This is a genomic window from Kluyvera sp. Awk 3, assembly GCF_028069715.1.
GTDB classification, from domain to species: Bacteria; Pseudomonadota; Gammaproteobacteria; order Enterobacterales; family Enterobacteriaceae; genus Kluyvera; species Kluyvera georgiana_A.
Window position 1 is genome coordinate 1 of the sequence record NZ_JANEWH010000032.1, and the last position, 40,458, is coordinate 40,458.

At 57.4% G+C, this 40,458-nt stretch carries 30 protein-coding genes and 1 riboswitch; of the genes, 15 read left to right on the forward strand and 15 right to left on the reverse strand.

Features of this window, described 5'->3' with window-relative positions:
* The first annotated feature begins 620 nt into the window (after nucleotides 1-620).
* On the forward strand, nucleotides 621-2,201 hold the full coding sequence (locus tag NNN71_RS09140; protein ID WP_115205308.1) for a TerC family protein: 1,581 nt from the start codon (nucleotides 621-623) through the stop codon (nucleotides 2,199-2,201).
* 39 nt (nucleotides 2,202-2,240) lie between these two features.
* Here NNN71_RS09140 and asmA read toward each other — a convergent pair whose 3' ends face one another.
* From asmA to udk, 3 genes are all read right to left on the reverse strand, one after another.
* Nucleotides 2,241-4,085, reverse strand: a complete 1,845-nt coding sequence (gene asmA / locus NNN71_RS09145; protein ID WP_271458365.1) for an outer membrane assembly protein AsmA — start codon at nucleotides 4,083-4,085, stop codon at nucleotides 2,241-2,243.
* Between the two features lie 26 nt (nucleotides 4,086-4,111).
* A complete protein-coding gene (gene dcd / locus NNN71_RS09150) occupies nucleotides 4,112-4,693 on the reverse strand; it encodes a dCTP deaminase (protein ID WP_032281180.1) in 582 nt (193 codons plus the stop codon).
* Between the two features lie 77 nt (nucleotides 4,694-4,770).
* A complete protein-coding gene (gene udk, locus NNN71_RS09155; protein ID WP_001575945.1) occupies nucleotides 4,771-5,412 on the reverse strand; it encodes a uridine kinase in 642 nt (213 codons plus the stop codon).
* Between the two features lie 355 nt (nucleotides 5,413-5,767).
* On the opposite strand from udk, the gene NNN71_RS09160 reads away from it, so the two are divergent.
* Entirely contained in the window at nucleotides 5,768-8,038 is a 2,271-nt protein-coding gene (locus tag NNN71_RS09160) for a PAS domain S-box protein (protein WP_271458366.1), read from the forward strand.
* On the opposite strand, the gene alkA is transcribed toward NNN71_RS09160, so the two are convergent.
* Nucleotides 7,975-8,832, reverse strand: coding sequence for a DNA-3-methyladenine glycosylase 2 (gene alkA, locus NNN71_RS09165; RefSeq protein ID WP_163449139.1), 858 nt, complete (start codon nucleotides 8,830-8,832; stop codon nucleotides 7,975-7,977). The genes NNN71_RS09160 and alkA overlap by 64 nt on opposite strands.
* 148 nt (nucleotides 8,833-8,980) lie before the next feature.
* Here alkA and yegD point away from each other — a divergent pair, with 148 nt between their 5' ends.
* Entirely contained in the window at nucleotides 8,981-10,333 is a 1,353-nt protein-coding gene (gene yegD, locus NNN71_RS09170; protein WP_271458376.1) for a molecular chaperone, read from the forward strand.
* 82 nt (nucleotides 10,334-10,415) lie between these two features.
* Here yegD and NNN71_RS25255 read toward each other — a convergent pair whose 3' ends face one another.
* Nucleotides 10,416-10,475 carry a type I toxin-antitoxin system Ibs family toxin gene (locus NNN71_RS25255; protein WP_112919032.1) on the reverse strand — a complete coding sequence of 20 codons (60 nt, stop codon included), beginning with the start codon at nucleotides 10,473-10,475 and terminating at the stop codon, nucleotides 10,416-10,418.
* Between the two features lie 252 nt (nucleotides 10,476-10,727).
* On the opposite strand from NNN71_RS25255, the gene NNN71_RS09175 reads away from it, so the two are divergent.
* From NNN71_RS09175 to yegS, 9 genes are all read left to right on the forward strand, one after another.
* Nucleotides 10,728-11,981: an MdtA/MuxA family multidrug efflux RND transporter periplasmic adaptor subunit gene (locus NNN71_RS09175; protein ID WP_249023047.1), complete on the forward strand. Its 1,254-nt coding sequence runs from the start codon at nucleotides 10,728-10,730 to the stop codon at nucleotides 11,979-11,981.
* Nucleotides 11,981-15,103, forward strand: a complete 3,123-nt coding sequence (locus NNN71_RS09180) for an MdtB/MuxB family multidrug efflux RND transporter permease subunit (RefSeq protein ID WP_271458367.1) — start codon at nucleotides 11,981-11,983, stop codon at nucleotides 15,101-15,103. The genes NNN71_RS09175 and NNN71_RS09180 overlap by 1 nt, the downstream gene beginning before the upstream one ends.
* On the forward strand, nucleotides 15,104-18,181 hold the full coding sequence (gene mdtC, locus NNN71_RS09185; RefSeq protein WP_223802964.1) for a multidrug efflux RND transporter permease subunit MdtC: 3,078 nt from the start codon (nucleotides 15,104-15,106) through the stop codon (nucleotides 18,179-18,181).
* 2 nt (nucleotides 18,182-18,183) lie between these two features.
* The gene (locus NNN71_RS09190; RefSeq protein ID WP_163448373.1) at nucleotides 18,184-19,596 is read left to right on the forward strand and encodes an MFS transporter; all 1,413 of its coding nucleotides are present in this window, start codon (nucleotides 18,184-18,186) and stop codon (nucleotides 19,594-19,596) included.
* 3 nt (nucleotides 19,597-19,599) lie between these two features.
* Nucleotides 19,600-21,051, forward strand: coding sequence for a two-component system sensor histidine kinase BaeS (gene baeS / locus NNN71_RS09195; RefSeq protein ID WP_167575464.1), 1,452 nt, complete (start codon nucleotides 19,600-19,602; stop codon nucleotides 21,049-21,051).
* Nucleotides 21,048-21,770 (forward strand): two-component system response regulator BaeR, encoded by a 723-nt coding sequence (baeR, locus tag NNN71_RS09200; RefSeq protein ID WP_167575463.1) that lies wholly within the window; start codon nucleotides 21,048-21,050, stop codon nucleotides 21,768-21,770. Before baeS ends, baeR begins: the two co-directional genes overlap by 4 nt.
* A gap of 123 nt (nucleotides 21,771-21,893) precedes the next feature.
* Nucleotides 21,894-22,226 carry a YegP family protein gene (locus tag NNN71_RS09205; RefSeq protein ID WP_167575462.1) on the forward strand — a complete coding sequence of 111 codons (333 nt, stop codon included), beginning with the start codon at nucleotides 21,894-21,896 and terminating at the stop codon, nucleotides 22,224-22,226.
* A 153-nt stretch (nucleotides 22,227-22,379) separates the two neighbouring features.
* Complete coding sequence (gene trhP / locus NNN71_RS09210) at nucleotides 22,380-23,741, forward strand: prephenate-dependent tRNA uridine(34) hydroxylase TrhP (protein ID WP_271458368.1); 1,362 nt, start codon at nucleotides 22,380-22,382, stop codon at nucleotides 23,739-23,741.
* A gap of 243 nt (nucleotides 23,742-23,984) precedes the next feature.
* Nucleotides 23,985-24,884: a lipid kinase YegS gene (gene yegS / locus NNN71_RS09215; protein WP_271458369.1), complete on the forward strand. Its 900-nt coding sequence runs from the start codon at nucleotides 23,985-23,987 to the stop codon at nucleotides 24,882-24,884.
* On the opposite strand, the gene NNN71_RS09220 is transcribed toward yegS, so the two are convergent.
* From NNN71_RS09220 to fbaB, 8 genes are all read right to left on the reverse strand, one after another.
* Nucleotides 24,881-26,170 (reverse strand): ABC transporter substrate-binding protein, encoded by a 1,290-nt coding sequence (locus NNN71_RS09220; RefSeq protein ID WP_271458370.1) that lies wholly within the window; start codon nucleotides 26,168-26,170, stop codon nucleotides 24,881-24,883. The genes yegS and NNN71_RS09220 overlap by 4 nt on opposite strands.
* Before the next feature lie 87 nt (nucleotides 26,171-26,257).
* Entirely contained in the window at nucleotides 26,258-27,031 is a 774-nt protein-coding gene (locus NNN71_RS09225; RefSeq protein ID WP_223802967.1) for an ABC transporter ATP-binding protein, read from the reverse strand.
* 10 nt (nucleotides 27,032-27,041) lie between these two features.
* Complete coding sequence (locus NNN71_RS09230) at nucleotides 27,042-27,908, reverse strand: ABC transporter ATP-binding protein (protein WP_163449112.1); 867 nt, start codon at nucleotides 27,906-27,908, stop codon at nucleotides 27,042-27,044.
* Nucleotides 27,880-28,785, reverse strand: a complete 906-nt coding sequence (locus NNN71_RS09235; protein ID WP_167575459.1) for an ABC transporter permease — start codon at nucleotides 28,783-28,785, stop codon at nucleotides 27,880-27,882. The genes NNN71_RS09230 and NNN71_RS09235 overlap by 29 nt, the downstream gene beginning before the upstream one ends.
* Nucleotides 28,782-29,819, reverse strand: a complete 1,038-nt coding sequence (locus tag NNN71_RS09240) for an ABC transporter permease (protein ID WP_062778702.1) — start codon at nucleotides 29,817-29,819, stop codon at nucleotides 28,782-28,784. Before NNN71_RS09240 ends, NNN71_RS09235 begins: the two co-directional genes overlap by 4 nt.
* Nucleotides 29,816-31,438 (reverse strand): ABC transporter substrate-binding protein, encoded by a 1,623-nt coding sequence (locus NNN71_RS09245; RefSeq protein ID WP_167575458.1) that lies wholly within the window; start codon nucleotides 31,436-31,438, stop codon nucleotides 29,816-29,818. The genes NNN71_RS09240 and NNN71_RS09245 overlap by 4 nt, the downstream gene beginning before the upstream one ends.
* A 67-nt stretch (nucleotides 31,439-31,505) precedes the next feature.
* On the reverse strand, nucleotides 31,506-32,660 hold the full coding sequence (locus NNN71_RS09250) for a mandelate racemase family protein (RefSeq protein WP_163449115.1): 1,155 nt from the start codon (nucleotides 32,658-32,660) through the stop codon (nucleotides 31,506-31,508).
* A gap of 268 nt (nucleotides 32,661-32,928) precedes the next feature.
* Nucleotides 32,929-33,981 carry a class I fructose-bisphosphate aldolase gene (gene fbaB, locus NNN71_RS09255; RefSeq protein WP_163449116.1) on the reverse strand — a complete coding sequence of 351 codons (1,053 nt, stop codon included), beginning with the start codon at nucleotides 33,979-33,981 and terminating at the stop codon, nucleotides 32,929-32,931.
* A 352-nt stretch (nucleotides 33,982-34,333) separates the two neighbouring features.
* Here fbaB and NNN71_RS09260 point away from each other — a divergent pair, with 352 nt between their 5' ends.
* The 3 genes from NNN71_RS09260 to NNN71_RS09270 all read left to right on the forward strand — a co-directional run bounded on the left by NNN71_RS09260 (nucleotide 34,334) and on the right by NNN71_RS09270 (nucleotide 38,461).
* Nucleotides 34,334-35,791 (forward strand): APC family permease, encoded by a 1,458-nt coding sequence (locus tag NNN71_RS09260; protein WP_271458371.1) that lies wholly within the window; start codon nucleotides 34,334-34,336, stop codon nucleotides 35,789-35,791.
* Between the two features lie 3 nt (nucleotides 35,792-35,794).
* Nucleotides 35,795-37,513, forward strand: coding sequence for an amidohydrolase (locus tag NNN71_RS09265; protein ID WP_271458372.1), 1,719 nt, complete (start codon nucleotides 35,795-35,797; stop codon nucleotides 37,511-37,513).
* Between the two features lie 93 nt (nucleotides 37,514-37,606).
* Nucleotides 37,607-38,461 carry a LuxR C-terminal-related transcriptional regulator gene (locus NNN71_RS09270; RefSeq protein WP_271458373.1) on the forward strand — a complete coding sequence of 285 codons (855 nt, stop codon included), beginning with the start codon at nucleotides 37,607-37,609 and terminating at the stop codon, nucleotides 38,459-38,461.
* Between the two features lie 82 nt (nucleotides 38,462-38,543).
* On the opposite strand, the gene thiD is transcribed toward NNN71_RS09270, so the two are convergent.
* Nucleotides 38,544-39,344, reverse strand: coding sequence for a bifunctional hydroxymethylpyrimidine kinase/phosphomethylpyrimidine kinase (gene thiD / locus NNN71_RS09275; RefSeq protein WP_271458374.1), 801 nt, complete (start codon nucleotides 39,342-39,344; stop codon nucleotides 38,544-38,546).
* Nucleotides 39,341-40,126, reverse strand: a complete 786-nt coding sequence (gene thiM / locus NNN71_RS09280; RefSeq protein ID WP_271458375.1) for a hydroxyethylthiazole kinase — start codon at nucleotides 40,124-40,126, stop codon at nucleotides 39,341-39,343. The genes thiD and thiM overlap by 4 nt, the downstream gene beginning before the upstream one ends.
* A gap of 34 nt (nucleotides 40,127-40,160) precedes the next feature.
* A riboswitch (TPP riboswitch) is annotated at nucleotides 40,161-40,257 on the reverse strand.
* Nucleotides 40,258-40,458 lie beyond the last annotated feature (201 nt).

The window sequence follows — 40,458 nt, forward strand, 5'->3', positions numbered from 1 at the left end:
AAATTATCCTGTGCGAATTATATTAATCCGTACGATTTGATTACCTGTAAACTCACCATGCATTTATTTGCCGATGAATATAACTGGCATATATCCTAAAAAAGTTGGGATTCATCCGCAGGCTATTGACAGAATAATTCAGGCTTTACGTCACGCCTTCAGGCATGCTACCGCCCTTGGCTTTCAGCTACCAATTCACCTAAAAATCATGTTGTTATAGGAAACCCACCCATTCATAAAAAGAATAGAGAATATTCCTGGATATATAATTGCAGGGATAACATCCCCTGCATGACTATTTTATGACGCACATAAATGGCTATTCCATTCAGTACCGGGAGAATTGTTGCAGTTAAGCGAATAGCAGGCAAGGTAACTGCCGCTTAAAAAATATTTTTAAGAATAATATTAAGATTAATTAATCGAGTATTTTTAGGAATTTCTTTATATTGACAGATTACAGAGTGAGTTTCTCACCATCAAATATTTCACGGGAATATTATCCCCTATTTTCACAATATCCTTAGATTTTGTCATGATAAATCACAGGCAGACGTTGCATTTTGCCGCGGCTTTATCCATGATCAATTTGTCTTGTAACATAAGGTTTTAACCAACGTATGGAATGGATTGCCGATCCCTCTATTTGGGCGGGACTCGTGACGCTGGTCGTCATTGAGCTGGTTCTCGGAATTGATAATCTGGTGTTTATCGCCATCCTGGCGGAAAAGCTGCCGCCAACCCAGCGCGACCGCGCGCGCGTCACCGGGCTTATTCTGGCCATGCTGATGCGCCTTCTGCTGCTGGCCTCTATTTCGTGGCTGGTCACGCTCACCCAGCCTTTATTCAGCATCCGTGATTTCACCTTCAGCGCCCGCGACCTCATTATGCTGGTCGGCGGCTTCTTCCTGCTCTTTAAAGCCACGGTAGAGCTCAACGAGCGGCTGGAAGGGAAAGACAGCGATAATCCTACCCAGCGGCGCGGCGCGCGCTTCTGGGGCGTAGTGGCGCAGATTGTGGTGCTGGATGCCGTTTTCTCGCTCGACTCGGTGATTACTGCCGTCGGGATGGTCGACCATCTGGCGGTGATGATGGCGGCGGTGATTATTGCCATCAGCCTGATGCTGCTGGCCAGTAAGGCGCTCACCCGCTTTGTGAACAGCCACCCGACCATTGTTATCCTGTGTCTGAGCTTCCTGTTGATGATTGGCTTTAGCCTGGTGGCGGAAGGCTTTGGCCTCGTCATTCCTAAAGGTTATCTGTACGCGGCTATCGGTTTCTCGGTAATGATCGAGTTCTTAAACCAGCTGGCTATCTTCAACCGTCGTCGCTTCCTCACCGCTAACCAGTCGCTGCGTAGCCGCACGACGGAGGCGGTTATGCGCCTGCTGAGCGGCAAGAAAGAGGATGCCGAGCTGGATGTCGGTACCGCCTCGCTGCTGGTGGACCAGGACGATCAGCAAATCTTCGACCCGCAGGAACGGCGGATGATTGAGCGTGTGCTCAACCTTAACCAGCGCACGGTCAGCAGTATCATGACTTCACGTCACGATATCGAGCACATCGACCTTAGCGCGCCGGAAAGCGAAATTCGCGCGCTGCTGGAGAAAAACCAGCATACCCGGCTGGTGGTAACCGGCGGCGATGACGAAGAAGATCTGCTCGGCGTGGTGCACGTCATCGATCTGTTACAGCAGTCGCTGCGCGGTGAACCGCTGGATCTGCGCGTACTGATCCGCCAGCCGCTGGTCTTCCCGGAGGCGCTGCCGCTGCTGTCGGCGCTGGAACAGTTCCGTAACGCGCGAACCCACTTTGCCTTCGTGGTGGATGAGTTTGGTTCGGTCGAGGGGATTGTGACGTTAAGCGACGTGACCGAGACCATTGCCGGTAACCTGCCAAACGAGGCTGAAGAGATTGATGCGCGCCACGACATTCAGAAAAATGCCGACGGCAGCTGGACGGCAAATGGCCACATGCCGCTGGAAGACCTGGTGCAATACGTTCCGCTGCCGCTGGATGAAAAGCGCGAGTACCACACCATTGCCGGGCTGCTCATGGAACACCTGCAGCGCATTCCCACAGCCGGTGAAGAGGTGCAGATTGGCCCGTGGACGCTGAAAACCTTACAGGTCGAGAGCCACAGGGTACAGAAAGTGCAGATTATCCCGCCGCCGCAGGAAGAGTGGGATTACGAAGTGTAATATTTTCCCGGCGGCACCATGCCGCCGGGCTTAGGGATGTTACTGCTTATCGAGGAGCTGCTTCACGTCTTTACCGGACTGGGTGTTCTTATTGCGTTCCGCCCAGTCATTTAACCGACGCTTCGCCTCGTTCTGTAGCTGACGGCGCAGTATCTGGTCTACCTGCAAACTGTAGTTCAGCGCTTCCCATTTACCGTAAACGCGCAGCGGAATAGCCGTAGACTTCAGAATATCCACCAGCTTGCCCTGCCCCTGCCAACCATCAGTAACCTGAATACCGAACTGCAGATCGCCTTCCTCTTTCATCAGATCGAGAGTGCCTTTGCCGGTCATCTGCATCAGCGAAGATTTCCCTTGCATGTTACTGAGCGCCAGAATGCCGCTATCGAGGTCAACATCGGTCGTCAGTTCATCCAGCCGTGTGGCGCTGTCATAGTTCTCCTGCGCCTGCACGTCTGTACTACGCTCAACCGCCTGCTGAACCAACTGCTGGAAGTTCAGCCCTTCGGTACGGGTGTCTCTTAGTTCAAGATTCGCCTGCCCCTGCCAGTCGCGGCGGAAGTGGTTGGCATCAATCACCGAACCCGAAAAATCACCGGCCAGCGACAGTTTGCCCGTCATGTTGATGGGATAGTTGAAGGCCTTCAACAGGCTGCCAATCTCGATGTTGTCGAGCTTAGGCTGAAATTCGGCCTGCGGAGTCCCACTACGCGCATCCAGCGTGCCCGGCAGCGACAGTTGCCCTCCCCCCAGTGAACCTTCCAGCTGAGAGATATGCAGCAGCCCACGCTGGTTATCGGCCTGCAGGGTCACATGGGTAAACGGCAGCCCGCGCCAGACGATCTGGTTCGCGGTCATCGAAAGCGAACCATCGAAGCTTTTCAGGCCGCTATAAGGCGGTAAATTAACGCCGTTGGCTATCACCGGACGCGGTTTGTTCGGCGCCGACTGTGCCTGCTGCGCGCCACCGCTGAGGAGGATATCCGAGCGCACCAGCAAGTTATCGAGGTTGAGCTTGTCGGACTGGAGGTTCAGCGACCACACCGGCTTATCGCCCAGCACCACGCTGCCTTTACCGGTCAGCGTACTGTCGTTGGCCATCAGATTGAGCGCGTTAAAGCTGAGCGTCTTCGCGTCCTCCTGCCAGCTAACGTTCACGCTACCGTTACCGTTAATGCCCTGAGCCGGAAGATCGGCGCCCTGAAGCTGCCAGCTGATTTGCGACAGCTGCGCATCCAGACTCTGCGGGTAGTTGCCCGCCTGAACGGCGGCGGAGAAACGAAGGGATAAGTCGCGCTGATCGCGGTTCATGCGGCCTGAGAAATCGACGGTGGCCTGATGCCCGGCATCCTGCTGCATCTGCAGATGAATATCGCGGACAGTCATCTGCTCATCGCTTTCATGCTGGAATACCAGCACGCTGTCAATGACCTGCAGCCCGGCAATATCGAATGACCAGCCGCGATCGCCAGACTCCTGAGGCAGCGAGGTTCCTTTTGGCGCCACCGGCGCTCGCTGGTCGCGAATCGCCTCGGTTTCCGGCGTCAATTGTACCACCGCGCCTTTGAGCATCACCTGCTCAACCTGCAGCTGATGTGACAGCAACGGCAGCAGCGCCACGTCGAGACGCATATTGTCCGCCCGCACCAGCGGCGCGCTGGCGCCGGGCGCGGTTAAGGTCATACGTCCGGACAAAATGCTTAGCCGCGGCCAGACGTGCCAGCGCAGGGAACCGTCCAGCTCCAGCTGATATCCGCTGCGCTCAGCCACCTGCTTGATCATATAGCTGCGGAAATCGTTAGGATTGACCAGCAGCACCAACGATGACAGGCCGGCAACCAGTACCACCAGCAGAATCATCAGTGTCGTCAATATTCTTCTCATGGCACCCTCATCCGCTTTGCGATGGGTCAGTCTTTATCAATACGACTGGCAACCGCGCCCTGCTGATCGCGGTATTTGGCATCTTCACGACGGTTGTATGGACGCGCCGCCGGGCCCGACAGAGGTTCGAAGCTCAGTGCGCCGATCAGCATCCCCGGACGCAGCGCCAGCGGCAGCTTACCGGAGTTGTAGAATTCCAACACGATGCAACCCGACCAACCCGGATCGATACGGTGCGCGGTGACGTGCACCATCAGGCCCAGACGCGCCAGCGAGGAACGACCGTCCAACCAGCCGACCAGATCCGCGGGCAGCGTGACCGATTCCAGCGTCACCGCCAGCGCCAGTTCGCCCGGATGCAGATAGAAGGCGTCGCCTTCCGCGAGCACAATCTCTTCGCTCATCACACGATCCAGCGCCGCGCTGACTTCCGCTTTCGGCCCGCTTAAATCAATGTAGGCGGCAGTGTGGCCGCTGAAGGTGCGAAACTTGTTGCCTAAACGCACGTCAACGGTGGCACCATTGATACGCTCAATCGGCGGACGCGGGTTAATCGACAGTCGCCCTTCGTCCAGCCAGGCTTCTATATCACGGTCACACAGACGCATATCACTCTCCTTTTGTACGACGGCCCTCTTCCGTCACGGTTGAGGGCGTTTATTGCACGTTACACAATTCGTGTGAGTTATTCAAAAAACTGGCTAATTTTCGCTTTCAGAATATCGATAGCGATGCGGTTTTTGCCCCCACGCGGCACGATGATGTCGGCGTACTGCTTGGACGGCTCGATAAACTGCAGGAACATCGGACGCACCGTTTTCTGGTATTGAGCCATCACGGAGTCCATGGAGCGACCACGCTCGTTAACGTCACGCTTGATGCGGCGCATCAGGCAGATGTCCAGCGGCGTATCGACAAAGATAGAGAAGTTCATCTCTTCGCGCAGACGCGCGTCGGTCAGCAGCAGGATCCCTTCAAGGATGATCACTTTCTTCGGTTCAATATGAATCGTTTCCTGCATGCGGGTGTGTTCGACATAGCTATAAACCGGCAGTTCAATTGGGTTGCCGCGCTTCAGCGTTTGCAGATGCTGGAACAGCAGGCTGTGGTCCATCGCGTTCGGGTGGTCATAGTTAGTTTTAACCCGATCTTCCATCGACAGATGACTTTGGTCTTTGTAATAGCTATCTTCAGGAATGACACCGATGTGCTCATCGCCCACCTGTTCGCGCAGTTCGCGATACAGCGTACTAGCAATAAGACTTTTACCTGAAGCCGATGCGCCGGCGATGCCTACAATGACGCACTGATGAGACTTATCAGTCATAAATTTTGCGACCCGATTAACCTGGATGTTAGGAAGGACGGCACGAATAGACAATATTATTCAAGAGGAAACGTTCCGAATAGTCACGTGTATCAGCGCCAAACGCGGCAATTATAGGGATTTCAGGGCAACGATACTAGTCGAATACAACGATCGGCGATGACAAAAGGAGAAACGCCCGTACGTCGGATTCTACTGACGTCATACATTAACGAATATGATATTACAGGTGACACAAACTGATGATTATTGTCAATTAGCGTCACATATCTGATAAATTCCGCTAATGTTGTTGCATAATCACGGCTTGTTTCAGCATGGCCGGAGCAGCGTCGCCTCCGGAAAAACAGTGGTAATGAAGAACAATATCAGCGTTAAACCTCTCCGCCCCGCGTCACAACAGCACTCACTGCAAATACTGTTTGGTTTGTGGGCAGCGACATTTTTGTTCACCCTCTTTTCATTATCACTCATGCACACTCACAACGTGCTATCGCCGGTCTGGTTTCCGACGGCCATCATGACCGTCGCCTTCTACCGTGTTAAGCGTTCGCTATGGCCCTGCATGAGCGTTGCTGGCGTATTGGGAATTGTCCTCGCCACCGCGCTTTACGCTCCCGAGCAGAATGGACTGTTACACCCGTTGACCAATCTTATGGAAGCGCTGGTTGGCGCGTTACTGCTGCGCCGATGGCTGAACCTCGACAACCCGCTAAGAAACTTACGCCACTGGACTCAAATGGCGATCGCCACCGCGCTGATCCCGCCATTGTTGAGCGGTATTGTGGTGGCCAGTTTGACGCCCGGAGGCAATGCTTTCCAGACCTTGCTGGTCTGGATGCTTTCGGATGCCTCAGGCGCCCTGGCGTTAGTTCCACTGGGAATGCTCATCCGGGCAGACTATTTTCAGCGTTATCGTAACCGCACGCTGCTGATCTCGACGCTTCTGACCGCAGCCATTACCCTCGCGCTCAGCGTGATCGCCATGTTGTACATGCCCTGGCCGTTTACCTTCATAATGGTACTCATGATGTGGAGCGCGGTACGTATGCCGCGTATTGAAGCCTTCCTGATCTTTTTACTCCTCATCATGATGGTTCTGGCCCTCTCCGCGCAGCATCCGCTGGTACAGGAGAACATCGAAAATACCCTTCATACCTACCGGCTGAGCAATATGCTGGGGCTGCCGTTCCTGATGGTGCAATTGCCCACAGGGGTAATGAGCATCGCGATGTATGCCGTATACAGTGAACGGCGTCGCATTGCGGAAAGTGAAACCCGCTTTCGTAACGCCATGGAATACTCGGCCGTCGGCATGGCGATAGTCGATGCCTATGGGCAGTGGCTACAGGTCAATAAAGCGCTGAGCAAGTTTCTTGGCTATCCCCCTGACGAACTGCATCAAATGACCTTCCAGCAAGTCACCTGGCCGGAAGATTTAGCACAAGACCTTGAACAGCTGGACCGTCTGACGCGTGGCGAAATTGAGAGCTACTCGCTTGAAAAGCGCTACCGTACCCGCCAGGGAGAGGCGGTCTGGGCGCTGCTGGCCGTCTCGCTGGTACGCAACGCTGATGGAACGCCGCTCTATTTCATCCAACAGATTGAAGATATTAACGATCTGAAAAAGAGCCGCGAAGCCAACAAACGGCTGATGGCGGAGATAACCGAAACCAACGAAGCGTTGTTCCAGGAAAAAGAACGCCTGCACATCACTCTCGACTCCATTCGTGAAGCGGTGATCAGCGCCGACAGCCAGCAAAACATTATCTTTATGAACCCGGTTGCCGAGAAAATCAGCGGCTGGAAGCAGGCTGAGGCGCAAGGGAAATCATTGCACGAGGTGCTGTATATTACGCAGGGAGACCAGGGCCCCCGGCTGGAGAATTTGTACAGCGATGAAAACCTGGATAGCGATATTGAGTTGAACAAAGTCCTGCATAGCCGCTACGGCGGCAGTTTTGATATTCACCACAGCATGACCCCGCTCAGTACCCAGGAAGGCGAGCATATCGGTTTCGTGCTGGTCATTCAGGACGTCACGGAGTCGCGCCGCCTGCTGCGCCAGCTCAGCTACAGCGCCAGCCACGACGCGCTCACCGGCTTGCCCAATCGTTCCAGCTTTGAAAGCCAGCTGAAAGGCCTGCTGAAATCGCTGCCCGGAGGACACCAGTCGCATGCGCTGGTGATGCTCGACCTCGATTTCTTCAAGGCCGTCAACGACAGTGCCGGGCACGCTGCCGGTGACGCGCTACTGCGTGAAATTGCCGGGCTAATGCGCTCGCTGCTGCGACCGGGCGATATTCTGGCGCGACTTGGCGGTGATGAATTTGGTTTTATTCTGCGTCACTGCTCTACCGAGCAGGCGCTGAGCGCCAGCGAGCGCATTGTCGATGCCATCAAACATTACGAATTTTTCTGGGCAGGACGGTTGCACCGTATTGGCGCCAGCGCGGGGCTGACGTTGATTCACAACCATAACGCCCAACTGGCGGAAGTGCTGGTTCAGGCCGATGCCGCCTGCTACACCTCAAAAAATAACGGTCGCGGTATCGTGACGGTTTATACCCCGGTACATTCTTCTGGCGACCAGTCGTCGGCGTGCCAGATATGCAATAACGCGTAAGATCGCCAGGGCTGCCAACGTTCGGCATAACGGCGAATCTGCGCGGGCGTCATCCCCGGGAAGCGCTGCTTAATCAGGTAGTCGTCCGGCAAAAAGATATCTTTCGCCTGCCAGGCGCGCAGGGCAAAGTAGTTTGCCGTCCAACGGCCAATGCCGGGATATTGTTGTAGCGCTTTTAGCGCCTGATCCACATCGTCTGGCTGCGTTTGCGGCAGTTCTCCGCTAAGCGCAACCTGGGCAAAATGTATTAACGCTTCCGCCCGTTTGAGCGGCATGCCCAATGCTTTCAGCGCCGCCGGGTCGGCCGCCGCCAGCCGCTCTGGCGTTGGGAACAACGAGAAAGAGGCGTCCTGTGCGAGCGGCTCGCCATACAGCGCCACCACTTTACCGGTCAGCTTCGCGGCCATCGTCACGCTCACCAGTTGCCCGAGAATCGCCCGCACGCCCTGTTCAAAGGCGTCCAGCGCGCCAGGCAGTCGTAACCCCGGCTTTGCCGCCGCCAGCGTTCCGAGCGCGCGCGATATTTGTTGTGGATCGCAGTGCAGATCCAGCAATTTCGCCACCCGCATCAGCGCTTCGTCAGCGACTGGCAGCAGCCCGGCGGAAAGCGTGACCCGCAGCACCTGGCGGGCGGGATAAGGCGTCATGGTGATAAGCCCATGGTGTGGCCCGAGCCCCCAACTGCGGGTATAGCTTTGATCATGGAAACATTCGATACCTGCGACAGCACGCGCCTGTAAAAAACCGAACATCCAGCGCCAGTCATATGGCGGCAGCCAGGGCAGTTCAAACATCCTTTATCCTTCTCGTCAGACAGCAAAGATTGCGTTACAGCATAGCGGTTAATCAATGGGAAAACCTTGCTTTCATATTCCTGTTGCCGCCATCACCACATTCCGCTAAAGTCGCCCCCCTTTCTTCACTGGCATGGGGATGATTGACGTGTTTATTGGTTTTGACTACGGGACGGCGAACTGCTCTGTCGCCGTGATGCAGGATGGCGCTCCGCGCATGCTGATGATGGAAAACGGCAGTTCCCTACTGCCGTCCATGCTGTCGGCCCCGACCCGCGAAGCGGTCAGCGAGTGGCTGTACCGCCACCATCAGGTACCGGCAACGGGTGATGAAACTCAGGCGCTGCTGCGTCGGGCGATGAACTACAACCGCGACGAAGATATCGAGGTACTGGGCAATAGCGTGCAGTTCGGCCTCGCGTCGCTCAAGCAGTACATCGACGATCCGGAAGAGGTGTACTTTGTTAAGTCGCCTAAATCCTTCCTCGGCGCTAGCGGGCTCAAGCCGCAGCAGGTCGCCGTATTCGAAGATCTGGTTTGTTCGATGATGCTGCATATTCGCCAGCAGGCGCAGTCACAGCTTCAGGAAACCATCGAGCAGGCGGTAATTGGTCGCCCGATTAACTTCCAGGGTCTGGGTGGCGATGAAGCCAACACGCAGGCGGTAGGTATTCTGCAACGCGCGGCGCAGCGTGCCGGCTTCCGCGACGTGGTTTTCCAGTACGAACCGGTTGCCGCCGGTCTGGATTTCGAAGCCAGCCTCTGCGAAGAAAAACGCGTGCTGGTGGTCGACATCGGTGGCGGCACCACCGACTGCTCGGTGCTGCTGATGGGGCCGCAGTGGCGGACCCGTCATGACCGCGAACAGAGCCTGCTCGGCCACAGCGGCTGTCGGGTGGGCGGTAACGATCTGGACATCGCGCTGGCGTTTAAAAGCCTGATGCCGCTGCTCGGCATGGGCGGCGAAACCGAAAAAGGCATCGCCCTGCCCATTCTGCCCTGGTGGAACGCGGTGGCGATCAACGATGTTCCGGCGCAGACCGACTTCTACAGCTCAGCCAATGGCCGCCTGCTGCGTGACCTGGCGCGCGATGCCCGCGATGCGGAAAAGGTCGCTCTGCTCTACAAGGTATGGCAGCAGCGTTTAAGCTATCGTCTGGTGCGCAGCGCGGAAGAGAGCAAAATCGCCTTGTCCGAAAGCGCACAAATCGATACCCACCTGCCGTTTATCAGCGACACGCTGGCCACCGCCATCAGCCAGGACGGGCTGGAAGCGGCGCTAAACCAGCCGCTGACCCGTATTCTTGAGCAGGTACAACTGGCGTTAGAAAACAGCAGCGAAAAGCCGGACGTCATTTATTTAACCGGCGGCAGCGCGCGCGCGCCGCTGATTAAAAAAGCGCTGGCCGAACAGCTGCCGGGCATTCCCGTTGCCGGTGGCGACGATTTTGGCTCGGTCACCGCCGGTCTGGCCCGCTGGGCGCAGGTGGTTTTTGCCTGATATATCGTCGTTGACTTCGCTGTTTTTTCGACCTATCGTAAAGGAATGAGGGTAAGGGAGGATTGCTCCTCCCCCTGGTATCTTAGTAAGCCGGTAAGCTAATGACTAAGAGTATTACCAGTATGATGACTAGCCTCATCATAACCCTTTCCTTATATAAGGCCCCTTCGTCAGGAGGGGCTTTTCTGTTTTAGCGCCCTGCTAAACGCCGCTGACGGTAGCACACGCGGCGATTGCGCGGTTTTTCATCGCCGCGGATTGCGAGGAGCCTCGTAAAGCTGACGCGATTCAGACGATTCCTTCCGTGTTTCATATTTCCTCCATTTTTCCCGAGCGTTCCGTTACTAAACTAGTATCATTTCGTGAAATGATTCAGGACGAGACACCTATAACGATGAAAGGCAGTCATAAAATTCGCTGGCGGGTAGCGCTGGCCGTGCTGGTGGTGGTCGCGGGGGCGGCTGGCATCTGGCACTTTAGCAGCAATTCTGACACCTCGGGTTCTACTGCAGCCAAACCGGCGGGAGCGCCGTCAGCTGGCGGCGGGCGACACGGTGGACGCTTTGGCGGCGCGCTGGCGCCGGTCCAGGCCGCTACCGCCACCAGTGAAGCGGTACCGCGCTACCTCAGCGGGCTGGGCACCATTACCGCTGCCAATACCGTTACCGTGCGCAGCCGCGTCGACGGCCAACTGATGGCCATTCACTTCCAGGAAGGCCAGCAGGTCAAAGCCGGCGATCTGCTGGCGGAAATTGACCCCAGCCAGTTTAAAGTGGCGCTGGCTCAGGCGCAGGGGCAGTTGGCTAAAGATAAAGCCACGCTCGCTAATGCACGTCGTGATTTAGCCCGCTATCAGCAACTGGTCAAAACCAATCTTGTCTCTCGCCAGGAGCTGGATACCCAGCAATCGCTGGTGAGCGAAACCGAAGGCACGATTAAAGCCGACCAGGCCGCCGTCGCCAGCGCCCAGCTGCAGCTCGACTGGAGCCGCATCACCGCGCCGATTGACGGTCGCGTGGGATTAAAACAGGTGGATATCGGCAACCAGATTTCCAGCGGTGATACCACCGGTATCGTCGTGCTGACCCAAACGCATCCGATCGATCTCGTCTTCACCCTGCCGGAAAACGACATCGCCACCGTGGTGGCCGCGCAAAAGGCCGGTAAAACGCTGGTGGTAGAAGCCTGGGATCGCACCAACAAACAGAAGCTGAGCGAGGGCACGCTGCTGAGCCTCGACAACCAAATTGACGCTACCACCGGAACCATCAAGCTGAAGGCCCGTTTCAACAATCAGGATGACGCGCTGTTCCCGAACCAGTTTGTTAACGCGCGTATGCTGGTTGATACCCAGCAAAATGCGGTGGTCATCCCAACCGCGGCGCTGCAAATGGGCAATGACGGTCACTTCGTCTGGGTGCTGAACAGCGACAACAAAGTCAGCAAACACACCGTGATTCCAGGTATCCAGGATAGCCAGAAAGTGGTGATTGATGCCGGACTCTCCGCGGGCGACCGGGTGGTCACCGACGGTATCGACCGCTTAACCGAAGGGGCGAAAGTGGAAGTGGTTACTGCTCATGACGCCTCCACCGCAGGCGCGGAAAAACCGGCCGCCGCAGCAGGCCATAAAGGAGCGCGCGGCTGATGCAAGTGTTACCGCCGAGCAATACGGGCGGCCCATCCCGCCTGTTTATTATGCGCCCTGTCGCCACCACGCTGTTGATGGTGGCGATTTTGCTGGCCGGGATCATCGGCTACCGCTTCCTGCCGGTCTCCGCGTTGCCGGAGGTGGACTATCCGACCATTCAGGTGGTGACGCTCTATCCGGGCGCCAGCCCCGACGTGGTGACCTCAGCGATAACCGCGCCGCTCGAACGCCAGTTCGGCCAGATGTCCGGCCTGAAGCAAATGTCGTCGCAAAGCTCTGGCGGCGCGTCGGTCGTCACCCTTCAGTTCCAGCTTACCCTGCCGCTGGATGTCGCCGAGCAGGAGGTCCAGGCTGCCATTAACGCCGCCACTAACCTGCTGCCCAGCGACCTGCCTAACCCACCGGTCTACAGCAAGGTCAACCCGGCGGATCCGCCGATCATGACCCTCGCCGTCACCTCTTCCGCCACGCCGATGACGGAAGTAGAAGACATGGTGGAAACCCGCGTGGCGCAGAAAATTTCCCAGGTCTCCGGCGTCGGTCTGGTGACGCTCGCCGGCGGCCAGCGCCCGGCCGTGCGCGTGAAGCTCAACGCCCAGGCTATCGCCGCGCTGGGGCTGACCAGCGAAGATATTCGCACCGCCATTACCAGCGCCAACGTCAACTCGGCCAAGGGTAGTCTCGATGGCCCGGCACGCGCGGTGACGCTCTCGGCCAACGACCAGATGCAGTCGGCGCAGGAGTATCGGGCGCTGATTATCGCCTATAAAAACAGTGCGGCTATTCGCTTAGGCGACGTGGCAACCATCGAGCAAGGCGCTGAAAACACCTGGCTTGGCGCATGGGCGAACAAAAAGCAGGCCATCGTGATGAACGTCCAGCGCCAGCCTGGCGCAAACATCATCTCGACGGCGGACAGCATCCGCCAGATGCTGCCGCAGCTAACCGAAAGCCTGCCGAAATCCGTTAAGGTCGAGGTCCTGTCTGACCGTACCACCAACATTCGCGCCTCGGTTTCCGACACCCAGTTTGAGCTGATGCTGGCGATTGCGCTGGTGGTGATGATCATCTATCTGTTCCTGCGTAACGTTCCGGCGACCATTATTCCGGGCGTCGCCGTGCCGCTGTCGCTGGTCGGCACCTTCGCGGTGATGGTGTTCCTCGATTTCTCCATCAACAACCTGACGCTGATGGCGCTGACCATCGCCACCGGCTTCGTGGTCGATGACGCCATCGTGGTGATCGAGAACATTTCGCGCTATATCGAAAAAGGCGAAAAACCCATGGCCGCCGCGCTGAAAGGCGCGGGTGAGATTGGCTTTACCATTATCTCGCTGACCTTCTCGCTGATCGCGGTGCTGATCCCGCTGCTGTTTATGGGCGATATCGTGGGCCGCCTGTTCCGCGAATTCGCCGTCACCCTGGCGGTGGCGATACTCATCTCGGCAGTCGTGTCGTTAACCCTGACGCCAATGATGTGCGCGCGCATGCTCAGCCATGAATCGCTGCGTAAACAGAACCGTTTCTCCCGCGCCAGCGAGCGCTTCTTCGACCGGGTGATTGCAGGCTACGGCCATCTGCTGGCCCGCGTGCTGAACCATCCGTGGCTGACGCTCGGCGTGGCGCTGGGTACGCTGGCGCTGTCTGTCATCCTGTGGATCGCCATTCCGAAAGGCTTCTTCCCGATTCAGGACAACGGCATTATTCAGGGCACGCTACAGGCGCCGCAGTCGGTGTCGTTCGCCAGCATGGCGCAACGCCAGCAGACAGTTGCCGACGCCATCCTGAAAGATCCGGCGGTAGAAAGTCTCACGTCGTTTGTCGGCGTCGACGGCACCAACCCGGCGCTCAACAGCGCACGTTTGCAGATCAACCTGAAACCGCTCGACGAGCGTGACGATCGGGTACAGACGGTCATTAGCCGGCTGCAACACGCGGTTGACCGCATTCCCGGCATCGAATTGTATCTCCAGCCGACGCAGGATCTGACCATCGATACCACCGTCAGCCGCACACAGTACCAGTTTACGCTGCAGGCCAACTCGCTGGATGCGCTAAGCGAATGGGTGCCGCAGCTGATGACCCAGCTTCAGGCGCTGCCGCAGCTTTCCGATGTCAGCAGCGACTGGCAGGACAAAGGGCTGGTAGCCTACGTTAACGTCGACCGCGATAGCGCCAGCCGTCTCGGTATTTCAATGGCCGACGTCGATAACGCGCTGTACAACGCCTTTGGTCAACGTCTGATTTCAACCATCTATACCCAGGCCAACCAGTACCGCGTGGTGCTGGAGCACGACACCCGCGCCACGCCGGGCCTGGCGGCGCTGGATAACGTGCGCCTGACCAGCAGCGATGGCGGCATCGTGCCGCTGACGGCGATCGCCAAAATTGAACAGCGCTTTGCGCCGCTGTCGATTAACCACCTCGACCAGTTCCCGGTGACCACCATTTCGTTCAACGTGCCGGATAACTACTCGCTGGGCGATGCGGTACAGGCCATTCTGGATAGTGAGAAAACCCTGAACTTCCCGGCGGATATCCGTACCGAGTTCCAGGGCAGCACCCTCGCCTTCCAGTCGGCGCTGAGCAGCACCATCTGGCTGGTGGTCGCGGCAGTGGTGGCGATGTATATCGTGCTCGGCGTGCTGTATGAGAGCTTTATCCACCCGATCACCATTCTCTCGACCCTGCCGACCGCAGGGGTCGGCGCGCTGCTGGCATTAATGCTGGCGGGCAACGAACTGGACGTGATCGCCATTATCGGCATCATCCTGTTGATCGGTATCGTTAAGAAAAACGCGATCATGATGATCGACTTTGCGCTGGCCGCCGAGCGTGAGCAGGGAATGGCGCCGCGCGAAGCGATTTATCAGGCCTGTCTGCTGCGTTTCCGTCCGATTCTGATGACCACGCTCGCCGCGCTGCTTGGCGCGCTGCCGTTGATGCTGAGCACCGGCGTTGGCGCCGAGCTGCGTCGCCCGCTGGGGATCGGCATGGTGGGCGGCCTGCTGGTCAGCCAGGTACTCACCCTGTTTACGACACCGGTGATTTACCTGCTGTTTGACCGCCTGTCGCTGTACCTGAAAAGCCGCTTCCCGCGCCGTGAAGAGGAAGCGTAAGTGAAATTTTTTGCCCTCTTCATCTACCGCCCGGTGGCGACGATCCTGATATCCGTCGCCATCACCCTCTGCGGCGTGCTCGGCTTTCGTCTGCTGCCGGTGGCCCCGCTGCCGCAGGTCGACTTTCCGGTGATTATGGTCAGCGCCTCGCTGCCCGGCGCATCGCCGGAAACCATGGCCTCGTCGGTGGCGACCCCGCTGGAGCGCTCGCTAGGGCGCATTGCGGGCGTCAATGAAATGACCTCCAGCAGCTCGCTGGGCAGCACGCGTATCATTCTCGAATTTAACTTCGATCGCGATATTAACGGCGCGGCGCGCGACGTGCAGGCAGCGATTAACGCCGCGCAAAACCTGCTGCCAAGCGGGATGCCCAGTCGTCCGACCTATCGCAAAGCCAACCCGTCCGATGCGCCGATCATGATCCTGACGCTGACCTCGGATACCTACTCGCAGGGCGAGCTGTACGATTTCGCCTCCACCCAGTTGGCGCAAAGCATCGCGCAGATTGACGGCGTGGGCGACGTGGACGTCGGCGGTAGCTCGCTGCCCGCGGTGCGCGTTGACCTGAATCCGCAGGCGCTGTTTAACCAGGGCGTCTCGCTGGACGCGGTGCGCACGGCCATCAGCAACGCCAACGTGCGTAAACCGCAGGGGGCGATCGACGATAGCGCCCATCGCTGGCAGGTGCAGACTAACGATGAACTGAAAAAAGCCGCTGAGTACCAGCCGCTGATCGTGCACTACAACAACGGTGCGGCGGTGCGTTTGAGCGACGTGGCGACGGTCAGCGACTCGGTGCAGGACGTGCGTAACGCCGGGATGACCAACGCCAAACCGGCCATCCTGCTGATGATCCGCAAGCTGCCGGAAGCCAATATTATCGACACGGTCGATCGTATTCGCGCCGAGCTGCCGGAGCTGCAACAGACCATTCCCGCGGCTATCGACCTGCAAATTGCCCAGGACCGTTCGCCGACGATCCGCGCTTCGCTTGAGGAAGTTGAGCAAACGCTGGTGATCTCAGTGGCGCTGGTGATTCTGGTGGTGTTCCTGTTCCTGCGCTCCGGCCGCGCCACGCTGATTCCGGCGGTGGCGGTGCCGGTCTCGCTGATCGGCACGTTCGCCGCGATGTACCTGTGCGGTTTCAGCCTCAACAACCTGTCGTTGATGGCGCTGACCATCGCCACCGGTTTCGTGGTCGATGACGCCATCGTGGTGCTGGAGAATATTTCCCGCCACCTGGAAGCGGGCATGAAACCGCTACAAGCCGCGCTACAGGGGAGTCGCGAAGTGGGCTTTACCGTCCTGTCGATGAGCGTTTCGCTGGTGGCGGTGTTCCTGCCGTTGCTGCTTATGGGCGGCCTGCCCGGCAGGCTGCTGCGGGAATTTGCGGTCACGCTGTCGGTGGCGATCGGTATTTCGCTGGCCGTTTCGCTGACCCTGACGCCGATGATGTGCGGCTGGATGCTGAAATCCAGCCGCCCGCATTCGCCAACCCGTAATAAAGGTTTGGGGCGTCTGCTGGTCGCCATGCAGCAGGGTTACGGCAAATCGCTGCGCTGGGTGCTGAACCATGCGAAGCTGGTGGGGGTGGTGTTCCTGGCAACCATCGCGCTGAACGTCTGGCTGTATATTTCCATCCCGAAAACGTTCTTCCCGGAGCAGGATACCGGGGTGCTGATGGGCGGCATTCAGGCCGACCAGAGCATCTCCTTCCAGGCGATGCGCGGTAAGCTACAGGATTTCATGAAGATTATTCGTGAAGATCCGGCGGTGGATAACGTCACCGGTTTCACCGGCGGTTCCAGGGTGAACAGCGGAATGATGTTTATCACCCTGAAGTCGCGCGACGTGCGCCAGGAGTCGGCGCAGCAAATTATCGACCGATTGCGGAAAAAGCTGGCCAAAGAGCCGGGGGCCAACCTGTTCTTAATGGCGGTGCAGGACATCCGCGTGGGTGGCCGCCAGTCGAACGCCAGCTATCAGTACACGCTGTTGTCGGACGACCTCAGCGCGCTGCGTGAGTGGGAGCCCAAAATCCGCAAAGCACTGGCGGCGCTGCCGGAGCTGGCGGACGTCAACTCGGATCAGCAGGACAACGGCGCAGAAATGGCGTTGGTCTACGATCGTGAAACCATGTCACGGCTGGGCATTAACGTCGAGGCGGCTAACAGCCTGCTGAACAACGCCTTCGGCCAGCGGCAGATCTCCACCATTTATCAACCGCTGAACCAGTACAAAGTGGTGATGGAGGTAGACCCGGTCTACACCCAGGATGTGAGCGCGCTGGACAAAATGTTCGTCATTAACAGCGACGGGAAAGCCATTCCGCTCTCTTATTTCGCCAAATGGCAGCCTTCCAACGCGCCGCTGTCGGTCAACCACCAGGGGCTGTCGGCGGCATCGACCGTCTCCTTCAACCTGCCGACCGGTAAATCCCTGTCGGAAGCCAGCGACGCGATTAACCGCGCCATGACCCAGCTTGGCGTGCCGAACACGGTGCGCGGCTCGTTCGCCGGGACGGCGCAGGTATTCCAGGAGACAATGAATTCGCAGATTATCCTGATCATCGCCGCCATCGCCACGGTGTATATCGTGTTGGGGATCCTGTACGAGAGCTACGTGCACCCGCTGACCATTCTCTCCACGCTGCCGTCGGCGGGCGTTGGCGCGTTGCTGGCGCTGGAGCTGTTCAATGCCCCGTTCAGCCTAATCGCCCTTATCGGGATCATGCTATTAATTGGCATTGTGAAGAAAAACGCCATCATGATGGTCGACTTCGCCCTTGAAGCCCAGCGTAACGGCAATCTGCCGCCGGAACAGGCCATATTCCAGGCCTGTCTGCTGCGTTTTCGCCCGATAATGATGACCACGCTGGCGGCGCTGTTTGGCGCGCTGCCGCTGGTGATTTCGGGGGGCGATGGCTCCGAACTGCGTCAACCTCTCGGGATTACCATTGTAGGGGGTCTGGTGATGAGCCAGCTGTTAACCCTCTATACCACCCCGGTGGTTTATCTGTTCTTCGATCGTCTGCGTCTGCGTTTTTCGCGTCAACCCCGACAATCGGTAACTGAATAACGATGACTGAACTACCCGCTAACGTTCGTTGGCAACTCTGGATCGTGGCGTTCGGCTTTTTTATGCAATCGCTGGACACCACCATCGTCAACACCGCCCTCCCCTCCATGGCGTTAAGCCTGGGGGAGAGCCCGCTGCATATGCACATGGTGGTGGTCTCCTATGTGCTGACCGTCGCCGTCATGCTGCCCGCCAGCGGCTGGCTCGCCGATCGTGTCGGCGTGCGTAATATTTTCTTCACCGCCATTATCCTGTTCACCCTCGGCTCGCTGTTCTGCTCACTTTCCAGCACGCTCAATGAGCTGGTCATGGCGCGCGTGCTACAGGGGATTGGTGGCGCGATGATGGTGCCCGTCGGCAGGCTGACGGTGATGAAAATCGTTCCGCGCGAGCAGTATATGGCGGCAATGACCTTCGTCACCCTGCCCGGCCAGGTTGGCCCGCTGCTTGGCCCAGCTCTGGGCGGGATTCTGGTGGAGTACGCCTCCTGGCACTGGATATTCCTGATTAACATCCCGGTTGGCATCGTGGGCGGTATCGCCACGTTGATGTTGATGCCTAACTACACCGTCCAGACGCGGAAATTTGATATTTCCGGTTTCGTGGTGCTGGCGCTGGGCATGGCAACGTTAACCTTAGCCCTCGACGGCCAGAAAGGCCTTGGCATTTCATCACTAACGATGGGCATGTTGGTCGCCGTCGGTATGGTGTCGATTGGATTGTATCTGTGGCATGCGCGCGGCAACGACAGCGCGCTGTTCAGCCTTAAGCTGTTTAACACCTCCACCTTCTCTCTGGGGCTGGCAGGCAGCTTTGCCGGGCGCATCGGCAGCGGCATGTTGCCGTTTATGACGCCGGTGTTCCTGCAAATCGGCCTTGGCTTCAGCCCCTTCCACGCAGGGCTGATGATGATTCCGATGGTGCTGGGCAGCATGGGCATGAAGCGGATAGTGGTGCAGGTGGTCAACCGCTTCGGTTACCGCCACGTGCTGGTATCCGCCACGCTCGGGCTGTCGTTAATCAGCCTGCTGTTTATGTTCACCGCGTTGGCAGGCTGGTACTACGCGCTACCGGTGGTGCTGTTTATTCAGGGAATGGTCAACTCCAGCCGTTTCTCCTCGATGAATACCCTGACGCTGAAAGACCTGCCGGACGAATTCGCCAGCAGCGGCAACAGCCTGCTGTCGATGATCATGCAGCTCTCCATGAGTATCGGCGTTACCATCGCCGGGATTCTGCTGGGCATGTTCGGTCAGCAGCACATTGCCATCGGCAGCGAGGCGACGCATCACGTCTTTATGTACACCTATATTTGTATGGCCATCATTATTGCGCTTCCCGCTCTCGTCTTCGCGCGCGTGCCGGACGACACCAGCAAAAACGTGGTTATTGCCCGACGCAAACTGAAGGAGTAGACCGTGAAATTATGGCGCCCGGGAATTTCCGGCAAACTGTTTCTCGCCATCTTAGCCACCTGCATCGTGCTGCTGATCAGCATGCACTGGGCCGTGCGCATTAGCTTTGAGCGCGGCTTTATTGACTATATCAAGCGTGGCAACGAGCAGCGGTTGCAGCTGCTGAGCGACGCACTGGCTGAGCAGTATGCCCAGCACGGAAACTGGCGCTTTTTACGCAATAACGATCGTTTTATTTTCCAGATCCTCCGTTCGTTTGAACATGACAACAGTGATGACCGCCAGCCGCCCGGCCCTCCGGGGCCAGACGGCGAACCGCCTCGCGGCCCGGATCGCGGCGGCATGCCGCCGCACGGCTGGCGCACGCAGTTCTGGGTAGTCGACCAAAACGCTCGCGTGCTGGTCGGCCCGCGCGAAGCGGTGCCGCACGACGGCTCCCGCCGCGGCATTATCGTCAACGGTATGGAGGTCGGCGCGGTGATCGCTTCACCGGTCGAACGGCTGACCCGCAACACTGATATCAACTTCGATCAACAGCAGCGCCGCACCAGTTGGCTTATCGTCGGGCTGGCGACATTGCTGGCGGCGCTGGCGACCTTCCCGCTGGCACGCGGGCTGATTGCCCCGGTGCGGCGGCTGGTGGAAGGCACCCACAAGCTGGCGGCGGGCGACTTTTCGACCCGTGTCCCGGTGAGCAGCAGCGATGAACTGGGCAGACTGGCGCAGGACTTCAACCAGCTCGCCAGCACGCTGGAAAAAAACCAGCAGATGCGCCGCGACCTGATGGCCGATATCTCCCACGAGCTACGCACGCCGCTGGCGGTACTGCGCGGCGAGCTGGAGGCGATTCAGGACGGCGTACGCAAATTCACCCCGGAATCGGTCACCTCTTTGCAGGCCGAAGTCGCCACCCTGACCAAGCTGGTTGATGACCTGCATCAGCTGTCGATGTCCGATGAAGGGGCGCTGGCCTACCAGAAAGCGCCGGTCGATATCATTAGCCTGATTGAAATCGCCGCCGATGCCTTCCGCGAACGTCTTGCCAGCCGCGGGCTGACGCTCAATCTGGCGCTGGCAGAAAACGCCACCGTGTTTGGCGATCCGGACCGCTTGATGCAGTTATTCAATAACCTGCTGGAAAACAGCCTGCGCTATACCGACAGCGGCGGCCAGGTGCTGATTCGCACCGAACTGCTCCCACAAAGCATCGTGCTGGAATTCGCCGACAGCAGCCCCGGCGTCAGCGATGAACAGCTGGCGAGGCTTTGCGAGCGTTTCTACCGTACCGAAGGTTCTCGCAACCGCGCCAGCGGCGGTTCTGGCCTGGGGTTAGCCATTTGCGCAAACATCGTCACCGCCCACGGCGGGCACCTCAACGTTGGGCATTCGCCTTTTGGTGGGGTTAGCATTAAAGTAGAGTTACCGCTGGAACGTGTATTACCGAGAGAAATATGACCGAGTTACCGATTGATGAAAATGCCCCACGCATCCTGATTGTGGAAGATGAACCCAAGCTGGGGCAGTTGCTCATCGACTATTTACTGGCAGCGCACTACGCCCCGACGCTGATTAGCCACGGCGACAAAGTGCTGCCGTACGTGCATCAGACGCCGCCGGATCTCATCCTGCTGGATCTGATGCTGCCGGGCACCGACGGTCTCACCCTCTGCCGCGAAATTCGTCGCTTCTCCGACGTTCCTGTGGTTATGGTGACCGCTAAAATTGAAGAGATCGACCGTCTGCTGGGCTTAGAGATCGGCGCCGATGACTACATCTGCAAGCCGTACAGCCCGCGCGAAGTGGTTGCGCGCGTGAAAACCATTTTACGCCGCTGCAAGCCGCGTCACGAACTACAAACGCTGGACGAACAAAGCCCGCTCATCGTTGATGAAAGCCGTTTTCAAGCCTCATGGCGCGATCGCCCGCTGGACCTCACCCCTGCCGAGTTTCGCCTGCTGAAAACGCTGTCACAGGAGCCTGGCAAAGTGTTCTCGCGCGAACAATTGCTGAATCATCTGTACGACGACTACCGCGTGGTGACCGACCGTACCATCGACAGCCATATTAAAAACCTGCGCCGCAAGCTGGAATCGCTCGACGCCGATCAGTCGTTTATCCGCGCGGTGTACGGTGTAGGCTATCGCTGGGAAGCCGACGCCTGCCGCCTGTCCTGATGCCTTCGAGCGGCGCGCGCTCGCCGCTCTCACTTCTCCTCTGCTCGCAACTTCGCCAATTTCTCCCATACTCATAGTGTCAGTCGATACGTTCAACGATGTTAATTTAATCAAGGAGTCACCATGGCTGGTTGGTTTGAATTAAGCAAAAGCAGCAACGATCAGTTTCGATTTGTTCTGAAGGCGGGAAACGGGGAGGTTATTCTCACCAGCGAGCTGTACACCACCCGGGCGGCCGCGGAAAAAGGCATCGCCTCGGTGCGGGTCAACAGCCCGCAGGACGCGCATTATGAAAAGAAAACCGCCACCAACGGCAAATTTCACTTCAACCTGAAAGCGGGCAACCACCAGGTCATTGGCACCAGTCAACTGTACGCGACCGAGCAGTCGCGTGATAAAGGCATCGCCTCGGTAAAAACCAACGGCACCAGCGAGACCGTCAAAGATAATACCTGATGGCAGATCCTCCGCCGGGTTGTCTCCCGCGACGACCCGGCGCTTTACCTCGCCTCCCCACAGCGCTACAATGCCCGCCCTTAATGTGGGGGCACTCCCCAACTCGCCGCATCAGGTGCGGCGAATCTGACCTGTCATCAGAACGAGAAAATCATGTTTAAACCGGAACTCCTTTCCCCGGCGGGAACGCTGAAAAATATGCGTTACGCTTTCGCTTACGGCGCTGACGCGGTTTACGCGGGCCAACCTCGCTACTCCCTGCGCGTACGTAACAACGAATTCAATCACGAAAACTTGCAGCTCGGCATCAACGAAGCCCACGCGTTGGGTAAAAAATTCTATGTGGTCGTGAACATCGCGCCGCATAACGCCAAGCTGAAAACTTTTATTCGTGACCTGAAGCCGGTGGTGGATATGGGGCCGGATGCGCTGATTATGTCCGATCCGGGCCTGATTATGCTGGTGCGCGAGCACTTCCCGGAGATGGACATTCACCTGTCGGTACAGGCGAACGCCGTCAACTGGGCCACGGTGAAGTTCTGGAAACAGATGGGGCTGACCCGCGTCATTCTTTCCCGCGAGCTGTCGCTGGAAGAAATTGAAGAAATTCGCAGCCAGGTGCCGGATATGGAGATTGAAATCTTCGTTCACGGCGCGCTGTGCATGGCCTACTCCGGCCGCTGCCTGCTTTCCGGCTACATCAACAAGCGCGACCCGAACCAGGGCACCTGCACCAACGCCTGCCGCTGGGAATACAACGTGCAGGAAGGCAAAGAAGACGACGTTGGCAACATCGTCCACAAATATGAGCCGATTCCGGTGCAAAACGTTGAGCCGACCCTTGGCGTCGGCGCGCCAACCGACCAGGTGTTTATGATTGAAGAAGCCAAACGTCCGGGTGAGTACATGACCGCCTTTGAAGACGAGCACGGCACCTACATCATGAACTCGAAAGACCTGCGCGCCATTGCCCACGTTGAGCGTCTGACCCAGATGGGCGTGCACTCGCTGAAAATTGAAGGCCGTACTAAATCCTTCTACTACTGCGCGCGTACCGCACAGGTGTACCGCAAGGCCATCGATGATGCCGCCGCGGGCAAACCGTTCGACACCAGCCTGCTGGAAACCCTGGAAGGCCTGGCGCATCGCGGCTATACCGAAGGCTTCCTGCGTCGCCACACCCATGACGACTATCAGAACTACGAATACGGCTACTCGGTTTCCGAGCGTCAGCAGTTTGTCGGCGAATTTACCGGCGAGCGTAAAGGCAACCTGGCCGCGGTAGCGGTGAAAAACAAATTCCTGATTGGCGATAGCCTGGAGCTGATGACCCCACAGGGCAACGTCAACTTCACGCTGGAACATATGGAAAACGCCAAAGGCGAAGTGATGCCCATCGCGCCGGGCGACGGCCACACCGTATGGTTGCCCGTGCCGGAAGATATGGCGCTGGAGTATGGCCTGCTGATGCGTAATTTCTCAGGACAATCCACTCGCAATCCGCATAACGGCTAGTACATTTATATTGTTTTTCAATAGCAAGGATTCTTAGAAATGGATCACAGACGGAATTATTGATTCCAGATACTATTCCCTCGCTGAAAAACATAACCCATAAATGCTAGCTGTACCTAGGAACCACCTCCTTAGCCCGTGTAATCTCCCTTACACGGGCTTATTTTTTTGGCCTTCCCTCCTAAAGCGCATCGCCGCATCCTTTGTTACACTCTTTGCATACCCCCTCAAGAGGTACCAAGGATGTCAGATTTTCCAGCGAGTTTACTGATACTTAACGGCAAAAGCGCCGGTACGCCCGAGCTGCGCGATGCGGTCATGCAGCTGCGCGATGAAGGCGTGGTGATTCACGTGCGCGTCACCTGGGAGAAAGGTGATGCCGAACGCTACGTCGAAGAAGCCGTTGCGCTGCAAGTGGCGACGGTGATTGCCGGCGGCGGTGACGGCACGATCAATGAAGTGGCGACGGCTCTGATTCAGTGCGACAGCGAACGGGTTCCCGCTCTCGGTATTGTGCCGCTCGGTACCGCGAACGATTTCGCCACCAGCGTCAATATTCCCACCGATATGGCTAACGCGCTTAAGCTGGCGATTGCCGGTCGTGACGTGCCGGTGGACATTGCCCAAGTCAATCGTGAGACCTGCTTTATCAATATGGCAACCGGCGGCTTTGGCACGCGCATTACCACCGAAACGCCGGAGAAGCTGAAGTCCGCGCTGGGCGGTGTATCGTATTTGATTCACGGCCTGATGCGCATGGATACCCTGAAACCCGACCGCTGCGAAATTCGTGGCGAGAACTTTAGCTGGCAGGGCGACGCGCTGGTAATTGGCATCGGCAACGGTCGCCAGGCGGGCGGCGGGCAACAGCTTTGCCCGGAGGCGTTGATTGACGATGGCCTGCTGCATCTGCGAATTTTTACCGGCGAGGAACTGCTGCCCGCGCTGTTAAATACGCTCGCCAGCGACGACGGTAAAGAGAATCTGGTGGATAGCGTCTCGCCGTGGTTTGAGGTCACCGCATCACATGAGATGACCTTTAACCTCGACGGCGAGCCGCTCTGCGGGACCTCGTTCCGTATGGAGATTTTACCGGCGGCGCTGCGCTGCCGTCTGCCGCCGGACTGCCCGCTTCTGCGTTAACGCATCGCGCGTTTTAAGATGCGTTCCGACTGACGCTTGAAATCCGCCGCCGCTTCGGCGACGGTTTTCTTGCCGTAGTCGATGGACTGCAACGCACTGTCAAACTCCTGCACCAGCTGGGGATCTTCCAGATACGGCGACACGCCGACCTTCGCCGGTAGCGACAGCGCGAGCTTAATGCCGGCCACCGATGGGTCTTTGTCATTGATCACGCCGGATGCCGTCAGCGTCTCCACGCCGCTTTTGCTGAGCGGCACACCGCGCTCCAGGCCGAGCAGCGTCACGCCCTCCTTGCTGTTGAGCAGAAAGTTAATCAGCTTTGCCGCCGCCTGCGGATGTTGGGTGGTTTTACCAATCGACAGCATCATTGACGGCTTCATAAACAGCCCCGCGTCGGTCGCGCCAGCTAACATCGGATAACTCCCCAACTCCAGCTTCGCCGGTGGTTTCAGGTTATCGGAATATTTGGTCACGGCGGTGTTCCACATGTACACGCCGCCCCACTCGCCTTCAATCCACGGCTTCATCTCATAGATATTCCCCTTGCCGAAGGAAGCGTAGTACTTCATGTCGGGAATAACGTGATTGTCGATCAGCGTTTTATAGAGCTGGAAAAACTCCACCCATTGCGCATCGCTATAGGTAAACTTTTTGCTCTGCTCATCGATGGCTGGCATGTTGTATTTCTGCACCATATAAGAGTTGAGCAACGCCAGCACGCCGAGGCTTTCCGGGGCCACCGGATAGTATTGTTTGCCGAGCTTAGTCTCAAAGGTTTTCCCGGCCTGCATCAACTCATCCCAGTTTTGCGGATAGCTTAATCCCGCTTTTTTCCACGTCTGATCGTTGTAGTAGAAGATTCGCGCGGTCATGGCAACGGGGATACCGTTTAACTTGCCCTTCACCGTCACCGGTTGAAGATCTTTGGCGGTGAACTGTTCCAGGCCGATTTCGTCTTTCACTTTATTGAGATCGTAAAAACCGTTGCCGTCTTTCGAGAACAGCGTCAGCCAGTTCCAGTTGGTTTGCATGACGTCAGGCTCTGTACCTCCCGCCAGCTGCGTGGTAAGACGCGAAGTATGTCCGTCCCAGCCGGTATATTCCGCTTTGACGTTGATATCCGGGTTTTGTTGATGGAAGGCTTCCAGCGCTTTCAAGGTCACCTGATGACGACTGTTGCCGCCCCACCAGGACATACGCAGGTCGATGGTTTCCGCGGCCAGCGCGGAGGCAGTACAGGCAGACAGCAATAACGGGAGAGCAATACGGAATGACTTTTTAGGCATTTTTTTATTATTCCCGGAGGCAAATTGGAAAAGTAGAGATAGGCCGGATAAGGCGTTTACGCCGCCATCCGGCCCCGTGGCGAACGGCTAGTAAGCCGCCACCTCCCGCGCCATTTCGCGCGTGTACTGGCGGCTGGCGTTCACCAACATCTGGGTATACGGCGTTTTGGCCTCGCCGTTCACCAGCGCGTCAACGCTAAGCGTTTCGAGAATTTTGCCGTACTGCATCACCGCCACCTTCTGGCAGAGATGGGCAATCACGCCCAGATCGTGGGTCACCATCAGGTAGGTCAGGTTCGACTCTTTTTGCAGCTCCGCCAACAGGTTGAGGATTTCCGCCTGCACCGAGACGTCCAGCGCCGAGGTGGGTTCATCGAGCAGCAGCACCTGCGGCTCAAGGATCAGCGCGCGAGCAATCGCCACGCGCTGACGCTGGCCGCCGGAGAGCTGGTGCGGATAGCGGTCGCGAAACGCGCGATTCAGCCCCACGCGATCCAGCAGCGTGTTGATGCGCCGGTCACGCTCGCTGATACCGTGGATTTGCAGCGGCTCTTCCAGAATATCACCAATGGTATGGCGCGGATGCAGAGAGCCGTAAGGATCCTGAAACACCATCTGCACCTTACGGCAGCGTTCGCGGCTGATGTTGTGATCCAGCCGCTGGCCGTTGATCGCCAGCTCGCCCTGCCAGTGGTTAAACAGCCCGGCCAGGCACTTCAGCACCGTGGTTTTGCCGGAACCGGACTCCCCCACCAGGCCGTAAATCTCGCCCGGCTGGACGTGGAAATTGACGTCATACAACACCTGGTTGCGCTTCTCGCCTTCACCAAACACCAGGTTCAGATTTTTCACTTCAATCATGATGCGCTCCTTAATCCGTCAGCCAGCAGGCCTGACGCTGTAGCACCGGCAGTACCGGGCGACGATGCTGCATATCCGGCAGCGCGCTGATTAGGCCCTGCGTGTACGGATGCTTCGCATTGTCGAGATCGCAGGCAGCGATGGACTCCACCACCCGCCCGGCGTACATCACCAGCACTCGATCGCAGAAGCTGCGCACCAGGTTGATGTCGTGGCTGATAAAAATCAGCCCCAGACCGCGCGACTTCACCAGATCGTCGAGCAGCCCCAGCACCTGCAAACGTACGGAGACGTCCAGCGCCGAGGTGGGCTCATCGGCAATCACCAGCTCCGGGTCGGTAATCAGCATCATCGCAATCATGATGCGCTGCCCCTGGCCGCCGGAGATTTCATGCGGATAGAGGTTATAAACGCGCTGCGGGTCGCGGATGCGCACCACGTCGAGCATCTCCAACGCTTTGGCTTTCGCTTCCGCCTTATGCCCTGGATGGTGCGTTAGCCAGGCTTCGGCAATCTGATCGCCCACACGCACCACCGGGTTCAGCGAGTATTTCGGGTCCTGCATAATCATCGAAATCCGTTTGCCGCGAATGGCGCGCATCTGCGCTTCGCTGGCGTTAAGCAGATCGATATCGCCAAACTGCATCCGGCTGGCGTCAATGCGCGCCTTTTTCGGGTGCAGATGCAACAGCGCGCGCCCGACGGTCGATTTTCCCGAACCGGATTCACCGACAATCGCCAGTTTTTCACGCCCCAACTGGAAGGAGACACCGCGCACCGCATGGGTGACCGCGCTGCCGTTGACAAAGTCGACGCACAGGTCGCGCACGTCGAGCAGCGGTGCAGCGTTATTCGCTGCGAGGATCGAGGATGTCACGTAGGCCATCTCCTAAGAAGTTGAACGCTAAGCTGTTGATCAGAATCGCCAGCCCCGGAATCGTCACCACCCACCAGCACTCCATCATGTAGGTACGGCCACTGGAGATCATCGCTCCCCACTCCGGCTCCGGCGGCTGTGCGCCGAGGCCGAGGAAGCCGAGACCAGCGGCGGTCAGAATGATCCCCGCCATGTTCATGGTGATACGAATAATCACCGACGGCAGGCACAGCGGCACAATATGGCGCCACAGCACGCGGGCCGGAGAGGCCCCCTGCAAGCGCACGGCGGAGATAAAATCCGCCTGGCGCAGCGACAGCGTTTCGGCGCGCGCCAGACGCGCAATCGGCGGCCAGGCGGTAAGCGTAATGGCGATTACCACGTGCTCCAGCCCTGGGCCTAAGGCGGCGACGAACGCCAGCGCCAGCACCAGGCTTGGGAAGGAGATAAAGATGTCGGTAACGCGCATCAGCACCATGTCTACCTTGCCGCCGAAGTAGCCCGCGCAGACGCCGAGCAGCAGCCCCAGCGGGCCGACAGTCACCGACACCAGCAGCACGATGTACAGCGTGATGCGCGAACCGTAGACCAGACGACTAAAGATATCGCGGCCAAACTCGTCGGTGCCAAACCAGTGCTGGGCGTTCGGCGCGGTAAGCGCGTTGCTTAAGTCCTGCACCAGCGGGTTATACGGGGCAATCAGCGGCGCGAAAATCGCCACCACCAGCAGCAGGAAAATAATCCCGCCGCCAATCGCCGTTAACGGGTTACGCGCCATCTTGCCGATAAACCCACCGGCGCGGACCAGCGCACGTTGCAAACGCTGGCGGCCTTCGCCAGCGCCGCCGCGCAAAGACGTATCCAGAGAAACCGTCATGATTTTGTCCTCGGATCGAAGAATTGATACAGCATGTCGGACAGCAGGTTGAGCATCACGAAGATCACCCCAACCAACAGCACGCAGCCCATCACCGCATTCATATCGCCCAGCAGCAGGCTGCCGGTGAGATAGGAGCCAAAGCCCGGCCAGGAGAAGACGGTTTCAATCAGTACCGCCCCCTCCAGCAGCGAACCGTAGGCCAGCGCCACCACCGTCAGCAGCTGCACGAGGATGTTGCGAAACGCGTGATTCCAGATCACCTGACGTTCGGTTAACCCTTTCACGCGGGCAGTGATGATGAACTCCTGCGACAGCTGCGCCAGCATAAAGCTGCGGGTCATACGGCTGATATAGGCCAGCGAGTGGAAGCCCAGCAGCGCGGCAGGCAGAATCAGGTGATTAATGGCATTCCAGAACACCTCACTGTTCCCTGCCAGCAGCGCATCCACGGTCATCAGCCCGGTACGGCGCGGCACGATGCCGTCCAGCCCCAGGTCAACGCGCCCGGCGCCGCCGACCCAGCCAAGCCAGGCGTAAAACACCAGCAGACCCATCATCCCCACCCAGAAAATCGGCGTGGAGTAACCGGCGAGGCTGATAATGCGCACCACGTAATCGGAGATGCTGTTACGACGCGCGGCCGCCAGCACGCCCAGCGGAATGCCGAGGCCCGCGCCGACAATAATCGCCATCGTCGCCAGTTCCATGGTCGCCGGGAAGACGCGAATAATATCGTCGGTCACCGGTTTACCGGTCAGCAGCGCGTTACCGAGGTCGCCGTGCAGCAGGTTGACGAAATAAATACCAAACTGGGTCATCAGCGACTGGTCAAAGCCCAGCTGGTGATAGACCTGCTGGTAGGTGCTCTGGTCGGCATCCGGGCCGACAATCGCCAGCACCGGGTCGATGGGCATCACGCGGCCAATGAAAAAGGTCAGCAGCAGCAGGCCAAACAGCGTAATCGCCACCTGCATCAACCGTTTTGAAAAGCGCCGGGTCCGGGAGCCGGGCGCGAGAATTGCCGTACTCATCCTTTATCTCCTTCGCTTACTTTGTAGACGTCACGCAAGAACGTGGTCGCCGACGGGTGGGGTTTGTAGTCTTTCACTTCGTTGCGCACCACCACCGAGTCCACCATCTGCGAGACGGGAATCATCGCCGGGATCAGCGCATCGAAGCGGGTTTGAATGGCCTGGTAATCGGCAATTTGTTTCTGCGGGTTACGTTCCAGCAGCGCACCGTCGATCATCTCGTTGAGCTGCTTGTCGTAAAAGCCGGTACGCCAGCCCTGGAAGTTGGTGAGTCGCGCTTCATCGCTGTTGTCCGGGTTATAGACCAGCGCACGCAGGCTGGAGTGCGGATGCGGCTCCATGCCGCTGCCGCCGCGCCCGACCAGCATGTCGAACTTACGCTCGCGCATCGCGCCGTAAATCTGGTTGCCGGTGCCGGTAATGATTTTGGCGTTGATGCCCGCCTGCATCAGCGTCGACTGAACGGCAATGGCGATATTGAGGAACGGCTGGTCCGAGAGCACGCGCAGCGTGGTATCAAAACCGTCCGGATAGCCCGCTTCCGCCAGCAGCTTTTTCGCCTTCGCTAAGTCAAAGCTGTAGCCAGGATCCGGCAGCGTTGACGGCATACCCGCCTTGATTGGCCGCTGGTGCAGTACGCCGTAGCCCGGCATCAGCGCTTTGTTAATCCCCTGATAATCAATCAGGTAGCGTACCGCTTCACGCACCTTCGGATTGGCGAAGTGCGCCTCTTTCATGCTCATCGCCACGTAGTACATGGTGCCGCGTTGCACCGCGTCGACGGTAAGCTGCGGGTCTTTGCGCAGGGCGTTGATGTCCGATACCGCCATGTTGTTGGCAATATCAAGGTCGCCTTTTTCAATCATCAGGCGCAGGGTCTGCGACTCCTGGAAGTGGCGCAGCACCACGCGGCTCATCTTCGGCTCGCCGCGCCAGTAGTCCGGGTTACGCTTCATGCGCAGCACATCTTTGGCCTGCCAGGTCTCCAGCATAAACGGCCCGGAACCGGCTTCGTGCGTGGTCAGCCACTTGTTGCCCCAGTCGTTATCCTGTTCATGGCTCTGCACGGTTTTACTGTCGAGCACGCCGAGGTTACCGAGCGCGCCGAGTGAGTAAATCACCAACTGCGGATCGTTCGGCTTCGGCAGGACGATCTGCACGGTATAGTCGTCCAGTGCGGTCACCTGCTTATCGACATTCTTTTTGCTGAAGCCGTAAGACTTCCACACCGATGCCTGCGCGAGGTTAAGGTGCAGAATACGGCGCATCGACCACACCACGTCGGCGGCGGTCAGCGGGTTACCGGAGTGAAACTTAACGTTGTTTTGCAGATGGAAGGTCAGCGTTTTGCCATCCGGGCTGATGTCCCAGGATTTGGCCAGTGCCGGTTTGACGTTGGTCAGCTGTTCAGGGTCCAGTTCAACCAGCGAATCATAGAGGTTGACCACGATACCCACCACTTCATTACCGGTCATCGCGGCCGGGTCGAGGGTCAGCAGGTTGTTCATGTTCATGCCGATAATGAGCTGATCCGGCGGCGTTTTCGCCAACGCCGCCCCGCTCCCCATCGTCATGGTGAGCGCGAGCAAACACGCTCCCAGTAAGGAGGATTTTTTCATCTATCTATCGCCTGTAGGGTACGACAGGCTACGAATCCGTACGCGCCTGTCTTGTCTTTGTTATGTGTCAGTCGTGGCTGACGGTATTGGCTTCGATATATGCAAAGTTAATGTCTTCGCCCAGTCCAGGGCGCTGAGACAGGTGAACAAAGCCATCCGCGTCCATTGGGTCGATGATGCTGTTCAGGTAGGCCGCCGGCTGGTCGTAGTCGAGGAACGGATGCAGCAGACCGCGCTCATACCAGCGACAGTTGCGGATCGCCCCGACCACCGCCAGGCTCGCCGCGCCGTTGCCGTGCACTTCGCAGTCCATGCCGAAGGATTCCGCCAGCGCCGCCACCTTCATCGTTGGCGTAATGCCGCCCACGCCGTTAGCGCCCGCGCGCAGAATGTCGCACGCGCCCGCTTTCACCCAATCCGCACGGCTGTGGTGCTTACCGCCAAAGCTTTCCGGCCCGATAATCGGGATAGAGAGGTTTTCCGCCAGCCACGCGTAGGACGACATGCTGTCCTCTTCCATCGGTTCTTCAAACCACGCGAAGTTGAGTTTTTCCAGCTCCTTACCTATCCACAGCGCTTCGGTACGGCTGTACCAGTGGTAGCCGTCGATCATCAGGTCGATATCCGGCCCCACCGCCTCACGCACCGCGGCGCAGGCTTTGATATCCATTTTCGGGTTCGGGGCGAAGGAGACCGGCGGCATCCAGGTGTGCAGCTTGATAGCCTTATAGCCGCGCGCCACCAGGGTTTCGGCAAAGGCCGCGTACTCTTCCGGCGTGGACAGGCCACCTTCTAAATCGTCGCCGCACATGGTGCTGCCGTAGGCCGGCACTTTGTCACGATAGCCGCCGAGCAGTTTGTAGACCGGCATATTGAGCTTACGCCCAATCAGGTCCCACAATGCTTGTTCCACGAAAGACAACGCGCGTTCGGTCAGCTGATGCGCGCTGCCGCGCTGCCAGTGCACCAGGTCCTGCCAGATGCGTTCGCGGTCGAACGGATCCTGGCCAACCAGCACTTTACGGAAAAAGGTATTTACCACGAACGGGCGTACGATTTCCGGCGGTGCAAACGAATAGCCCTTGCTGCCATCGTCCGCGGTAATCGTCAGCATCGCCATTTTGGCCATGCTTTCTGGCCCCGGATGGGAGTGCCCGGCGCTATCGGAGACGCGGCGGGTGGGATGCTGGAAAACGGTGACATTTACAGATTCAATTTTCATTATGTGTCCTTAGTACAACATTCGACATGGCGCTTAACGCGCCACAATCCTGTGTCCAACACTGATCCGATAAAACGGTTTTAGGGAATTGAAAAGGCGTTTCATGACTAATCTAAGCACAAAATAACAGCGCTTCCACGGACAAATAGCGCTAACAATCGACTGTTTTTTGGGCATGCGCACAAGGAGGCGTGATGTTTTTCACAAAAGGATAACGAAGTGTGAAGGGGATCGGCCTCCTCACCGTGGCGGGCGAGGAGGCAAACTTTTAGGCGAAGGTAATCTTGCTATCGAGGTAAACGTCCTGCACGGCGTTGATCAACTGCACGCCGTCGGCCATGGATTTTTTGAACGCTTTACGCCCCAGAATCAGCCCCATGCCGCCAGCGCGTTTGTTGATAACCGCCGTCCGCACCGCGTCGGACAGGTCGGTCTCACCGCCCGCCGCGCCGCCGGAGTTAATAAGCCCCGCGCGGCCCATATAGCAGTTCGCCAGCTGATAACGCACCAGGTCAATCGGGTTGTCGGTGGTCAATTTGCTGTATACACGATCGTCGGTATAGCCAAAGTTCACCGCTTTATAGCCGCCGTTATTTTCGGCCATTTTTTGTTTGACGATATCCGCGCCGATGGTCGCCGCCAGATGGTTGGCCTGCCCGGTCAGGTCCGCAGAGACGTGATAGTCAACGCCGTCTTTCTTAAACGCAGGGTTGCGCAGGTAGGCCCACAGCACCGTCACCATCCCCAGCTCATGCGCGCGCTCGAAAGCGGCAGAGATCTCCTCAATCTGGCGGCGAGACTCTTCTGAACCAAAATAGATGGTCGCCCCTACAGCCACCGCGCCAAGGTTGAAAGCCTGCTCAACGCTGGCGTACAGCGTTTGATCGAAAGTATTCGGATAGCTCAGCGTTTCATTGTGGTTGAGCTTCACGAGGAACGGTATGCGGTGCGCGTAGCGGCGCGAAACCGACGCCAGCACGCCGTAGGTTGAGGCCACGCAGTTACAGCCCGCCTCAATGGCCAGTTCGACGATGTTTTTCGGATCAAAATAGAGCGGGTTGGCGGCAAACGAGGCCCCGGCCGAATGCTCAACGCCCTGATCGACCGGCAGAATCGACAGGTAGCCCGTACCGGCTAAACGCCCGGTGTTGTAGAGCGTCTGCATGTTTCGCAGCACCGCAGGCGGGCGGTTGTTATCCACCATCACCCGGTCAACGTAGTCGTGGCCAGGCAGATAGAGCTGGTCGGCTGGAATGGTCATACAACGATGCTGTAAAAGGCTGTCGGCGTCTTTGCCAAGCAACTGCGCAATATCAGTCATAGCTATGCTCCCGTAAGCGCCGACATCATGTCGGCTGGATGTCCTGCTCGAGTTTTTTGAGCAGGATAAGCCTGGTACCGGGGGCGTAGAATGTCCAACTTTTGTCGGTTTTAACGCACAAGCTGCTGGCACGCAGACGGGACATTCTGCGGCCATCGTACGGTGGATGCTGGCCACATTAAAATTGACTCACGAAGTAAACTGCCTCCTCGGAAGTGATTTAGCACCGATCACACTTTTTCTTTTTGTCGTTTTTATTACGACAGACGCCCTCCCCCTCCGCTCGATAAGCTCCGATCGCCTGCTCCTATAAAAAACATAATCATTCTTACTCTTTGGCGGGAAATATTGTATGGCAGAAAAACAAACACACATTAGCGAGTCATCCGCTGAAAATAGCGGTTACAGCCTCAGCCGCCTGGATATTATTCTGGGTTTAATCTGTGCCATTTTTTTTATTGATACCGTCGCCCCCATTGCGGCGATGGGCGTTTCCGCGATTTCCTGGATGGTGATCATTGGCGTCGTTTTCTTCTTTCCCGGCTGTCTGGTCGTGGCAGAACAAGGCGCAGCCTACCCAGAAAATGGTGGTCTTTATGCCTGGATAAAACGCGCCTACGGTACGCTGTGGGGCGCACGTATCGCCTGGATGTACTGGTGCGGTAATGCGCTGTGGATCTCTTCAGCCATGACCGTCATCGTCAACGTTTTTTGCCAACTTTTTGCTATTGAAATAGGTCTGGTGGGTAAAGCCGCGCTCAACATCATTCTGGTCTGGGCCATTACCGCACTCGCGCTGCGTCCGATGCGCAACTCGACATTTATTATCAACTTCGCCTCTTCGGTAAAAATTCTGATGGCTCTGGGATTAATACTCAGCGGCGTAATCTGGTTATACCGTGGGCATGCCCCCGCCAATACCTTTAGCTGGGAGGTTATCCGTCCAACCTATGGCCAGGCGATGATCTTTATTCCAGCCCTGATTTATAATTTTCTGGGTTTTGAGACGATGTCCGCAGCGGCCGCATCAATGCGGAACCCCAAAAAGGACATCCCAATTGCCTCACTCAGTAACGTTATCCTGGTTATTGGCCTGAATATTATTGCCGTCAGCGGTGTGTTACTGATTATTCCGAGCGATAAGGTCGATATTATCGGCGGAATTATCTCATGCTTCCGTCTCGGTTTCGGCGATGGCATCATCGGCACCCTCATTGTCTATATCATCGGCTTACTGTATCTGGCCGCACTGTGCTCACAATCATTAATGTGGATGCTGGCGACCTGCCGCATGGCGCAGGCCACCGCTCAGGCGCATGAATTACCGGCGGCGCTGGCAAAATCACATCCACGACACGACAGCCCTGCGGGCGCCTTAATTGCTGGCGCAGTGATTACTACGATCATGACAATCGTCAGCACAGCGCTTTCTGGCTCTGCTGAGGAGATGTTCTGGTCAATATTCTCATCCACCACAATTTTGTTACTCATCCCCTATTTCGTTAATTTCCAGGCTTTCCTTAAATTGCGTAAATACGATACCACGACCCATCGACCTTATATCTTTCCAGCACCCAACTGGGTTGTTACCGCGCTTATGAGACTCGCGCAAATAATTTTATTCCTCACCGCCTTCTTTCTTATTTGGGTACCAGGTCAGCCGTTTAAAGCAGCCAACGCCGGATTTATTGCCATCGGCGTCATGCTGACATTGGGTGTCGGTGAATTCTTTATCAGACGCAGCCTCAAACAGGCCCAGACTCCCTCACCGTCGCTTCCCCTTCCTTCTCCGGTCAATAACAAGGATTAATTTATGAACGCAGAGATCGTATTTACGAATGGATTTATCTGGACCGCTGATAGCCAAAATCCCGTGGCTCAAGCGTTCGCCTTGGCCAAGGATAAAATCATCGCTATCGGCACACATCACGATATCGCGCACTGTATTCATCCCGATACCTTGATTTGTGATTTAGAAGGGCGGTTTGTGATGCCGGGTTTTATCGACGGTCACTGCCACTACTCAATAAGCGCCGATGATGTCTGCGGCGTCAATCTGCAAGGAATGAACACGCCAGAAGCCTATATTGCCGCCATTCAAAACAAGATTCAGTCACGGCCAGAGGCCCGTTTTATTCGCGGCGGTGGTTTTCTGGAAGCCACATTCCCCGATAGCGGTCCAGACAAAGCGCTACTGGATAACCTGTCGCGGGATATTCCCATCGTCATTGCATCGGAAACGTACCATTCCATATGGGTGAATTCAAAAGCGCTCGAAATGGCGGGCATTACCGCACAAACACCCGACCCGCAGAATGGCAGAATTGAGCGCGACACGCAGGGTGAACCCAGCGGTTGCCTACGCGAAACGGCGCAGGCATTGGTACTGGATCGACTGCCTGACTGGTCTAAGGACGATTACAAGGAGGCCATTTTGCGCTTTCAGACCCTCGCGCACAGCCTTGGGATCACCGGCGCATACGACCCCTGGCTGGATATTCGCGGCCAGAATGCCATCGCGGCGTTGACTGAACTGGATAATGAGCAACTGCTCAACATGAATCTACGCGGTGCCCTGTTGGTTTCACCTGAGAAAGGGCAAGCACAGTTTCCGGCACTGCACGAGCAACTGACCGCATTGAAACGCGAGAGCCGCCGCTTTCAGGTTTCCGCCGCGAAATTCTTCGCCGATGGGATCTTCGAAACCAAAACGGCGCTGATGCTGCAACCTTACACCGCGGCCGCCGGGAAAGGCGACGCTTACTATGGCGAGCAAAACTGGCAGACTAGCGAACTGCAGGCAATGTTTGTTGCGATCGATAAAGCCCATTGGCAGATTCATATTCACTGTATCGCTGACGGTGCCGTCCGTCAGGCGCTAGATGCATTTGATTATATGCAACGTATCAACGGCGTGCGCGACGCTCGCCACTGTATTGCCCATGCGACGGCCTGCGATCCCAACGATATCCCTCGCTTTAAAGCGTTAGACATTACCGTCATGCTGAACAGCTTCTGGGCCGCGCGGGATAAAACCTGGCTGATGATTGCCGACTGGATTGGCAAGGACCGGGCAGAGCGCTATCTGTATCCCATAGAAAGCTTTTTCAAGGCGGGCGTCAGGGTGACCAATGCCAGTGATTATCCCGTCACGGCATGGCCAAACCCGCTCGTCGGCATCGAAACGGCGGTGACCCGAATTCCGGCGGATAACTATCATCCCTGGGTGTTTGATTATGACGCGCCAATACACCATCAAGTTCCCTGGCCAGAAGAGCGCGCCACCGTCGAGGAGATGCTCGAAGCCTGCACGGTACAGCAAGCGCGGGCCAATTTTATGGAGCAAACGACAGGCTCGCTTCAGGTGGGATACAAGGCGGACTTTATTATTCTTGACGCTAATTTGCTGCACATCGCCCCCGACAAAATAGGCTCGACAAGGGTATTGCAGACCTGGTTTGAGGGGCAGTTGGTATACAGCGCGACAGAGTCGCAAGCCGAACTGCTGTTCAGGGCAGCCAGTCAGCAATAGCCCTGTGCGGCCCTTCTTCTTTGCGAGAAGGGTCGCGCTTTTTTATTGACGCTCTCGCTATGGTATTACGCAACGCGTCACGTTGCAGGAGTCATGATGCAGGTTGCCATCACTGATGTTCAACATATTATCAATGAGTTAGGTAGTGGTCGCTTCCCCTGGCAACTGCATAACTGGCTTAATCAACATGCCATGCTGCCAGGTATTTATCACAGCGTGGCCATGCTGTTTGACCGGGAATCTACGGCGTCGCGCCAGCCGCGTCATATCTGTCAGGCTAAAAATTTGTTTGCCGCCAGCATCATTGAACCGGAGATTGTTTCTCAGGCATTGGATCTGTATACCCGACAGGAAGAATGGCGACATGATGAGCTGATCGCTCGTATCGAACGCAACCCAATGGATGGCATGCGGATTGAACGGATTCCGCCCCCCTCAGACAACCGTTCAGGCACAAGCTCATATCAACGACTCTATATTCATAGCCAGTTGGGCATTGAGTACGCCATCACGCTAACCGACGATCGCCATGTTTATACCTATTCGATCTTTCAAAAGCGCGACGAGCGCCCCTTTAACTCACTGGAAGTGCAGCGTTTATTCGATTTTGGGCCGTTTGTCCTCACCCTGCTGAACAAGCACGCGCAATTGTGTCAGCAACCGTTATCCACGGTTCTGACACCCCAGCAGGCATTTACCCACAAGTTGATAAGTAGTGGCATCAGGCTATCAACGCGAGAGTACAATACCTGCATAAGCGTGCTGAGCGGCAATACGATTGCACAGATTTCGAGCCAGATGAATGTAAAGGAAACCTCGGTTAGAACCTATCTTGGGCGGGCGCTGATAAAGCTCAATTTGCCCGACAAACAGGCGCTGTATCAGTGGTGTTTCGCTACGAACATTAGCAGCGTGACGGAATGGGCGCCACGTGCATCCAGCCGATAAAACGTTGCCGTCTCGCTTCCCTCTCGGCCAGCCAGCCCACGGCACGATACGGTGGACGGGCAGCCTCACACCTTGAGCAAATTTACCACCATTCGTGGAAATGGTGCACTGGGCCAATCCCCTCGCCCACTTCCAGCGTATCGGCCTGCGCCAGCGCTTTCGACAGCCAGGCTTTCGCCACCGGCACCGTTTCCTGCCAGCTGGCGTGACGTGGCCGTAACGCCGCCAGCGCCGCCGACAGCGTACAGCCGGTGCCATGGGTGTTTTTGGTCACCACCCGCGGCGCGGTAAACCGCGTTTCACCGTCGGCGGTAAATAGCCAGTCAGGGCTTTCGGCGTCATCCAGATGACCGCCTTTCATCAGCACCGCCTCACAGCCCAGCGCTCGCAGCGCGCGCCCTTGTTCCAGCATCTCACGTTCGCTGCGGGCATGCGGCGCGTCAAGCAGCGCCGCCGCCTCCGGCAGGTTTGGCGTAATCAACGACACCTGCGGCAGCAGACGCTGACGCAGCGTCGTCACCGCAGATCCGGACAGCAGCGGGTCGCCACTTTTCGCCAGCATTACCGTGTCGAGCACCACGTTCTGAATGCGATAACGCGCCAGCCGCTCGGCTACGGCTTCAACAATATCGGTCTCGGCCAGCATGCCGATTTTGGTGGTATCAATGCGCACGTCGCTGAACACCGAGTCCAGCTGCGCGGCGACAAAATCGGGTTCAATGCGATATACCGATTGCACTCCGCGGGTGTTTTGCGCCACCAGCGCGGTCATCACCGAACAACCGTAGGCGCCCAGCGCGGAGAAGGTTTTCAGGTCTGCCTGAACGCCTGCGCCACCGCTAGGGTCGGTACCGGCGATGGTCAAAGCATTAATGCGCTTCATGCCGCCACCTCCGCATTCATCGCGTACAGCGCATCAAGGAAGGCTGGGACAAAGCTCCCCGGCCCGCGCCCCTCGGCGGCCTTCTGTCCGGCGAATTTCATCAGCGCGCAGGCGCCCGCTACATTTTCCAGACGGCTTCCCGGCAGCGCGCAGCAGGCCGCCACCACCGCCGACAGCGCGCAACCCGTGCCAACCACCCGCGTCATCAGAGGGTCTCCGCCCTGCACCGCCAGCGTTTGCTGGCCATCGGTGATGTAATCCACTTCTCCCGTCACCGCCACAATCGCGCCGCTTTCTCGCGCCAGCTTCTGTGCCGCTGGCAGCGCCGTCGCGGCCGTATCGGTGGTATCCACGCCGCGCCCGCCGTGGCTCTCGCCCGCCAGCGCCAGAATTTCAGAGGCATTTCCACGAATCGCCGCAGGCTGTAATTGCAGTAAGCCGCGGCAGAATTCACTGCGCAGCGTCAGTGCGCCAACGGCAACCGGATCGAGCGTCCAGGGCGTCTTCGCCGCATTCGCGCTTTCCACCGCCGCACGCATCGCCTGCGCACGCGGCTGGGTTAAAGTGCCGACGTTTATCAGGACCGCACTGGCTATGGCGGAAAACTGCGCGGCTTCACCGGCATCAATCACCATCGCGGGCGAGGCGCCAAGGGCTAACAATACGTTGGCGGTGAAAGTCTGCACGACATCGTTGGTCATACAGTGAACAAGAGGGGCATGCTGGTGAAGAAGATGGGCAGTGCGCGCGGATTGCGCGGGGTTTAGCAGGTCAACGTGCATGGTTTGCTCCTGCCATAACGCGAAGAAGCAATGACCTGGCGGTCTCTGACTTCCCTACGCTGGCATTATCCAGATCAGGTGGTACGGGTATTTCTCAGCCTTCACCAGGAAGGGCACCCCGAGTCGTTTAGCGGCGTGGCCGCTTTTTTGCAAGCGTAAGGGAAGTTTCTCGCTTAAGCAAGCCTCTTCCGCCGCGAGAAATCACGCTATAAACAGCAAGGTTATATCTAATAGTCGTTAAACTTTAATTAACACGCTCACGACAGGTAAAAAAAAGATAGCCATGACTTTCTTTCATACGAAACGAAAAACCAGATAGCCATAATTAAACC

What these genes read in the sequence shown, in the direction of transcription:
- NNN71_RS09140 (WP_115205308.1), top strand. Translation starts at nt 621, where the DNA reads ATGGAATGGATTGCCGATCCCTCTATTTGGGCGGGACTCGTGACGCTG.
- asmA (WP_271458365.1), bottom strand. Translation starts at nt 4,085, where the DNA reads ATGAGAAGAATATTGACGACACTGATGATTCTGCTGGTGGTACTGGTT.
- dcd (WP_032281180.1), bottom strand. Translation starts at nt 4,693, where the DNA reads ATGCGTCTGTGTGACCGTGATATAGAAGCCTGGCTGGACGAAGGGCGA.
- udk (WP_001575945.1), bottom strand. Translation starts at nt 5,412, where the DNA reads ATGACTGATAAGTCTCATCAGTGCGTCATTGTAGGCATCGCCGGCGCA.
- NNN71_RS09160 (WP_271458366.1), top strand. Translation starts at nt 5,768, where the DNA reads ATGAAGAACAATATCAGCGTTAAACCTCTCCGCCCCGCGTCACAACAG.
- alkA (WP_163449139.1), bottom strand. Translation starts at nt 8,832, where the DNA reads ATGTTTGAACTGCCCTGGCTGCCGCCATATGACTGGCGCTGGATGTTC.
- NNN71_RS09175 (WP_249023047.1), top strand. Translation starts at nt 10,728, where the DNA reads ATGAAAGGCAGTCATAAAATTCGCTGGCGGGTAGCGCTGGCCGTGCTG.
- NNN71_RS09180 (WP_271458367.1), top strand. Translation starts at nt 11,981, where the DNA reads ATGCAAGTGTTACCGCCGAGCAATACGGGCGGCCCATCCCGCCTGTTT.
- NNN71_RS09190 (WP_163448373.1), top strand. Translation starts at nt 18,184, where the DNA reads ATGACTGAACTACCCGCTAACGTTCGTTGGCAACTCTGGATCGTGGCG.
- baeR (WP_167575463.1), top strand. Translation starts at nt 21,048, where the DNA reads ATGACCGAGTTACCGATTGATGAAAATGCCCCACGCATCCTGATTGTG.
- NNN71_RS09205 (WP_167575462.1), top strand. Translation starts at nt 21,894, where the DNA reads ATGGCTGGTTGGTTTGAATTAAGCAAAAGCAGCAACGATCAGTTTCGA.
- trhP (WP_271458368.1), top strand. Translation starts at nt 22,380, where the DNA reads ATGTTTAAACCGGAACTCCTTTCCCCGGCGGGAACGCTGAAAAATATG.
- yegS (WP_271458369.1), top strand. Translation starts at nt 23,985, where the DNA reads ATGTCAGATTTTCCAGCGAGTTTACTGATACTTAACGGCAAAAGCGCC.
- NNN71_RS09220 (WP_271458370.1), bottom strand. Translation starts at nt 26,170, where the DNA reads ATGCCTAAAAAGTCATTCCGTATTGCTCTCCCGTTATTGCTGTCTGCC.
- NNN71_RS09225 (WP_223802967.1), bottom strand. Translation starts at nt 27,031, where the DNA reads ATGATTGAAGTGAAAAATCTGAACCTGGTGTTTGGTGAAGGCGAGAAG.
- NNN71_RS09235 (WP_167575459.1), bottom strand. Translation starts at nt 28,785, where the DNA reads ATGACGGTTTCTCTGGATACGTCTTTGCGCGGCGGCGCTGGCGAAGGC.
- NNN71_RS09240 (WP_062778702.1), bottom strand. Translation starts at nt 29,819, where the DNA reads ATGAGTACGGCAATTCTCGCGCCCGGCTCCCGGACCCGGCGCTTTTCA.
- NNN71_RS09245 (WP_167575458.1), bottom strand. Translation starts at nt 31,438, where the DNA reads ATGAAAAAATCCTCCTTACTGGGAGCGTGTTTGCTCGCGCTCACCATG.
- NNN71_RS09250 (WP_163449115.1), bottom strand. Translation starts at nt 32,660, where the DNA reads ATGAAAATTGAATCTGTAAATGTCACCGTTTTCCAGCATCCCACCCGC.
- fbaB (WP_163449116.1), bottom strand. Translation starts at nt 33,981, where the DNA reads ATGACTGATATTGCGCAGTTGCTTGGCAAAGACGCCGACAGCCTTTTA.
- NNN71_RS09260 (WP_271458371.1), top strand. Translation starts at nt 34,334, where the DNA reads ATGGCAGAAAAACAAACACACATTAGCGAGTCATCCGCTGAAAATAGC.
- NNN71_RS09265 (WP_271458372.1), top strand. Translation starts at nt 35,795, where the DNA reads ATGAACGCAGAGATCGTATTTACGAATGGATTTATCTGGACCGCTGAT.
- NNN71_RS09270 (WP_271458373.1), top strand. Translation starts at nt 37,607, where the DNA reads ATGATGCAGGTTGCCATCACTGATGTTCAACATATTATCAATGAGTTA.
- thiD (WP_271458374.1), bottom strand. Translation starts at nt 39,344, where the DNA reads ATGAAGCGCATTAATGCTTTGACCATCGCCGGTACCGACCCTAGCGGT.
- thiM (WP_271458375.1), bottom strand. Translation starts at nt 40,126, where the DNA reads ATGCACGTTGACCTGCTAAACCCCGCGCAATCCGCGCGCACTGCCCAT.